We start from the raw sequence: 57671 nt of genomic DNA on the forward strand, positions 1-57671 counted from the left end.
GGAGAAGCCCCGCGGCGGCATGCACACCGGTGGCGGCGCCCTGTCGATGACCGTCGCCAAGGAATGGCAGCCCGGCAACGACGAGGGCGGCAAGTACAAGGACGAGGACAAGGAGAAGCCCCGCGGCGGCATGCACACCGGTGGCGGCGCCCTGTCGATGACCGTCGCCAAGGAATGGCAGCCCGGCAACGACGAGGGCGGCAAGTCGTCGAAGTCGGACGACGAGGGCTGGAAGAAGGACAAGCCCAGCGGCGGCATGCACACCGGTGGCGGCGCGATGGCCATGACCGGCAGTGGTCTGGCGGCCGGTTCGCTGCTGCTGCTCGGTGGCGTCGGCGTCGGCGCGTACAAGCTGCGTCGCCGCCAGTCGACGGGCGGCGCGATGGCCTGACCCGACCGCACTGCCGGCCGGTCGCACCACTGTCGCGGCCGCCGTCCCTCCGGACGGCGGCCGCGGCGCCTTCGTTTTCCCCCGCGTCCCCGCACCCGCACCCCATCCACGCCACCGCTGTCCCGCGCAGACGAAAGGCTCGTTCCCATGGCCGCCCCGCAGTCGCCCGGTTCACCCTCCTCCCGGACTGCCTCCGAATCCATCACGCTCGGCCGCGCCCTGCTCTGGCCCGCCGCAGCCGCCGGGCTCGGCATGCTCCTCATCTACAACTCCTTCGGCTCCCCGGCCGACGACAAACCACCCGCCCCACCCTCGGCCGCCGCGCCCGCCGCCCCGGCCCCCGCCCCCGCCGCGTCCTCCGCCGCCCCGGAGACGGCGGCCCCGGGACCGTCCCTGCCCCGCTCCGTACCGAAGCGGCTGCGGATCCCGGCCATCGCGGTGGACGCGCCGTTCACCCCCCTGTCGATCGGCACCTCGGGCCGGCTCGACGTCCCTCCCCCGAACGACAAGAACCTGGCCGGCTGGTTCAAGGACGGTGTGACGCCCGGCGAGCGCGGGGCCGCGATCGTGGCGGGCCACGTGGACACGACGACCGGTCCCGCGATCTTCCTGCAACTGCGGTTCCTGCAGCCCGGGTCCTCCGTCGACATCACGCGCACGGACGGCACGGTGGCCACGTTCAAGGTCGACACCGTCGAGACGTTCAGCAAGGCGAAGTTCCCCGACAAGCGGGTGTACGCCGACACCCCGGACGCCCAGTTGCGCCTGATCACGTGCGGCGGCAACTACAACAAGACCGTCAAGGACTACGAGGACAACGTGGTCGTGTTCGCCCACCTCGACTCGTCCAAGAAGGGCTGATGACCGCTGTCGGGAAGGCGGCCGCCGGGCTCAGGTCCCCCGCGCGAAAAACCCCGCGCCGGGCGCCGGGGGTTTTGCTAGCGTCCCCCGCATGAAGCGTGCCGCTATGACGACGACGCCGGAGAGTGTCCCGGCGCGCTGACTGCTGACCAGTCCGAAGCCCCGGGGCGAGTGCCCCGGGGCTTCTGCTTGCGGTGACTCGCCCCTCGTCCACGAGGAGACCGCCATGCACGACCACCGCAAGCTCGGCCGCGAGCTGGAGCTGTTCGACACCGACCCGCTGATCGGCGCGGGGCTGCCGTACTGGCTGCCGGACGGCGCGGCGCTGCGGCACACCCTGGAGGAGTACATCCGCGGCGCCGAGCGGCTGGCGGGCTACCGGCACGTGTACTCGCCGGTGCTCGGCAAGCGGGAGCTGTACGAGATCTCGGGGCACTGGTCGCACTACAGCGACGACATGTTCCCGCCGATGGACCTGGGCGGCGAGCAGGTCGTCCTGCGGCCGAGCCTGTGCCCGCACCACGCGGTGATCTACCGCTCCCGCTCGCACAGCTACCGCGAACTCCCGCTGCGGATGGCCGAGCTGGGCGGCATGTACCGCTCCGAGCTCTCCGGGGTGCTCGGCGGGCTGACCCGGGTGCGGGCCATCCAGCTGAACGACGCGCACATCTTCTGCACCCTGGACCAGGTCGCCGACGAGGCGCGGGCCGCGCTCGACATGATCCGCCGGGCCTACGAAGCACTCGGCATCCGCCCGGCCCGCTTCCGGCTCTCCCTGCCGGGGCCCGGCGGGAAGTACGTCGCCGCGCCGGAGATGTGGCAGCGCTCCACCGCGCTGCTGACCGGGGTCCTGGACGCGTCCGGGCTGCCGTACGAGCGCGCCGGGGGCGAGGCCGCGTTCTACGGTCCGAAGATCGACGTCCAGGTCGCCGATCCGGCGGGCCGCGAGTCGACCCTGTCCACCGTCCAGGTCGACTTCCACCAGCCCGAACAGTTCGATCTGCACTACATCGGCGCGGACGGGGCGAAACACCGGCCGGTCATGGTGCACCGCAGCATCATCGGCAGTGTGGAGAGGGCCGTCGCCCACCTCATCGAGCAGCACGGCGGCGCGTTCCCCGGCTGGCTCTCCCCCACCCAGGTCGTGATCCTCCCGGTCTCGGACGCCGAACTGCCGAACGCCGAGGATCTCGCCCGCCGTTGCGCCGTACTCGGGCTGCGCGCCGAGGTCAGCGGCCGGGAGCGCGGCAGCCTGGGCGCCCGCATCAGGGAGGCCCGCCTCGTCCCGTACCAGGCGGTGCTCGGCGCCGCGGAGGCCGCTGACGACCGCGTCGCGCTGCGCCTGCGCGACGGCCGGCGCCTCGACCCGCAGCCGGCCGGGGAGGCGCTCGCCCGGATCGGCGCACTCGTCGCGGCGCACAGCACCGCGCTGTGGGACGGGGCAGCCCTCAGGGAGTGACCGGCGCGGCCTCCGTACCGGCGCGGCGGCCGGACCCGAGTGCCCCGGCCAGGGTCGAGGCAAGGATCAGCAGGGCGAGGACGACGGTCATCGTGAGCCGGAGTCCGATGTGGTCGGCGAGGAAGCCGAGCGCGGGCGGGCCGACGAGAAAGGCGACGTAGCCCGCGGTGGAGACCGCGCCGACCCGTGCCGCCGCGTCGTGTGGGTGGTCACCCGCCGCGGACACGGTGACCGGGAATCCGAGCGAGGCGCCCAGCCCCCACAGCACCGTGGCGGCGCCCGCCATCACCGGGCTCGGCGCAACGATCACCACCGCCAGGCCCAGCGCGGCGACGACCGCGCTGATCCGGACGACCTGGGCAGGGCCGAAGCGCTTCAGGAGGGGGCCGCCGGCGAAGCGGCCCAACGTCATCGAGGAGGCGAAGACCAGGAAGGTCAGCGAGCCGGCGGTGGCGCTCACCTCGTAGCCGTCCACCATGAGCAGCGGCAGCCAGTCGTTGGCGGCCCCCTCCGCGAAGGCCATGGCCAGCACGATCATCCCGATGAGGACGAGCCGCCGGTCCCGCCACACGGTGAACTGGCCCTGCCACCCGCCCGGTCCGGCGGTGCCGGCCGCCTCCTTGCCCGTGCCGTGCGGGATCGCGCGGACGGCCCGGACCGCGGCGGCTGTTATGAGCACCGCGACGACCGTCAGGTGCCATCCGACGGGGAAGGCGGCCGCGGTCAGCCCCATCCCCAGCAGCGCCCCGACCACGGTGCCGAGGCTGAAGCAGCCGTGCAGCACCGGCAGGACGGGCCGGCCGATGACGCTTTCGATGGCCGCGCCCTCGATGTTGAACGCGACCTCGGCCAGCCCCATCCCGCCCCCGAACAGGGCCAGTCCGCAGAACACCCCGCCCGCCAGGGACAGGCTCGTGCCCGCCGCGACGACCAGCAGCCCGGCGACGATCAGCGACGCGCCGACGCTGATCGCGACCCGGCCCCCGTAACGGCGGACGAGCGGGCCGGAGGCCGTGACGCCGGCCATCGAACCGGTGGACAGCCCGAACAGCACGAGGCCCATCGAGCCGGTGGACACGTCGAGCCCGTCCCGGACGGCCGGGGTGCGGGCCACCCAGGACGCCATTCCGGTGCCGGCGGCGAGCATGAAGAGAAACAGTGCGGTGCGCCAGCGGCGGGTAGCGGCATCCATGTCAGCGGGGGCCTCAGCAGACGGGTCGGAGAAAGGGGAACGATAGGAGCGTACGATCGTACGCCCAGAGTGTACGATCGTACGCATGACGGACCACTTCGCGGGGGACTCCCGTACCAACCACGAGCGGATGCTCGCCGGAGACCTCTACGTCTCCGACGACCCGGACATCGCAAAGGCCCAGCAGCGTGCCGTGCGCCTCGCCGCCCGGTACCTCGCGGCGTACACGGAGGACGCCGACACCGCGCAGCCCGTCGTCGCCGAACTCCTCGGCGGGGTCGGCGCGGGTGCGCATATCCGGCCGCCGCTGTACGTCGACTACGGCACGTACATCACGGTCGGCGAGGACACGTTCATCAACTACAACCTCACCGCCCTGGACGTGGCCCCGATCACCATCGGCCGCGACTGCCAGATCGGGCCGAACGTACAGTTGCTCACCCCGACCCACCCGGTGGACCCGGAGCCGCGCCGGGACAAGCTGGAAGCGGCCAAGCCGATCACGATCGGCGACAATGTCTGGCTCGGCGGCGGAGCGATCGTGCTCGCCGGGGTGACCATCGGGGACAACAGCGTCATCGGCGCCGGAGCCGTCGTGACGAAGGACGTCCCCGCCAACGTGGTCGCCGTGGGCAATCCGGCCCGGGTGATCCGCTCGATCTAGAAAAAAGGAAGCACCGTGGCGACCGGAAGGAACGACCCCGAGCGGCGGGAGCGCATCATCACCGCCGCGCTCGACCTGATCGCGGAGGAGGGGGTCGCCGGGACGTCGCACCGCAAGGTCGCCGCCCGCGCCGGGGTGCCGCTCGGATCGATGACGTATCACTTCGGCGGCATGGACGAGCTGCTGCGGGAGGCGTTCATCCGCTTCTCCGGCAGCATCGTCGCCGTCTTCGAGGAGCGTCTCGGCGCCGCGAACACGCCCGACGAGGCACGGGAGGCGGTGGCCGGTCTCGTCCACCACCTGTCCAGCGGCAACCAGCGCGAACTGGTCCTCACCCACGAGCTGTACACCCTCGCGGCCCGGAAGCCCGCCTACCGCGAACTGACCCGGGAGTGGATGCGCCGGAGCCGCCGGGCACTCGAATGGCACTTCGACCCGGCGACGGCCCGACAGCTCGACGCGCTGATCGAGGGCCTGTCCATCCACCGCGCCCTGGAGACCGAACCGCATGACCGCGCCCTGACCGTCGAGGCGATCGCCCGCATCACGAAGGGCGGAAGCGGGAGCCCCTGACCCGCACCACTAGACCCCTGGCCGGCACCCCACCTGACCAAGGTGCCGGCCAGGTCCGCGGCCCGGATCAGGATCCGGCGGAATCCGCGGGGGCAGCACTGGCGACGGCGGGCCGTCGGCCGGCCAGGCACGCCCACGGCCACCGCTTCCCCTCGCCCAGCATCCGCGCCGTGGACACGAATCCGGCCCGGACCAGCAGCTCGCCGACCCGGTCCGGCGACAGCAGATGGATGTCGTAGGACACTCCGCCGTCGCGCTCGGGGCCCGTGTACGGCTCGTCCTGCCCCGCGTGGAACCCCAGCAGCAGCCGGCCGCCCGGGGCCAGCACCCGGTGGAACTCCGCGAACAGCTCCGGCAGCAGGCCGGGAGGTGTGTGAAGGATCGACCACCAGGCGACAACTCCCCCCAGCTCACCGTCCGGGAGGTCGAGCGCCCCCATCGAGCCCACCTCGAACCGCAGCCCGGGACGGGCCCGGCGGGCGATGTCCACCATCCGGGGCGACAGGTCCACGCCGAACACGGAGAGGCCGAGGCCGTCCAGATACGCCGTCACATGCCCCGGTCCGCAGCCGAGATCGGCAACCGGCAGCCCGCCGTCGGCCCGCACCTCCTCCGCGAACCCGCCGAGCATCGCGCGCCCCCACACATCCTCCGCGAAGGCACCCGTCACCCGTCCGGTGTACTCCTCGGCCACGGTGTCGTAGTAGGCCCGGGTCGCTGTCAGCGGAGGAAGAACAGTCACGGCACACGATCCTATGCCGTGTCCGCGGGCACTGACCGACGCGCAGGACGCCCGCCGCCCCGACGAACATCAACTCCTAAAGTCAACGGCACCCGGAACTGAGCGCAGAACGGGTCAATTGCCGTTCCACTGACGTTAATTGTTGCGCACAGCCGGATCGGGTGAGGCTCCTGACGCACACCTCTTGACGTTTCCCGGGTGACCCCGGAACCATCAACTCCCGTCGGAGAGCGCTCTCAGAGCGCTCTCCGAGAAGCTCGTCGTGTCACCCGTACCACGACTCAGGAGACGTACGTCTATGCATGTTCCCCCCACGGACACCCCCACGACACCCCCCACCGCACCCCGTCGCAGGCGCCGCACCCGGACGTTCGGGTTCGCCGCGTTCGCCGTTTCGCTCCTCATGGCCGTCCCCACCGCGCAGAGCGCCTTCGGCGCGGACGCGCGGGCCATCGAGGGCGGCGGCGACCTCGGCCCGAACGTCATGGTGTTCGACCCGTCGATGCCTGACATCCAGGCCAAGGTCGACGAGGTGTTCAAGCAGCAGGAGTCGGCGCAGTTCGGCACCGGCCGCTACGCGCTGATGTTCAAGCCGGGCACGTACAACAACCTCAACGCGCAGATCGGGTTCTACACCTCGATCGCCGGGCTCGGGCTGAACCCGGACGACACCACGTTCAACGGTGATGTGACCGTCGACGCGGGCTGGTTCGACGGGAACGCCACGCAGAACTTCTGGCGCTCGGCGGAGAACCTGGCGCTCAACCCGGTGAACGGCACCGACCGCTGGGCCGTCTCGCAGGCCGCCCCGTTCCGCCGGATGCACGTCAAGGGCGGACTCAACCTCGCACCGAACGGCTACGGCTGGGCGAGCGGCGGGTACATCGCCGACAGCAAGATCGACGGCCAGGTCGGCCCGTACTCGCAGCAGCAGTGGTACACCCGCGACAGCTCGGTCGGCGGCTGGGGCAACGGCGTCTGGAACATGACGTTCTCCGGCGTCGAGGGCGCCCCCGCCCAGAGCTTCCCGGAGCCCCCGTACACCACACTGGAGAACACCCCGGTCTCCCGCGAGAAGCCGTTCCTGTATCTGGACGGCGACGACTACAAGGTGTTCGTCCCCGAGAAGCGCACCAACGCGCGCGGCGTCTCGTGGGCCAACGGCACGCCGAAGGGCGAGTCGATCCCGCTGGACCAGTTCTACGTGGTGAAGCCCGGCGCGACCGCCGAGACGATCAACGCGGCGGTGGACCAGGGTCTGCACCTCCTGTTCACGCCCGGCGTCTACCACGTCGACCGGACGATCAACATCGACCGCGCCAACACCGTGGCGCTCGGTCTGGGCCTGGCCACGATCATCCCGGACAACGGGGTCACGGCGATCAAGGTCGGTGACGTGGACGGCGTGAAGCTCGCCGGCCTGCTCGTCGACGCCGGTACCGCCAACTCCGACTCGCTGATCGAGGTCGGCCCCGAGGGCGCGTCCGCGAGCCACGCGGACAATCCGACGTCGCTGCAGGACGTGTTCGTCCGGGTCGGGGGCGCGGGAGCCGGCAAGGCCACCACCGGCATGGTGATCAACAGCAACGACACGATCATCGACCACACCTGGCTGTGGCGCGCGGACCACGGCGAGGGCGTCGGCTGGGACACCAACCGTTCCGACTACGGCCTCCAGGTCAACGGCGACAACGTCCTGGCGACCGGACTGTTCGTCGAGCACTTCAACAAGTACGACGTGCGCTGGTCCGGCGAGAACGGCAAGACGATCTTCTTCCAGAACGAGAAGGCGTACGACGCCCCCAACCAGGCCGCCGTCCAGAACGGTGACACCAAGGGGTTCGCGGCCTACAAGGTCGACGACTCGGTGACCACCCACGAGGGCTGGGGCCTTGGCAGCTACTGCTACTTCAACGTGGACCCGACGATCCGCCAGGACCACGGCTTCGAAGCACCGGTGAAGCCCGGAGTGAAGTTCCACGACCTGCTCGTCGTCTCCCTCGGCGGCCAGGGCCAGTACGAACACGTCATCAACAACACCGGATCACCCACGTCGGGAACGGACACCGTCCCGTCCCAGGTGGTGTCCTTCCCGTAGGAAGGCAAGCCGTGCGAAGGGCCGGGCCGCCGACAGGCGGTCCGGCCCTTCGTGTGCGCGGGACCGCGAACTTGGCACGCGCTTTACGCGCCGCCCGCAACCGCTCCGCCCGGCTCCATGTCTCTATAAATGTTGAATCCTTGAAGTAGTGACGCGAGTGGAGCAGGACATGCGGCGGGGCAAGGGCGTTATAGGGATCGCGTTGCTGGTGAGTGCGGTACTGGCGGGCACGAGCGCGTGCGGCGGCAAGTCGTCGGCCTCGGACAGTGCCGGCGACAGCGGGAAGGGCGGAGCGAGTGCCTCCGCGAGTGCCCACCCGTCACCCACGCACCCCACGGGTCCGCCGATGCTGCTGGACTCGATCGCGCCGCTCGACAAGGCGACCGTCGGCGTCGCCATGCCCATCTCCGTGGTCTTCACCAACCCGGTCGCCGCCTCGGCCCACAAGAACATCGAGAAGCACCTCAAGGTCTCCGCCTCGGTGCCCACCGCGGGTGCCTGGCACTGGATGGGCGACAAGCGGGTCGACTGGCGTCCGCAGGAGTACTGGAAGTCCGGCACCAAGGTGCGGCTCGACGCCGATCTGAAGTACGTCTCCAACGGCAGCGGCCGCTACGGCACCCACCCCTACACCCACTCCTTCACCATCGGGGACGACGTCCGGGCCGACGCCTCGGTCACCGCCCACACCATGAAGGTCACCCGTAACGGCGCCCCGGTGCGCACGCTCTCCATCAACGCGGGCAGCGCCGAGTACCCGACGTGGAACGGCACGATGGCGGTGATCGACAAGCAGGAGAAGGTCCACATGACCTCCTGCAGCGTCGGCATCAGCTGCAACAAGGGCGATGCGAACTACTACGACCTGACCCTGCCCTGGGACATCCACCTCACCCAGTCGGGCACCTACGTCCACTTCTCCACCGGTGACACCAACCCGGGCAGCGGCAGCGCTCTCGGCTCGCACGGCTGTGTCCACCTCTCGCTCTCCGACGCGAAGTGGTTCTACGGCCAGGTCAAGCAGGGCGACCCCGTCACGGTCACCGGCTCCCCGCGCGCCAAGGCGTCGGCCGACAACGGCTACGCCTCCTTCAACCTGTCGTGGTCGCAGTGGCTGGCCGGAAGCGCGAGCGGCGAGCGGACCACGGCCGCCCTCTAGGGCGTGTCCGCTGAGCGTTCCGCCCGGACGGCAGGGTCTCGGACCCTGCCGTCCGGGCGGTTCGCTGTCCGTTGTCCGCTGTCCGCGTGGCTCAGGCGTGCAGGGCCAGCGCGCCCTTCGCCGGGACGGCGGCCGTCACGGTGCCATCGTCACCGACTTGCACGGTGTTGCCGTCGCAGGCGTCCGGGGAGGCCTGGGCCACGTTGCAGTAAGTGCCTGCCGGGAGCGAGGTGGTGAACGTCTCCTGGAGGGTGTCGTCGCCGTTGTTGATGGCTACGAAGCCCTTGTCGCCGCGGCCGAAGGCGAGGGCGGAGGAACCGTTGTCCCACCAGTCGGTCAGCTCGGCGCCCTCGGTGGCGTTGTGGAAGCCGACCATGCCGGTGATCGCCGTCTGCGCGTGGGTGCAGGTCCAGCCGTCGCCGCCGCAGGCGGCCGCGCCGCCGTTCGGCGGGCCGGCGTCCTTGTCCGACCACTCGTAGCCGGAGAAGACGTTCGGGGAGCCGTAGGGCGAGGCCAGCATGAAGACATTGGCCAGGGTGTAGGCCGCGCCGTCCTTGTACGTCAGCGTGGAGCCGTTGCGCTCGGTGTCCCAGTTGTCCACGAACGTACGGGCATTCGCGCTCGCCAGCTTGCCGTCCGCGATGCTCTTCAGGCCGGTGACGCCGCCGCCCTGGAACGCGCTCTTGAGGTGGCCGCCGTAGCGGAACTCGTCGACGTCGCCCACGCCCGTGTACTCGTCGGGCTGCACGGCCTCGCCGCCGCCGTAGATGACCTCGGTGACCCAGAAGCCCGGGTCTGCCATCTTGCCCTTGATGGCGGCGATGTCATCGGCCGCCATGTGCTTGGCGGCGTCGATGCGGAAGCCGTCGACACCCATGGTGCGCAGGTCGGAGAGGTAGCCGGCGATCGTCGAACGGACGGCGTCGCTGCCGGTGTCGAGGTCTGCCAGGCCGACCAGCTCGCAGGTCTGGACGTCGTTGCGGTCGCCGTAGTTGCTGATGTCCTTGCGGCAGGCATGGAAGTCCTGGTCCTGGAAGTACCCGGGGTAGTCGTACTTCGAGTACTCCGTGCCGCCGGTCCCGGTGCCGGAACCTGACGACATGTGGTTGATGACGGCGTCCGCGACGACCTTCACCCCGGCCGAGTGGCAGCTCTCCACCATCGACGCGAAGGCGTCGCGGTCACCGAGGCGTCCGGCGATCTTGTAGCTGACCGGCTGGTACGAGGTCCACCACTGGTCGCCCTGGATGTGCTCGGAGGCGGGCGAGACCTCGACGTAGCCGTAGCCGGCCGGACCGAGCGAGTCCGTACAGGCCTGGGCCACCGCGTCGTACTTCCACTCGAACAGGGTGGCGGTGACGGTCTTGTCGCCCGGTGGGGTCGCCTGGGAGGTCCAGGGGGCGAGGGCAGTGATACCGGCGGCTGCGAGCAGTCCGGCCAGGGTCGCGCGAGCGGCGCGGGAACTCATCTGCGGCTCCTTCGGTCGCGGGTACGGGCGGAGCCCGTACCCGGCGTGGGCAGCCACGCGCCTGGCCACCGTGGGGGGAGTTCGGAGCCTGCCGTTCCAGTGATGAACACGTCAAGAGGTCACGCAAGAATTTCCAGCATGTTTCTGAAATTACTTGCAGGGAAGGCGGGTTGAGGAGTCGGGCGGAGTGGGTCTGCCGCGCGGTCGCCCGTGGTCAGTGGTCCCGGCGGTGCGCCGCGAACACCGTCACCGCGCCTGCCGCCACCGCCCAGAGAGCGTAGACCGTCCAGGCCCCGGCGGTCGTCCACGGGAAGAGTTCGTTGGAGCGCTGCATGTCCGTGCTCGTCAGCCGGTCCCACGCGCTGAAGGGCAGGGTGTGCAGGAGCACCGCCGTCGGATGACGGCGTGCGCTCAGGACCACAGGGAGCAGGAGCAGCACCACCACGCAGGCGACGACGGAGCCCCCGGTGTGGCGGATCGCCGTGCCGATCGCGAGGCCGGCGAGCGCGGCCACCGGGGCCAGCAGCGCGGAGGCCACGATGACGCGCAGGGCGTCCGGGTGGTCGAGGGAGACCGAGGCGTTCCGGCCGGCGAGTATCGCCTGGGTCGAGGCGAACGAGGCGGCGGCGACGAGCGCCCCGAAGACGGTGGTCACCGAGGCGAGGACGAGCACCTTGGCGGCCATCACCGGGCGCCGGGCCGGGACGGCGGTGAACGTGGTGCGGATCAGGCCGGTGCCGTACTCGCCGGTGACCGACACGGCGCCGATCGCGGCCAGGGCCAGGACCAGCACCATGGCGGAGTTCGCGGTGAAGGCGTCGACGAGCGGAATGCCGTTGGCGATGAACGAGGTGCGGCTCTGTCCGTCGTACTCGTACCAGTACTTGTAGTGGTCGTACGCCGTACCGGCGTTGAACGCGATGACGGCCAGCGCGGTGATCACGTACAGCCAGGGGGTCGAGCGCAGCGACCACATCTTGAGCCACTCGGCGGCCAGCAGGTCACCGAAGCGGGCGCGGGGCTCCTCATCGGTGACGCGGCCTGCGGGTACGGTCGTCGCCGTGGTCATCGGGGGTCTCCTGCGAGGTATTCGACGCTGTCTGCGGTGAGTTCCATGAACGCCTCCTCCAACGAAGCGCTGAGTGTGGTGAGTTCTTGCAGCTGGACGCGGTGCCGGAAGGCGAGTTCACCGATCCGGGCGGCGGTCAGGCCGGTCACCGTGAGCCGGTCGCCGTCCGGGACCACCGAGGCGCCCTCGGCGGTGAGCAGCGGGGTGAGGGCGGCGGTGTGGGGCGTGCCCACGGTCACGCTCAGCCGGGTGCCCCGGGCTGCGAACGCGGACAGGCTCTGGGCGGCTATGAGTTCGCCGCGGCCGATGACAACGAGCCGGTCGGCGGTGTGCTCCATCTCGGTCATCAGGTGGCTGGAGACGAACACCGTGCGGCCCTCGCCGGCGAGCCGCCGGAAGAGCCCGCGGACCCAGAGCACGCCTTCCGGGTCGAGGCCGTTGAGCGGTTCGTCGAAGAGCAGCACCGGGGGGTCGCCGAGCAATGCGGTGGCTATGCCGAGCCGCTGGCGCATCCCGAGCGAGAAGCCGCCGATGCGACGGCGGCCGGCCCCGGCGAGGCCCACCTCCTGGAGCAGGTGGTCCACCCGGGCGCGCGGAATGCCGTTGCTCCGGGCCAGCATGGCGAGGTGGGCGCGGGCGGTGCGGCCGCCGTGGACGTCGCCCGCGTCGAGGAGGGCGCCGACGTGGCGCAGTCCGCGCGGGTGGTCGCGGAACGGCCGGCCCCGGAGGGCGGCCGTTCCGGCGGTGGGCTCGACCAGGCCCAGGAGCATCCGCAGGGTGGTGGTCTTGCCGGCCCCGTTGGGTCCGAGGAAGCCGGTCACCTCGCCCGGCCGTACGGTGAACGTGAGGTCTTTGACGGCGGTGGCGGCGCCGTATCGCTTGGTCAGTCCGTTGACTTCGATCACGGTCCCAACGGTGCCGCCCGCCGACCCCGTTCGTCATCGGACCGCCGCTGACACCTGCCGGAGCCGGGTGTCGACCGTGGGTGTACAACCGTGGTCCGATGCCGGACCGGGGGGCGGTGGTTACGATCGGCGCATGTCCCACTCACCCTCCGTTCCCCTGCTCAAGCGCGTACCGCCGGGTTGGTGGGTGGGGGTCGCCTGGTACGCGGGCGTGCTGCTCACCTTCCTCGTGCGGGTGCGGCTGCCCGGGGAGTTCGAACCTTCCGTCCGGCCCGGGATGCTGCTCTACCGGTGGGACGGTCTGCTGACCCAGCTGCTCGCCACCGCCCTGGCGGCGGGCGGCTGCGTGGTGATGGAGCGGCGTCCGCTGAGCGGCCTGGCGCTGGTGCTGGGTGCCGCCACGCTCGCCACGTTCTCGCTGAGCGTGGGGGAGATTCCGCTCGCCCAGTTCCTGGCCGCCGATGTGGCGCTGTACTTCATCGCCGCGACCCGATCGCGCCGGACCGGTCTCGTCGCCCTCCTGATGGCACTCGGCGTCCTTGCCGGCTTCCTGACCGTCCGGCTGCTGTCCGGGTGGGGCGTCGGTACGTCGGCGGAGCTGGTCGTCGCCCTGACCGCGGTCGTCGCCTGGCTGGTGGGCGGCTCGGCGTACGAAACCCGCCGGCACGGCGAGAGTCTGGCCGCACGGGCCGCCGAACAGGCGGTCATCGCCGAACGGCTGCGCATCGCCCGCGAGATGCACGACATGGTCGCGCACAGCGTCGGCATCATCGCCCTCCAGGCGGGTGCGGCGGCCCGGGTCGTGCACACCCAGCCGGAGGCCGCCCGCGAGGCGATGAGCGCGGTGGAGACAGCGGGCCGGGAGACGCTGTCGGGGCTGCGCCGGATGCTCGGTGCGCTGCGGCGGGACGGGCCGGTGCCCGAGGGTCCGGAGCGGGAGGCGGCGCCGCTGCACCCCGCGGAGGGGCTGGCGGACGTCGACCGGCTGGCGCGGGCCACCACCGCGGCCGGGGTCCGGGTCGAGGTGCGGTGGCGGGGTGAACGGCGGCCGCTGCCCCCGGACATCGACCTGTCGGCGTTCCGCATCATCCAGGAGTCGGTGACCAACGTGGTCCGGCACGCCGCGACCGGCTCCTGCCGGGTGTCCGTCGAGTACGGCCCCGAGGAGCTCGGCATCGAGGTCGCGGACCGAGGCCGGGGCCCCGGCAAGGCCGCGGACACCGGGTTCGGGCTGATCGGTATGCGCGAGCGCGTCGCCCTGCTGCACGGCGAGTTCACCGCCGCCCCGCGCCCGGAGGGCGGCTTCCGGGTGACGGCCCGGCTGCCGGTGCCCGGGAAGGAAGCGGCATGAGCGACCGGGACGGAACGGCCCCGGCCCCGGTCCGGGTGCTGCTCGCCGACGACCAGCCGCTGGTGCGGGCCGCGCTGCGCATGGTCATCGCCGACATCCCCGACCTGGAGGTGGTGGGCGAGGCCGGGACAGGCGACGAGGCGGTGCGGCTGACCGGGCAACTGGCCCCCGATGTCGTCGTGATGGACATCCGGATGCCGGGGCTGAACGGCATCGAGGCCACCGAGCGGATCGCCGCGGAGACCGGTACCGCGCATGTGCTGGTCCTGACGACATTCGACGACGACGACTACGTCTACGGGGCGCTGCGCGCCGGTGCGGCCGGATTCCTGGTCAAGGACATGGCGCTGGACGACATTCTGGCGGCGGTCCGGGTGGTGGCGGCCGGGGACGCCCTGATCGCCCCGAGCGTCACCCGGCGGCTGATCAAGGAGTTCGCGGGCCGCCCCGCCTCCGCGTCGCCGCGGCGGCCGCTCACCGCGATCACCGAGCGGGAGCGCGAGGTGCTGGTGCTGGTCGGCTGCGGGCTGTCCAACGCGGAGATCGCGGAGCGGCTGTTCATCAGTGTCGCCACCGCGAAGACCTATCTGACCCGGCTGCTCGCGAAGCTCGACGCGCGGGACCGGGTGCAGCTGGTCATCATCGCCTACGAGGCGGGACTGGTGACCCCGGGCGGTCCGAGCCCCGCCGGTGATTGAGATGCGGGGTCCGGGAGGGGGTGCGGAGCCCCGGACGGCTCCAGGACGGAGCCTCCGTTCCCGGCACACCCGTACTGCCCCACTCCCCGGAACTCCCCGCTACAGCCAGCCCTTCTCCCGCGCCATCCGGACCGCCTCCGCCCGATTGCGCGCCGCCATCTTCTGGATCGCCATCGAGAGGTAGTTGCGGACCGTGCCCTGGGACAGGTACAGCACCGCGGCGATCTCCGCATTGGTCGAACCGTCCGCCGCCGTGCGCAGCACCTCGCGCTCCCGGTCGGTCAGCGGGCTGGCCCCGTCGGCGAGTGCGGCGGCCGCGAGGGTCGGGTCGATGACGCGCTCGCCGGTGAGCACCTTGCGTACCGCTTCGGCGAGCTGGGACGCCGGGGCGTCCTTCACCAGGAACGCGTCGGCGCCCGACTCCATCGCACGGCGGAGGTAGCCGGGGCGGCCGAAGGTGGTGACGACGACGACCTTGACGTCCGGGAGTTCTCGGTGCAGCTCGGCCGCCGCGTCGATGCCCGTCATGCCGGGCATCTCGATGTCCAGGAGGGCCACGTCGACCTCGTGTTCCCTGGCCGCGGCCAGCACCTCGTCACCGCGGGCGACCTGCGCGACGACCTCGATGTCGGGTTCCAGGCCGAGGAGCGCCGCCAGGGCTTCGCGCACCATGGACTGGTCCTCGGCGAGGAGGAGTCTGATCATGCTCATTCCCCGGATCCTAGGCCGGATTCGAGCGGCACGTTGAGGGCGATGGTGAAGCCTCTCCCGGAACGGGAGTTGGTGGCCCGGGTGGTCAGCGTCCCGTCGACCGTGGCGAGGCGCTCGGCGATGCCGGTGAGGCCGTTGCCGGGCGTCGTACCGGAGGCGCCGCGGCCGTCGTCGGCGACGGTGAGTTCGAGGACCCGCCCGTCCAGAGTCTGGCGCGGGGCGAGGGTGACCGTGCAGTTCGGGGCGCCGCTGTGGCGTACGACGTTGGTGACGGCTTCCCGCAGCGCCCAGGCGAGCACCTCCTCCTGCTTCTCGGGGAGGTGCTCGGGCGGCTCGGCCGGAATGTCGGCCGTGATTCCGGCGGCGGCCAGCGCGGTGCGGGCACCGGCCAGTTCGCCGGGGAGGGTCGGCCGGCGGTAGCCGGTGACAGCGCTGCGCACGTCCACCAGGGCCTGCCGGCTGACCCGTTCGATGTCGGCGACCTGCGCGGCCGCCTGATCCGGGTGGTCGGGGAGCATCCGCCCGGCCAGTTCGCTCTTGAGGGTGATCAGGGAGAGGGAGTGGCCGAGCAGATCGTGCAGATCCCGGGCCAGTCGCAGCCGTTCCTCGTTGGCAGCGAGCTGGGCGACGGTGGCGCGGGCCTCGCGGAGCTGGATGGTGGTGAGGATCATCTGCCGGATGCCGGTCATCGAGAAACCTCCGAGCAGCGCCGGGAAGACCAGCGCCGTGATGATCTCGCGGGAGTGGTCACCGGCCAGGCCGATGGCGACAAGCACGGCAGCGGCGACGGGGATCAGCCAACGGGCGGTCCGCAGGGGCAGCGCGGCCCCCGCGCAGACCGAGACGTACACGAACAGGACCAGCCACGGGCTGCCGAGCGTCAGGGACAGCGTGACGGCGAGGGCGCTGAGGAAGGCGAGCACGACCCGGACCTGTACCGGGCTGAGCATCTTCGGCGAGGGACGGAAGACGAGGACCAGATAGCAGCCGACGAAGACCACCAGTCCGAGGGCGCCGAGCACGGTCGCCCACGGGGTGTGGTCACCGTCGACGAGGTCCTTGATCGGCGCGCTCATGAAGGCGAGCCAGACGCCGATCCAGAGGCTCTTGATCCCCACCTGTCTGCGATCACCCGGCGGGCGCCCGATGCCCACGGACATCTCGTCTTCTACCTTCACGCCTTCAGGGTGTCCTTCCGGTAGAGCCAGGCCGCACCGCCCGCGAAGAGCAGGAAGTAGACGCAGAGGATGGCGATGTCCTTGCCGTGCGGCGCGCCGCCCATCTCGACGGCCTGGCCGAGTGCAGCGTACGCGTGGGTGGGCAGCCACTCGGAGATGTTCTGGATCCACTGCGGGAAGGTCGAGGTGGGCATCCACAGGCCGCCGAGGATCGAGAGCACGAAGTAGATGATCATGGTGATCGGGCGGACCGCGTCACCGCTGGCGACGTAGCCGAGGGCGACCCCGAGGGCGGCGAAGACCAGCGAACCGGCCCAGATGAGGCCCGTCAGGGCCAGCCACTGCCAGAGGTCGAACCGTACGTGCTTGGCGGACGCGGCGACGAGGAAGACGACCACGATGCAGGGCAGGGTGACGATCGCGGCACTGGCGATCTTGGCCAGGACGTAGCCGCGGCTGGGCAGCGCGGTCAGCCGGAGCTGGCGGACCCAGCCCTTCTCACGCTCCTTGGCGATGCGCTCGCTGTTGCCCATCAGGACGGCGGTCAGCGCGCCGAAGGAAGCCATCGAGACCATGAAGAAGGACTGGAGGGTCAGATCGGTGTGCGGCACCTTGTCGGTGGTGTTCTGGGTGCTGGAGATCAGCACGTAGAGCACCGACGGATAGATGATCGAGAAGAACATGAACTTCTTGTTCCGCAGGGTGCGGGTCACTTCGAGCCTGATCAGCGACCACGAGAGGAAATTCAGCATGCGGTCCTGGCCTCCTCGGCCTCGGTGATGGCGACGAAGGCCTGCTCCAGTCCGAGCCCCGCGACTTCGAGCTCGCGCGGGTAGAGGCCGAGGCCGTAGACGGCGTGCACGGTCGCGTCGGCGTTGTGCGACTGGATACGGACCCGGCGGCCGGTGATGTCGAGCGTGGAGAGGAACGGCAGGGCGCGCAGGGCCTCTTCGTCGAGCGGGCCCTCCAGCTCGAAGGAGATCCGGCGGGCTCCTGCCCTGGCCTTGATCTCGGCCGCGGTGCCGTCGGCGAGGATCCGGCCCTTGTGCAGGACGAGCACGCGGTCGGCGATGGCGTCGGCCTCTTCGAGGTAGTGGGTGGCGAACAGGACGGTCCGGCCCTGGTCGGCCTGCTCACGCATGGTGGCCCAGAAGGCCTTCCGGGCGGTGACGTCCATCCCGGTGGTCGGCTCGTCGAGCACGATCAGGTCGTTGGCCCCGGCGGTGGCGAGCGCGAACCGTACGCGCTGCTCCTGCCCGCCCGAGAGCTTGTTGACCATGCGGCCGGCGATCGACGCGATACCGGCCCGCGCCAGCACCTCGGTCACCGGGTAGGGCCTGGGGTGCAGATCGCAGACGAGTCCGACCAGTTCCTCGACCGTGACGTCCTCCATCAGGCCGCCGGTCTGCAGCATCGCGCCCACGCGGCCGGCCGCGATGGCCGCCTGCGGGGTCGTACCGAAGAGACGGACCGTCCCGGAGTCGGCCGTGCGCAGGCCGAGCAGGAGATCGAGGGCGGAGGACTTGCCCGCGCCGTTGGGTCCGAGGAGCGCCACGGTCTCGCCGGGGTGCAGGTCGAGAGTGAGCCCGTCCACCGCACGCACCTCGCCGTAAGCCTTGCTGACCCGGTCGAAGCTGACCACGGCGGTCTTCGCCTCGGTGACTTCGGGAGCTGTCGTTGTCATGGGTCCAGCCTGGCGGAACGGGGTGCGCGCCCGGCAGGGTCACGGGTCGTGAATCCGGCATGACAGATGTCATGCCGTACGTGTGACGGCCGCCGCGGCGGCGCCGTGTGCCGGGGACCTCAGGGACGGCCGGAGACGGCACCGCCCCCGGCCGGGGGTCCGGTCCGGGGGCGGTGCCTCTGTCGTGCTGTGCTGCGCTTGGTGGTGCTGTGTTTCGTGCGTGCTGCGCTTGTGGTGCTGTGCGGGGCGGTGTCAGCCGTTGCCGCCGAGGTCGATCGTGACGGTCCGCTCGGCGGGGGTCCGGCCCACCAGCGCGCCCTTCATGGCGAGGGCCACGTCGTCCGCGCTGAGCTGGTGCTTCGTACCGTCGCTCTTGGTGATCATGATGCCGTCGAAGACGCCTTCGCAGAGGGTGTCGATGGCCTTCTTGTCGTACTGGTCGACGAGCTTGCCGTCGACCGCCGCCATCGAGAGGATCTTCGGCAGCGACCTGTCCGGCCCGAACTGGATCAGCTTGGGCCCGGCCTTGATGGTGATCAGGCCGGACATCGCGGGCTCCGCGAAGGCCTTCATCGCCCGGTCCAGCTCGGCCTGGCCGATGGTGGGCTCGCGGGTGGTGACCGGCAGTTCGACGGTGGCCGCCCTGCCCGTCTCCACCTGGGCGCGGTAGGCGTCCCGGACCGAGCCCATCGACTGGTTGACGTCGAGCGCCTTGCCCGCCTTGCCCGGTACGGGGACAGCCTTGCCCGGTACGAACTTGATCGCGCCGTCGCCGGCCGAGCCGGAGGCACCCGCCAGGTCGGTCAGTGCGACCCCGAGCTTCTCCGTGTCGACGGGGATCACCGGGTCGATGTCACGCTTGCCGCCGAAGAGGGAGCCGATGACGGAGACCGGGTTGTAGTCGCTGCCCGCCGCGGAGCGCACGGTCGCCTGGCTGTCCAGGGCGAGTCCGGCCTTGTCCGGTGCGAGCTTCGTCTCCTTGCCGTCCACGCTCAGCTGGAGCGGGGCCTTGGCCCGCTCACCGAGAGCGGCGTCCAGCTTCTCGACACCGTCCTCCTTCGTGCCGCCGCCGATGTCGACGCCGAGGACGGTGGTGCCCTTGGGGACGTCGGAGTGGTTCATCAGCAGCCCGGCGCCGTACGCGACCCCGAGCAGGCAGACGGCGGCCACGCAGAGCAGGACCAGCTTCGAACGGCCCTTCTTCGCCGGGGCCTTCGCCGATGCGGGCTCCGCAGCGGTGCGCGCGGCGGGCTCGGGCGTCTGGGCGGCGAACCCGCCCGGGCCGGCCGGTCCGGTGCCCATCGGGTTGTCCGGGATCCGCGGGGTGAGATCGGGACCCTGGAACGGCGACGGGGACCCCGGGTTGCGGCGCTCGGACGGCACCACGGGGATGCCGCTGGTCAGCGTGTCACCGGAGACGTTGTCCCCCGAGCCGGGGCCGGAGCCCGAGCCGGGGGCCGGGAACTGCGGCGTGAGGATCGCGGTGTCGTCGGACATCCGCGGCGGTACGCCACCGGGGGCCTGCGGTCCGCCCGGTCCGCCCGGTCCCGAGCCGAAGGGGCCCGGTCCGTCGAGGTTCGGGGTGAGCGGGGAGGTGCCGCCGGCCGGTCCCGTGGTGGGTCCGGACGGGCCCGGCGGGCGGATACCGAGGTTCGGCGTGGCGCGCGGCCCGCCGGGGCCGTCCGCGCCGGACTCGTCGGGGCCGGGCGCGCCCGGCTCGCCCGCTCGCTGCGGGCCGTCCGAGAAGTACGGCAGATCGGTGCGCGGGCCGGTGGGCGGGGTGACCCGGCCGGCTCCCGGACCGTCCGCCCGGCCGCCGGGGCCGGTGGCGGAGAAACCCGCACCGTTCGTACCACCCCCCGGACCGGTGGCGGAGAAACCCGCACCGTTCGTACCACCCCCCGGACCGGTGGCGGAGAAGCCCGCACCATTCGTACCACCCCCCGGACCGGTGGCGGAGAAACCCGCACCGTTCGTACCACCCCCCGGACCGGTGGCGGAGAAACCCGCACCGTTCGTACCGTCGCCGGACGACGGCTTGCCCGTCGAACCGTTCGCGGACGTGTCGGCCGGGCCGCCGGCGGGGGCCTTGCGCGGCGCGAACCAGTCGCTGCCGCTCTTCTCCCGGGCCGGCTTCTCGGCAGCGGGCTCCGCCGCGGGGGCGGACCCGTCCCTGGCCTCGGACCGCGGTGCGGCGGGAATCCCCTGCGCACCGTTGGACGACGCGGCGGGGCCCGGACGCGGGATGCTGCCGGTGCGCTCGTTGCCGGGGCCGGCGTCCGCGTCGCTCATGGGCGTACGCATGACAACCGGCGGGATGGGACGCGAGCCGGGGATGTTGATCCGGATACGCGTCGTCAGCGTCGTCTCCGTCCTCGGCTCTTCGGGCTGGGGCGGATCCGCAGGCTCCGGGGTCTCCTCCGGGGCATCCTGCGAAGGGTGCAGCGACGGATACTGGCGTGATCCGTACGGCGGCGTACCCGAGGGGTACGCGGCTCCCCCGCGGCTCTGGGGCCCGGAGGACGAACTGTCAGTTTCACGACTCAAAGCAGGTTCTCCCGATTGGCTCCGCCGCCCGTACTCTCCCCCATGCCGCAGGGCAGGGGACGGCTCGGCGCGCGAACCACCTTACTGGCCGCGGCCGACAGACACCCCGCGACCGGGGGAAACGACTGCGCACCCCCCGGACGGACAAGGGGCATTACGGGATCGGACGTGGCACATTACTTGCCAGGCCGGCCGCTGTCGGCACCCGGTCGGGGTGCCCGCGACATGGTGGCACAGATCACAGCGACGACCATCCCGCCCAGCATGAAGAGGGCGAGGCCCAGTTCATCACCGAAGACATAGTCGCCTTCAGGGCGTCCGCCCAGCAGAACAATGACCGAAACCAGCCACCCCGCGGCGGGTGCCAGGGCGCCGGGCTGTGTACCCATGAGGACGCGGCCGCCGTAGAAGAGACCGCCGGCCGCGAGCAGCGTGAGCAGCAATCCGCCCGGGAACCAGGCGGCTTGGACCAGTGTCCCGGCGATCCCGACGGCCGCGCCGAGGACCGCGAGGCCCAGCAGGGCGGCGATCCGGCGGGGGTTGAGGGGAGCGGCCATACCGGTGGCCGGAATGTCCCTCGGAGGTGCGTTGGTCCGTGCGGCCCGCTGCCTGCTGCTCACTGGTCCGCTCCCGTCACACCGGCGAAGAGATCGTGTTCCCGCGTCCCCGGCGCGGCGCCCGGGGTGCCGCTCACCAACTCGTAGTACTCGGTGGTGAGGACGGGCTGGCCCAGATCGTTGGACAGGGCGAAGAAGGGGCCGCTCAGCGCGATCTGGGTGGCGTGCGCCCGCATCGCCGCGGTCTTGGCCTCCGCGTGGCGGGTGCCGTCGATCTCGGTGGTGATCAGGGTGTCGTTCACCACACCGGGTACGTCGTCGATCGCGGCGATGCCCGGGAAGGCGTCGGGGGCGGTGGCCCGCAGGTGCGCGAAGGTTTCCTCGGCGACCGTGCGCGGCACCCGGTTCCAGTAGATCTTGGCGATCCGGTGCGGGGCGCCGGAGCCCGCGCGGCAGGCGGGGTCGGCGGCCAGTTCGGCGGCCCGTGTGGCGACGCGGTGCGCCTGGATGTGGTCGGGGTGCCCGTAGCCCCCGTCGGGGTCGTAGGTGACCAGGACCTGGGGGCGGACCGAGCGGATCACCTCCACGAGGCACCCGGCGGCCTCGTCCACGTCGGCGGACCAGAAGGCGCCGGGGCGGTCGTTCTGCTCGGCGCCCATCATTCCGGAGTCGCGGAACCGGCCGGGGCCGCCGAGGAAGCGGTGGTCGGTGACCCCCAGCGCCTTCATCGCCGCCGCGAGTTCACCCTGCCGCCAGGGGCCCAGGGAGTCGTCCCGGTCGGCCGCGAGGTGCGCGAGCTCGGGCGGGATGATCTCGCCCTCCTCGCCGAGCGTGCAGGTCACCAGGGTGACCAGGGCGCCGTCGGCCGCATATCTGGCCATGGTGGCGCCGTTGTTGATCGACTCGTCGTCGGGGTGCGCGTGCACCAGGAGCAGACGCCGGGCGGGAAGGTCCGTCATGGGGACCACCCTACGAGCCGACGGCCCCGATGGCCGACGGCGCCCGCGCGCCGGGCGCCGACGAACCGCGGACGGTTGCCGCTGTCAGAATTTGAGCCCTCCGATCATGCCCGCCACGTTCGTCGTCACCTCGGAGATCGTGGGCGCGATGGACGAGCTGGCGAGATAGAAACCGAGCAGCATGCAGACCACCGCATGTCCGCCCTTCAGTCCGGACTTCCGGACCAGCAGGAAGACGACGATCGCCAGCAGCACCACCGCCGAAATCGAGAGTGCCACGGCGGTTCACCTCCATCAGTGGGGTCGGGACGGGCAGCACGCATGGAGCCAGCAGGTTCATACCCACCGAGCGCTACGGATCATAACTATCTGTGGCAAGGCATTGATCGGGGCACAGCAGCACGAGGGGCGCACGGGCGAGGGGCGGCCGATAGGTTCGGCACATGACTTCGTCAGAGATCACCTTTCCGCTCCAGTTGGCCCGGACGATGCGCTTCACCCTGGGCGCACCCCGCGCGTTCACCGTGTCACCCGATGGTGAGCGGGTGATCTTCCTGCGCTCGGGCTCGGGCACCGACCGGTCGGGCCGGCTCTGGGTGCTGGACCTGGCCGGCGACGGGGCACCGCGGGAGCGGGTGGTGGCCGATCCGGCGGTGCTGCTGGGCGGTTCGGCCGAGCGGCTGTCGGTGCAGGAGCGGGCCCGGCGCGAGCGGAGCCGCGAGGGGTCGTCCGGGGTCGTGGGCTACGCGGTGGACGCGGCGGCCGAGTTGGCGGCGTTCGCGCTCTCGGGGAAGGTGTACGTCGCGGACCTGCGGGCGGGAGGGGCGCGCGCGCTGCCCGTGCCCGGTCCGGTGATCGATCCGCGCCCCTCCCCGAACGGACGACACATCGCATACGTGTCCAAGGGGGCGCTGCGCGTCGTGGGCGCCGGCGGCGAGGACGACAGGGCGCTCGCGGAGCCCGAGGACGCACAGGTGTCCTACGGCCTCGCGGAGTTCATCGCGGCCGAGGAGATGCAGCGCTCGCGGGGCTTCTGGTGGTCGCCCGAGTCGGACCGGCTGCTCGTCGCCCGGGTCGACGACAGCCCGGTGCGGCGGTGGTGGATCGCCGACCCGGCACACCCGGAGCGCAAGCCGGCCGAGATCGCGTACCCGGCGGCCGGGACGCCCAACGCCGTGGTCCAGCTCTTCGTGGTGGACCTGGCCGGGGAGCGCACCGAAGTGGTGTGGGACCGGGCCCGGTTCCCGTATCTGGCGGGGGTGCACTGGTCGTCGGACGGGGCGCCGCTGCTGCTCGTGCAGGCCCGTGACCAGCAGAGCCAGCTCCATCTCGCGGTGGACCCGGAGACCGGCACGACCCGGACGGTGCACGTCGACGAGGACCCGGTCTGGCTGGACCTGTTCCCGGGGGTGCCGGCGTGGGCGCCGGACGGGCGGCTCGTACGGATCGCGGACGAGGGCGGGGCGCGGGTCCTCGCGGCCGGCGACCGGCCGCTGACCGGGGCGCAGTTGCAGATCCGGTCGGTCCTGGACATCGGCGGCTCGGACATCCTGGTGACGGCGACGGCGGGTGAGCGGGCGGCCGTGCCGGAGATCGGCGAGAGCCATGTCTACCGGGTCAACGAGCTGGGCGTGGAGCGGGTCTCGGAGGGCGTGGGCGTGCATTCCGCGGTCCGGGCGGGCGGGGTGACGGTACTGCTCTCCACCTTCCCGGACCGGCCGGGAGCGACCGCTCAGGTACTCCGGGACGGGAAGCGGATCGCCACCGTCGCGGACCACGCGGAGCGGCCGGTGCTGTCCGTCCGGGCGCAGTTCACCGAAGGGGGCGCACGGCGGATTCCGTGCGCCGTGCTGCTCCCCACCGGATACAAGGAATCGGATGGTCCGCTTCCGGTTCTGATGGATCCGTACGGCGGGCCGCACGGCCGCCGGGTGGTCGCCACCCACAACACACATCTCACCTCGCAGTGGTTCGCGGACCAGGGTTTCGCCGTGGTCGTCGCGGACGGCCGGGGCACCCCGGGCCGTTCACCCGGCTGGGAGAAGGCGGTCAAGCACGACCTGACCCTCACCCTCGACGACCAGGTCGAGGCGCTGCACGCGCTCGCCGAGCGGTTCCCGCTGGACCTGGAGCGAGTGGCCATCCGCGGCTGGTCGTACGGCGGCTACCTGGCGGGCATGGCCGTGCTGCGGCGGCCCGACGTGTTCCACGCGGCGGTCGTGGGCGCCCCGGTGACCGATCAGCGGCTCTACGACACCCATTACACGGAGCGCTACCTGGGCGACCCGGCCACCCAGCCCGAGGTGTACGCGTACAACTCGCTGGTCACCGACGAGGGACTGTCGCACGCCGCCGAGCAGGAGCGGCCGATGCTGATCGTGCACGGTCTCGCGGACGACAACGTGGTGGTCGCGCACACGCTGCGGCTGTCGTCGGCGCTGCTCGCCGCGGGGCGCCCGCACGAGGTGCTGCCGCTGAGCGGGGTGACCCACATGACCCCGCAGGAGAAGGTGGCGGAGAACCTGCTGCTGCTCCAGGTGGACTTCCTGAAGCGGTCGTTGGCGGGCCCGGCGTAGGTCGTGCCTACCAGCCCGGCGGCGGCTGGGAGGGGGGCGGGGGCGGTCCGAAGCCGCCGCCCTGCGGGTATCCGTATCCCGGGGCGGGAGGCTGCTGCCCCGGGTACGGGCCGGCGTCCTGTCCGGGGTGCGCCTCGGGGCCGTACCCCGGTGTTCCGTATCCCGGGGTGCCGCATTCCGGCTGCCCGTATCCCGGGGTGCCGTAGCCGGAGCCGTACCCCGGTCCGTACGGGCCGGGGACGTCGGCGAAGCCCCTGGGGGCCAGCGCGATCAGCACCACCACGGCGGCGAACGCCTCGAAGAGCCGGCTGAGCAGCATGAGCTGGGTCTCGGTCGGCAGCGAACCGAAGTGGTCGAGCAGGTCGTAGCGCACGATCCGGACCACGCCCAGCGCCCCGCCGGGCAGCAGCAGCGCGGCGGCCACCAGACCGAACGGCCTTGAGTGCACGGCGTGGAAGAGTGCGCTCGCCCCCGCGAAGAGGCAGAGCAGGGCCGTCAGCGCGGTGCCCCAGCCCGGCGGCGGATCGATCACCCCGTGGACGATCCGGCCGCCGACGTACCAGTCGGGGAAGATCTCCGGGTACTTCACGACCTGGCGGACCTCCCAGGCGATCAGCACCGCCGCGGCCGCGCACAGCAGCAGGAACGCGGTGACCGAGGCGCCCGGTCCTGGCCGGGTGGGCAACTGCTCGTAGGAGTCGGCGGGCGGACGGCGCCCGGCCCCGGCGGTGATGAGCAGCGCGATGCCCGCCGCGAGGCCCGCGAAGGCACAGATCAGCGCCCGGGTGCGCAGCTCGTCCGGGAACGACGGCTCCATCGCGCGGCTGCCGATGCTCCAGAGTCCGGGCAGCCGTACGGCGAGGGTGACCACTCCGGTGGCGACGAGCACGGCGGCGGCGACCGAGGAGCGGAGCGCGGCGACGGCGGCGACCGCGTACACCACGAGCAGGGCGGCGTCCATGGCCGTGGTCGCGGGCAGCGTGTGCGGGCGGGCGTCGTGGAACCCGGCCCAGTACCGCCACAACTGGTCGAACTCCGCCGCCCTGATGTCCCGTACGAGCCAGCTCGCGACGATCACCGCGAGCACACCGCACAGGACGGCGCCGGTGACTCTTGCTCCCCGCGTGAGTATCACCCGAGCGATACTCCACCGCCCCCGGGCTCCCGACAAGGGGGCCGCGACCCGCGCGGTCCTGTCGGGCGACCGGCCGGGCGGCTTGGCGCCCCCCGGCCGGTCCACGGCACCCGCACGGCCGTACGTCGTCCATGCTGACGGGTCCGTATATCGGACGTGAGACGGCTGGGTTGCCCGTGCGTTAAGGCCTGTATTGGGTTGTCACGCGGAAGAAGGAGCGGGGCTGGGTGCGCCCGCTCGCAGCGTTGCCGGACAACCCAATACAGGCGCTAACGGTTCGCCGGGTCAGTCGGCCCGGCTGCTCCCGGCGGGCGGCGGCTCCTCGTCGCCGCTCTCCGGCGGCGTCCCGTGCCCCTGGTCCGGCTGCTGCGACGACGGTGGCCTGCGGGCCTCCTTGTCCACCTTCTCCACGTCCGGGCCGGACCCGCCCTCCGGCGGCAGCAGGTGCTTCTCCTCCGCGAAGTGGCAGGCCGAATCGTGCCGGGCCGGGGTGTCCGTCAGCCGGAAGACCGCCGGGACGGCCAGCAGCGGCACCTCCAGCTCGCACCGCTCCTGTGCCTTCCAGCAGCGGGTGCGGAAGCGGCAGCCGGAGGGCGGGTTGGCGGGCGAGGGCACGTCGCCGTGCAGGATGATCCGCTCGCGGTACTCGCGCGCCATCGGGTCCGGCACCGGCACGGCGGAGAGCAGCGCCTGGGTGTACGGGTGCGTGGGGTGCTCGTAGATCTCCTCGTCCGTGCCCACCTCGGCGAACCGGCCGAGGTACATGACGCCGACCCGGTCGGAGATGTGCCGGACGATCGACAGGTCGTGGGCGATGAAGACGTAGCTCAGGTTGAACTCCGACTGGAGCCGGTCCAGCAGGTTGACGACCTGCGCCTGGACGGAGACGTCGAGGGCCGAGACCGGTTCGTCGGCGACGATGATCTCGGGGTTGAGCGCGAGGCCGCGGGCGATGCCGATGCGCTGGCGCTGTCCGCCGGAGAACTGGTGCGGATAGCGGTTGATGTACTCCGGGTTGAGACCGACGACGTCCAGGAGCTCCTGGACCTTGCGCCGGCGGTCGCCCTTCGGGGCCACCTCGGGGTGGATCTCGTACGGCTCCCCGATGATGTCACCCACCGTCATCCGCGGGTTGAGGGAGGTGTACGGGTCCTGGAACACCATCTGGATGTTCCGGCGCACCGCCTTCAGTGCGCGGCCCGACAGCTTGGTGATGTCCTCGCCCTTGTACCGGATCATTCCGGCCGTCGGATCCTCCAGGTGCACGAGCAGCCGGGCGACGGTCGACTTCCCGCAGCCGGACTCGCCCACGATGCCGAGCGTCTCGCCCGCCGCCAGGTCGAAGGAGACCCCGTCGACCGCCTTGACGGCCCCGATCTGCCTCTTGAACACGATGCCCCGGGTCAGCGGGTAGTGCTTGACGAGGTCGCGCACCTCCAGGATCGGGTCCTTGCCCGCCTGGGCGCTCGTCTCCCGTGCCTTGGCCAGCAGGGCGCGTGCCACCTCGCCCTCCTGGCGCGCTTCCCTGCGCCCCGAGTGATCAGCGTGCATCGAGCGTCTCCTTCCAGAAGTAGCAGGCGCTCTGACGGTTCTCGGCCACGTCGAACAGCGGCGGTACGTCGACGCGGCAGACGTCCTGGGCCATCGGGCAGCGCGGGTTGAAGGCGCAGCCGGGCGGGATGTGCAGCAGGTTGGGCGGCAGGCCCTTGATCGCGTACAGCTCCCGGCCCTTCTGGTCCAGGCGCGGGATCGAGCGGAGCAGGCCCTGGGTGTACGGATGCGCGGGCGCCTGGTAGATGTCGTGGACCGGCGAGGTCTCGACGATCCGGCCCGCGTACATCACGGCGATCTTGTCCGCGACGTCCGCGACGACGCCGAGGTCGTGGGTGATCAGGATCAGGCCCATGTTCAGTTCGCGCTGGAGCTCCGCGAGCAGGTCCATCACCTGGGCCTGGACGGTGACGTCGAGGGCGGTGGTGGGCTCGTCCGCGATGATCAGCGAGGGCTCGAGGGCCAGCGCCATGGCGATCATGATGCGCTGGCGCATGCCGCCGGAGAACTGGTGCGGGTAGTTGCCGACCCGTTCCTTGGCGGCCGGGATGCGCACCCGGTCCATCAGCTCGACGGCCTTGGCCTTCGCGTCCTTGCGGGACGCCCCCCGGTGCACCACGAACATCTCGCCGAGCTGCTCGCCCACCGTCAGCACGGGGTTGAGGGAGGAGAGCGCGTCCTGGAAGATCATGGCCATCTCCTGGCCGCGGATCTTCCGGCGCTCCTCCCTCTTGAGCTTCAGCAGGTCGCGGTCCTTGAAGAGGATCTCGCCGCCGCTGATCTTTCCCGGCGGCATGTCGAGGATGCCCATGATCGCCTGTGCGGTGACCGACTTGCCGGAGCCGGACTCGCCGAGCACGGCGAGCGTCTCGCCCTCGGACACCGAGTAGTTGACCCCGTTGACGGCCTTGGCGACCCCGTCCCGGGTGTGGAACTCCACATGCAGATCACGCACTTCGAGCAACATGGCAGCGGACTCCTCAGCGCAGCTTGGGGTCGAGGGCGTCGCGCACCGCGTCGCCGAGCATGATGAACGCGAGCACGGTGACCGCCAGCGCACCGGCCGGCCAGAGGAGCATGTGCGGGGCGTTGCGGATGTTCTGCGAGGCCGACGAGATGTCGATGCCCCAGCTGACCGTGGGGGGCTTCAGGCCGACGCCGAGGTAGGAGAGCGTCGCCTCCAGCGCGATGTACGTGCCCAGCGCGATGGTGGCGACCACGATGACGGGCGCCACGGCGTTGGGAGCGACATGCCTCAGCAGCATCCGGGAGTTGGACGCGCCGAGGGCGCGCGCCGCCTGGACGTAGTCGTGCTGCTTCGCCGTGATCACCGCGCCGCGGGCGATCCTGGAGATCTGCGGCCAGCCGAGCAGCACCATGAATCCGATGACCGGCCAGACGGTGTTGCTGGTGACCACCGACAGCAGGACCAGGCCGCCCAGCACCACGGGAATGGCGAAGAAGATGTCGGTGACGCGGGAGAGGACCGCGTCCCAGCCCCTGCCGAAGAAGCCCGCGAGCCCACCGAGCAGCCCGCCGAGCAGCGCGACGCCCAGGGTGGCGCAGACGCCGACGGTGACGGACGCCCTGGCGCCGTAGACGACCCGGGTGTAGACGTCGCAGCCCTGCGCGTTGAACCCCATGGGGTGGCCCGGCTGGGAGCCCTGCTGTGCCTTGGCCAGATCGCACTTGAGCGGATTGCCGGACGCGATGAGCGAGGGCCAGATCGCGATGAGGACCAGGAAGACGATGATCAGGGACGAGATGATGAAGACGGGGTTGCGCCTGAGGTCGCGCCAGGCGTCGGCCCACAGGCTCCCCGCCCGTTCCCGGGGCCCGCCGCCGTCCGGGCCGCCCGGCGTCCCCTCCAGTGTGGTGCCCTCGCTCATGGCGAGGTCCGTCGCTCCGCCGGCACCGGTCCCGGCGATGGCGTCCTGGTGCTCGGGCTGAGGTTCAGGCATAACGGATCCTCGGGTCGAGTACGGAGTACAGGAGGTCGACGACCAGGTTGGCGATGAGGAAGACCAGCACCAGGATGGTGGCGAAGCCGACCACGGTCTGGGTGTTCTGCCGCAGGATGCCCTGGTAGATCTGGTATCCGACGCCGTGGATGTTGAAGATCCGCTCGGTGACGATCGCACCGCCCATCAGCGCGCCGATGTCCGTACCGATGAAGGTGACGACGGGGATCAGCGAATTGCGCAGCAGGTGGCGCACGATGACGCGACGTCTGGGCAGCCCCTTCGCCACGGCCGTGCGCACGTAGTCGGCGCGGGAGTTCTCGGCGATCGACGTCCTGGTGAGGCGGGTGACGTAGGCCAGCGAGACCGAGGCGAGCACCAGTCCGGGCAGGATGAGTTCGTCGAACGGCGCGTCCGAGGACACCGTCGGGGAGATGACGGACCACTTCACGCCGAGCAGGTACTGGAGTACGTAACCCGTGACGAAGGTGGGGATCGCGATCACGACGAGCGTCGCCACCAGGACCGAGTTGTCGACGACCCGGCCCCGCCGGAGCCCGCTGATGACGCCGAGCGTCACGCCCACGATGATCTCGAAGATGATCGCGACGATGGTCAGCCGCAGGGTGACCGGGTAGGAGGTCGCCATCAGTTCGGTGACCTCCTGTCCGTTGAAGGCGGTACCGAAGTCGCCGGTGAACACATGGCCCATGTAGGTCAGGTACTGCTGCCAGACCGGCTTGTCCAGGCCGAACTGTTTCTGCAGTTGGGCGGCCGTCGTCGGGTCGCACTGCCGGTCGCCGCAGAGGCCCGCGATCGGGTCCCCCATCACGTTCACCATCAGGAAGAGCAGCAGCGTGGCTCCGATGAAGACCGGAATCATCTGGAGCAGACGGCGGATCACATAACGCCCCATGTCACCCTCCGCACATCGATCGGGCAGCGGACTCCGGCCGGTGCTCGCTCCGGGGCGGATCGGGACCTCATGAACGGCTGCATCGCGCGGTCACCTCCCTGTTGCCACCGGCCTCCCCGAGCGGCCGTTGACTCGGTTGCCGGGTCGTTCACTGTCCCGACGTGAACCAAATAACATCCCATTTCGTACGAAATAGCATCTTCTGCGCGCCCTCACGGGAACACCGGTGCACCGGAAGGGGCCAAACGTGTGACGGGCGGCGGGACCGGCCGCACACGCGGCGGCCCGGCGCCCTCACGGGTGCCGGGCCGCGGCGGGTCCGCTACGGGGTCACTTGACCTTGATCTCGCTGTAGACCGGCACGCTGAAGGGGTTCAGCGCGACGTTCGAGACCTTCGTGGAGTAGCCGGCGCTGCCGTTCTGGTACCAGAGGGGGATGGCCGCCATGTTGTCCCGGACCACGGCTTCGGCCTCCTTGAAGGTCTTGACCGCCGTGGCCTTGTCCGACTCGGCGTTGGCCTGGTTGACCAGGCTGTCGAACTTCTTGTCCGACCACTTCCCGTCGTTGGACGAGGCGTTGGTGTAGTAGAGCGGCTGCAGGAAGTTCTGGATGAGCGGGTAGTCCATCTGCCACCCGGCACGGAACGGGCCCGGCATCTTCTGCTGGGTGATCTTGTTCCGGAAGTCGGCGAACGTTCCCGTCGGACTGCCCACGCAGGCCTTGTCGTTGCCGAGCGCGTTGTTGATGCTGTTGCAGACCGCGTCCACCCAGTCCTTGTGGCTGCCCGTGTCGGCGTTGTAGCCGATCCTGACCTGGCCGCCGGGGATGCCGCCGCCCTGCGAGACCAGCTTCTTGGCCTCCGCGGGGTTGTAGTCGCACAGGCTGCCGCAGAAGCCGGCCTGGTAGCCGCCCGCCGCACCCAGCACCGGCGAGGTCCAGTCCGTGGCGGGGGTCCGCGTCTTGTTGAAGATCGTCTCGGTGATCTGCTTGCGGTTGATGGCCATGGACAGCCCCTTGCGGACCTTGTCGCTGTCCGCCTGGTTCCACGCCTTGTCGTAGAACGGGAAGGCCAGGGTCTGGATGATGCCGGCCGGGGTGTTGATGTAGCGGTCCCCGAGGTCCGCCTTGACGTTCTTCAGCTGCGAGGCGGGGACGTCGTCCACCAGGTCGAGGTTGCCGGCCACCAGGTCGGTGTAGGCGGTGTTGTTGTCGGTGTAGACCTTGAGGTCGATGCCACCGTTCTGCGCCTTGTCGTCACCCGGGTACTTGTCCCACTTGCGCAGGGACATCTGCGAACCCCTGGTGTACGACTGAATGGTGTAGGGACCGTTGCCGACCGGCTTCTTCAGCCAGGCGGCGTGGTCGGTGAAGAAGGCCTGGGGCAGCGGGGCGAACGCCGCGTAGCCCAGCGTGTCGGGCCACAGGGAGAACTTCTGGCTGAGCTTGACGGTGAACGTCCGCGCGCCGGTGACCTTCAGCCCCGACATCGTGGCGGCGGCCTGGGCACCGGAATCCGGGTGCACCTTGTCGTAACCGTCGATCTGGCCGAAGAAGTAGGCGTTCTTCTGGTTGTTCTTGAGGCTCGCGCCGTAGTTCCACGCGTCCACGAAGGACTTGGCGGTGACCTTCTCGCCGTTGGAGAACGTCCATCCGTCCTTCACGGTGACGGCGAAGGTCTTGGAGTCGGAGGTGTCGATCTTCTCCGCCAGCATGTCCTCGGCCGCGCCGGTCTTGGGGTTGTAGCGCTTGAGCCCCCGGAAGACCATGTCGAGGACCTTGCCGCCCTGCACCTCGTTGGTGTTCGCCGGCTCCAGCGGGTTCTGCGGGTCACCCCACGAAGAACTCACCACCCCATTGGCGCCGCCACCACCACCGCCACTGTTGCCCCCTCCACCGCAGGCGGACGCCGCCAGAGCGACGGCGATCGCGCATGCGGCCCACTTGACCTGTGTGGCTCCGCGCATGGAGTGCCTCCTCATAGTGCTCCGTCTTACTTGATGTCAAATATCACGGAATACCGGGTCTTACGCATATTTACCCCCACCATCCGGGCACACCGAGAATCACCCGGATGCGAGCGAGGGGCGTCGACCGGACGCTTTTGTCACGCGCATGACACGCCCATCAGGGCGGGGAAAGCGGCCTGACGGGCGGCGGAGCGGTAACGGCAACACAACGAACGAGCATCAACCCGGCACCCCTCCGACCGGATGCACGAATTCCGAGACACGGCCGCCCGGATATCGGACTCATTGACGGACTTCCACCGATTCACGGCGGAATCGACTCCAGAACAGGTAAATGAACAGTAAAGACACGACCTTCAGATGGTCATGTATAGGTCAAGCTTCCAAAGAGCACCTCAAGCCGGACCGACATTCATTGACCCTGAATGAATTGCGTTGAAAAAGTCCGGGTAGCCCGTAGGTGTGCCCTGCGGAGTCCTTCGACCCTCCGGGCCAGGAGCACCATGACGATTCCAACCTCGAACGCAGCAGCCCCTCTTGAGGTGGCCGACGCGAACCCGCAGAAGACGCCGGAACCCCCGGCACTGAAGGGCGGTGCCGGGCGCTCCCCGGGCAAATTGGCCTGGCGGCGCTTCAAACGCGACCGGTCCGGCGTTATTTCGGCCTATGTGGTCATCTTCTTCTTCCTGGTGGCCGTATGCGCGCCGTTGATCGCCAAGGCCTACGGCAAGAACCCGTACACGACGTACGGTCAGAACCAAGAAGGCCTGCTCAACGACTTCGGCTTTCCGATCAAGCCGAACGGCGGTATCAGCGGCGACTTCTGGTTCGGCGTCGAGCCCCAGCTGGGCCGTGACCTCTTCACCTTCCTCATCTACGGCATCCGCAACTCGCTGTTCATCGCGGGCGTGACGACACTCCTGGTGACCCTCCTCGGCATCGTGATCGGCGTGACCGCCGGATACCTGGGCGGGAAGACCGACTACTTCATCGGCCGCGTCATCGACATCCTGCTGGCCTTCCCCTCGACGCTGTTCTTCATCGCGTTCTGGCCGGTGCTGATCTCGATCCTGGTCTCCCCGGAGGAGGCCACTCCCGTCTGGCTCACCGTCGTGAGCCTCATCCTGGTGATGACGGCCTTCGGCTGGGCGTCCATCGCCCGCCTCCTGCGCGGCGAGGTACTCGCCCTGCGCGAAAGGGAGTTCGTCGAGGCGGCCAAGGTGACCGGAGCCTCACCCGCGCGGATCATCTTCAAGGAACTGCTGCCCAACCTGTGGACGCCGATCCTGATCCAGGCGACCCTCGCTCTCCCGATGTTCGTGAGCGCCGAAGCCGGGCTCGCGTTCCTCGGTGTCGGACTGACCGCGAAGACACCCGACTGGGGCGTGATGCTCCAGCGCGGAGCCGACGTCTACCAGGACGACATCACGTTCATGCTCTTCCCGGGGGTGACGATGGTGGTCTTCGTGCTCGCCTTCAACCTCCTCGGCGACTCGGTCCGCGACGCTCTCGACCCGAAGACCAAGCGCTGAAAGTTCCGCCACCGGACCGGAGCGACGGGGCTCCGCCGGATCATTCGTCCCTCTTCACCGACCAGGGCAGGTTGCCATGTCTCTCTCCCGCAGAAACTTCGTCATAGCCACTTCCGTCGCGGCGGGTGGCTCCCTCGCTCTCTCCGCGTGCAGCAGTGGCGGCGGGGGCGGAGGCGATGGCAAGAACACGCCGAACGCCGGCGCCACCGAGTACACCGCCTCGACCGTCAAGATCGGCACCAAGGAGGACTCGCAGGGCCCCGCCCCGGAGATCGCCGGCGCCAAGAAGGGCGGGACGATCTACGGCATCTCCGAGGACGACTTCTCCCACCTCGACCCGCAGCGCATCTACTTCGCGTTCAACTCCAGCGGCGCCATGATGTTCGCGCGCGGCCTCACCGGCTACAAGGTCGACGACAAGGGCGGGATGACCCTCGTCGGCGACCTGGCCACCGACGTCGGCACGGCGTCCGCCGACAACAAGACCTGGACCTTCACGCTGAAGGACGGGCTCAAGTGGCAGGACGGCAGCGAGCTGACCGTCGAGGACGTCCGCCACGGCATCGAGCGGGCCTGGGCGCCGTTCATCACCGAGGGCGCCGCCTACGTGCAGCAGGCGCTCACCGGCAAGGGCGACTGGCGCAAGGGCTACGACGGTCCGTACAAGGGCGAGCACCTGGACTCGCTCGTCATCGACAAGGCCAAGAAGACGATCACCTTCAAGCTGGCCGAGGCGCGCCCTGACTTCAACTTCACCCTGGCCATGAGCTGCTACGCGGCCACGCCGGTGAAGCTGGACACCAAGGAGAAGTACGACAAGCAGCCCGTCTCCTGCGGTCCGTACATCGTCAAGCACCGCACCATCGACAAGTCGATGACGCTGACGCGCAACAAGCACTGGGACCCGGCGACGGACCCGATCCGCAACGCCTACCCGGACACCTTCGAGTTCGAGTTCGGCCCCACCTCGCTGGAGTCCGCGGACCGCTTCATCGCGGACCAGGGCAAGGACCAGCAGATGATCTCCATCTACAAGTCCGTGCCGGCCGAGCGCATGCAGAAGGTGCTCACCGACCCCGAGCTGAAGAAGCGGACCTTCAACGGCCTGCTCACCGGAACGTACTACTACGCGATCAACTGCAAGCGCATCACGGACGTCGAGGTGCGCAAGGCGCTCAACACCGCCTGGCCGCTGGAGCAGATCCGCAAGATCTACGGCGGTCCGTCGGCGGGCGACTACGCGACCACCCTCCTCAGCCCCGACATCCTGGGCCGCAAGGAGTTCGACTTCTACGGCAAGCTGAAGACGCCCAAGGGTGACGCCGCGGCGGCCAAGGCGATCCTCAAGAAGGCCGGCAAGCTCGGCCAGAAGATCGTCTACACCTTCCCGCAGAGCCCCACCTACGACAAGACGGCCGTCGTCGTCGAGAACGCGCTCAAGGCCGCGGGCTTCAAGCCGGTCATCAAGCCCGTCGACTCGACCTCGTACTACGACCAGATCCAGCAGGTCGACAACAGCTTCGACGTCATGTGGTTCGGCTGGTCCCCGGACTGGCCGACGGCCTACACGATGATCCAGCCGCTGCTCGACAGCGCCAACATCGGGAACGGCCAGAACAACGTCTCCCAGGTCAAGGTCGACTGGATCGACGCGGCCATCAAGAAGAACGTCGTCCTCGCCGACCAGAAGGCGGCCGGTGCCGCCTGGACGGCGCTGGACAAGCGGATCATGGACGAGGTCGTCCCGATCATCCCGGAGACCTTCCAGCGCCGCTTCTACCTGTACGGATCCAAGGTCGGCGGCGCCATGATGGACCCGCAGTTCTCCGCGACGATCATCTACAAGACGTACGTCAAGGCCTGACGAACGGCCCCCGGGGTGCGGGCGGCTCTCGGACCGAGAGCCGCCCGCACCCCTCCTCCCCCTCGGTATCCGTCAGGAAAACCCACTGCCATGCTGCGCTTTCTTCTCCGCCGTACACTCGGCGCCGCGGTCATCCTGCTGATCATCAGCGCCCTGGTCTTCTACCTCTTCTACGCGGCCCCGCGCGACCCCGCCCGGGTGGCCTGCGGCAAGGTCTGCACGCCCGAGACACTCGCGCTGGTGCGGCACAACCTGGGGATCGCCGACCCGATACCGGTGCAGTACTGGCACTGGCTGCAAGGAATCTTCGTCGGACGCGACTACGCGTCGTACGGACACTGCCCCGCACCCTGCCTGGGGTACTCGTTCATCAACCGCGAGCCGGTCTTCGGCACCATCATCGACCGCTTCCCGACCACGATCTCGCTCTCCGTCGGCAGCGCCTTCGTGTTCGTCATCTTCGGCGTCGGCGCCGGCATGCTCGCGGCCGTCAAGCAGGGCAAGCCGCTCGACAAGGTCGCGTCCTCCGCCTCGCTGATCGCCTCATCGATGCAGATCTACATCGTCGGTGTGCTCGCCATGTACTTCCTCACCGACCAGTGGCACCTGCTGGACCGGCCCAGCTACACGCCGTTGAGCGAGAATCCCGGCGCGTGGTTCTCGGGTCTCCTGCTGCCCTGGCTGGTGCTCTCCGTCATCTTCACGGCCAACTACACCCGTATGTCCCGCTCCCAGCTCGTGGAGTCGCTGAGCGAGGACTACGTCCGCACGGCCCGCGCCAAGGGCCTCTCCCGGCGGACGGTGTTCTTCAGATTCGCCTGGCGCGGGGCCATGGGCCCCATCGTCACCATCTTCGGTCTCGACCTCGGTGTGCTCCTCGGCGGAGCGATCATCACCGAGAAGGTCTTCAGCCTCCAGGGGATCGGTACCCTCTCGGTCAAGGCCGTGTCGACCAACGACCTCCCCACGCTCCTCGGCGTGATGATGGTGGCCGCCGTCGCGATCGTGCTCCTCAACATCGTCGTGGACGCCGTCTACGCCCTCATCGACCCACGCGTCCGCCTCGCCTAGGGAGAGATCCAGTGAGCACCCCCTTCCTCTCCGTACGCGATCTGCGCGTGCACTTCTCCACCGAAGACGGCATGGTCAAGGCCGTCGACGGGCTGTCCTTCGACGTCGAGCACGGCAAGACCCTCGGCATCGTCGGCGAGTCCGGTTCCGGCAAGTCCGTCACCAACCTGTCGATCCTCGGCCTGCACCACCCCGAACACACCGAGATCGAGGGCGAGATCCTGCTCGACGGGCAGGACCTGCTGGCCGCCTCGGAGCGGGAGCTGGAACGCCTGCGCGGCAACAAGATGGCCATGATCTTCCAGGACGCACTGGCCTCGCTCTCGCCGTACCACACCATCGGCAAGCAGATCGGCGAGACGTACCGCAAGCACACCGGGGCGTCCAAGCGCGAGGCGCGGGCGCGGTCCGTGGAGATGCTCACCAAGGTCGGCATCCCGCAGCCGAACCTGCGCGTCGACGACTACCCGCACCAGTTCTCCGGCGGTATGCGCCAGCGCGCGATGATCGCCATGGCGCTGGTCTGCGACCCCGCGCTGCTGGTGGCGGACGAGCCGACGACGGCGCTGGACGTCACCGTGCAGGCCCAGATCATGGACCTGCTCAAGGACCTCCAGCAGGAGACCGGCACCTCCATCATCTTCATCACCCACGACCTCGGCGTGATCGCCGACATCGCGGACGACGTGCTGGTGATGTACGGCGGCCGGTGTGTGGAGCGCGGCACGAAGAAGGAGGTGCTGCGGGCGCCGCAGCACCCGTACACCTGGGGCCTGCTGGGGTCGATGCCGACCCTGGAGGGACCGGTCGACGTACCGCTCTCACCGATCCCCGGATCGCCGCCGAGCCTCCTCAACCCGCCGACCGGCTGCCGCTTCCACCCGCGGTGCTCGTTCACCGAGCGGGTCGGCGGCAACCGCTGCACAACCGAGCAGCCTCCGCTGGAGCTGTCGGCGGGGCGCGGGGCGGCCTGCCACCTGACGCCCGAACAGCGCATCGAGTTCTTCGCCGACTTCTCCGGCGCCCGGACCAACTGACGTACAAGAGACGGGACTTCCCTACTATGAGCAGCACCGATCCCCTCCTTGACGTCTCCGGACTCACCAAGTACTTCCCGATCAAGGGCGGCTTTCCGATCCGGCGGACGATCGGCGCGGTCCAGGCCGTGGACGGATTGGACTTCACGGTCGCCGAGGGCGAGAGCCTCGGCCTGGTCGGCGAGTCCGGCTGCGGCAAGTCGACGACCGGCCGGCTGATCACCCGGCTGCTGGAGCCGACCGCCGGCCGGATCACCTACCGGGGCCAGGACATCAGCCACGCCTCGCGCAAGCAGCTGGCCCCGATCCGGTCCGAGATCCAGATGATCTTCCAGGACCCGTACGCCTCGCTGAACCCGCGCCAGACCGTCGGCAAGATCATCACGGCGCCGATGGAGATCAACGGAGTCGACCCGGCCGGCGGCCGGGAGGCACGGGTCCGCGAGCTCCTGGAGACCGTCGGGCTCAACCCGGAGCACTACAACCGCTTCCCGCACGAGTTCTCCGGCGGTCAGCGCCAGCGCATCGGGGTGGCCCGTGCGCTGGCCCTGGAGCCGAAGCTCATCGTCGCCGACGAGCCCGTCTCGGCGCTGGACGTGTCGATCCAGGCCCAGGTGGTGAACCTGCTGCAGAAGCTGCAGAGGGAACTGGGCATCGCGTTCCTCTTCATCGCCCACGACCTGGCGATCGTGCGCCACTTCTCGCAGCGCGTCGCCGTGATGTACCTGGGCCGGATCGTGGAGATCGCCGACCGCGACGACCTGTACGGCAACCCGCGCCACCCGTACACCAGGGCCCTGCTCTCCGCCGTCCCCGAGGCCACCGCCGACGACGTGCCGGCCCGTGAGCGCATCCGGCTGACCGGCGACGTGCCGTCCCCGGTCAACCCGCCGTCGGGCTGCCGCTTCCGCACCCGCTGCTGGAAGGCGACGGACAAGTGCGCGAGCGAGGCGCCGCCGCTGGTTCAGATCGAGGGCAGCCGGGACGGGCACCTGACCGCCTGCCACTACCCCGAGGAGCCGGGTACGGTCTCGGCCGTCCCGAGGGCGCGTACGGAGTCCGACGCGCCGCGCCTCGGCAAGAACCCCGGCAAGCAGCTCGGCACGGAGACCGGCGAAGGCCCCGAGGCCCACGGCTGACACCCCTCGCCGCGGCCCCGGAGGGGCCCCGTGGGACGGACACCGGTCCGTCCGTCCCACGGGGCCCCTCCGGCCCGGGAGCCGGGCACGTCGGCCCACTGACCCGAGCCATCCGCGCGCCCGGTCTCCGGAACACGGGAAAGGCGCCCGGAACCGATGGGTTCCGGGCGCCTTCCGCTGCCCTGGCGGGGCGGTGGGACGACGGCTACGAGGCCGCCGCGCCGACCACGTCCTTCTCCTCCGCGAAGTGGCAGGCCGACTCGTGCGCGGCCGGCGTCGTCGAGGTCTTGAAGCGCTCGGGGATGGCCAGCAGCGGCATCTCCTCGGCGCACTTGGCCTCGGCCTTCCAGCAGCGGGTGCGGAAACGGCAGCCCGACGGCGGGTTGGCCGGCGACGGGACGTCCCCGGAGAGGATGATCCGCTCGCGGCCCTCGCGGGCCTCCGGGTCCGGGACGGGGACCGCCGACAGCAGCGCCTGGGTGTAGGGGTGCGTCGGGTGGTCGTAGATCTGCGTGTCCGTACCGATCTCGGCCATCTTGCCGAGGTACATGACGCCGACCCGGTCGGAGATGTGCCGGACGATCGACAGGTCGTGCGCGATGAAGAGGTAGGAGAGGTTGAACTCGTCCTGGAGCTTCGCCATCAGGTTGATGACCTGAGCCTGCACCGACACGTCGAGCGCGGAGACCGGCTCGTCGCAGATGATGATCTCGGGGTTGAGCGCGAGGCCGCGGGCGATCCCGATGCGCTGGCGCTGTCCGCCGGAGAACTGGTGCGGGTACCGGTTGATGTACTCCGGGTTGAGACCGACGACGTCCAGGAGCTCCTGGACCTTGCGCCGGCGGTCGCCCTTCGGGGCCACCTCGGGGTGGATCTCGTACGGCTCCCCGATGATGTCACCCACCGTCATCCGCGGGTTGAGGGAGGTGTACGGGTCCTGGAACACCATCTGGATGTTCCGGCGCACCGCCTTCAGCGCGCGGCCGGACAGCTTGGTGATGTCCTCGCCCTTGTAGAAGACCTCGCCCGCGGTGGCCTGCTCCAGCGTCATCAGGAGCTTGGCGACGGTGGACTTGCCACAGCCGGACTCGCCCACGATGCCGAGCGTCTCGCCCGCGTAGAGATCGAACGAGATGCCGTCGACGGCCTTGACGGCCCCGACCTGCTTCTTGAACAGGATGCCCTGGGTCAGCGGGAAGTGCTTGACCAGGTTGCGGACCTGGAGGATCGGCTCCCCCTGGGACACGGGGGCGTCGATGGCGGCTACGGCCTCCGCCTCGGTGGCCGCGTCGACCGTCTCCACCTCGGAGACGTTCGGGGTGGTGTCCACGGGCTCCTTTTCGAGGTCAGCCATGGATCGTCTCCTTCCAGAAGTGGCAGGCGCTGCCGCGTCCGACCAGCTCGGCGCCGTCCTGCTCGGTCACCGCGGTCAGCGCCGGGATGTCCGTACGGCAGATGTCCTGCGCCCTCGTGCAGCGCGGGTTGAAGGCGCAGCCCGACGGCACGTGGAGCAGGTTGGGCGGCAGGCCCTTGATCGCGAAGAGCTCCTGGCCCTTCTGGTCCAGGCGCGGGATCGACTCCAGCAGCCCCTTGGTGTAGGGGTGCGCCGGACGCTTGTAGATCTCGTGGACCGGGGCGGTCTCGACGATCCGGCCCGCGTACATCACGGCGATCTTGTCCGCGACGTCCGCGACGACGCCGAGGTCGTGGGTGATCAGGATCAGACCCATGTTGTACTCGCGCTGGAGCTCCGCGAGCAGGTCCATGACCTGGGCCTGGACCGTCACGTCGAGCGCGGTGGTCGGCTCGTCCGCGATGATCAGGTCCGGCTCCAGGGCCAGCGCCATCGCGATCATGATGCGCTGGCGCATACCGCCGGAGAACTGGTGCGGGTAGTCCGAGACCCTGGCCGCGGCGGCCGGGATCTTGACCTGGTCCATCAGCCCGATGGCCTTGGCCTTGGCTTCCTTCTTGGACAGACCCTGGTGAACCTGGAACATCTCACCGAGCTGGTAGCCGACGGTGAGGACCGGGTTGAGCGAGGAGAGCGCGTCCTGGAAGATCATCGCGATCTTCTGGCCGCGGATCTTCCGGCGCTCCTCGTAGGACATCTTCAGCATGTCCTGGCCGCGGAAGAGGATCTCACCGTGCGGGATCTTGCCCGGCGGCATGTCGAGGATGCCCATGATCGCCTGGGCCGTCACGGACTTGCCGGAGCCGGACTCGCCGAGGACGGCGAGGGTCTCCCCGGCGTTCACGGTGTAGTTGACCCCGTTGACCGCCTTGGCCACACCGTCACGGGTGTGGAACTCCACGTGCAGGTCACGGACTTCGAGTAGCGGGCCGACGTGGTCGGCGCCGCTGCGCGCGGACGGGACTTCGGCTGTCTTGTCGATGGTGGTCACGTTCGCCCTCCTTATCGCGACTTGGGATCGAGGGCGTTACGGACGGCTTCGCCGAGCATGATGAACGCCAGAACGGTGATGCTGAGCAGGATCGACGGGTACAGCAGGATGTGCGGCGCGACACGGATCTGGGCGGCGCCACCGGAGATGTCCATACCCCACGAGATCGTCGGGTCGGCGAGACCCAGACCGAGGTAGGACAGGGTCGCCTCGGCGGAGATGTAGACACCGAGCGAGATGGTGGCGACCACGATCACCGGGGCCATGGCGTTGGGCAGGATGTGCCGGAAGAGGATCCGGTTGGTACCCGCGCCCAGCGCTCTGGCGGCCTGCACGTAGTCCGACTGTTTGATCACGATCACCGCACCGCGCATGACACGCGCGATCTGGGTCCAGCCGAGGAATGCCAGGGCGAAGATGACCACCCAGACCGTCCGGTCGGAGAATGCCTGGAGCACCACCATGGCGCCCAGCAGGAAGGGGATGCCGAGGAAGACGTTGGTGAAGAACCCGGAGAGCAGGGCGTCGACCCAGCCGCCGAAGTAGCCGGCGAGCATGCCGACCAGTCCGCCGAACAGCGTCACCAGGAGCGTCACACAGACACCGACGGTCACCGAGGCGCGGGTGCCGTAGATGACACGCGCGAAGACACTGTGGCCCTGGCCGTCGTAGCCGAGCCAGCCCTCGGAGCCGATCTTGCCCAGCTCCGGCTTGCCGAGGTAGTGCTTCGCCAGGTCGACGTGGGTCGGCGAGGCGCTGGTGAACAGGCCCGGGAACACCGCCATCACGAGCAGGATGACGATCAGCACCGACGAGATGATGAAGTACCAGTTGGTACGCAGGTCCCGCCAGGCGTCGCCCCAGAGGCTGCGGGCCTTCTCGGCCTTGACGACCGCCGACGGGTCCGCGAGGGGCGCCTTGGCGTCCTCGGGCGCGGGTGCGGTCTTGGTCATGTCAGGCATAACGGATCCTCGGGTCCAGGACCGCGTACAGCAGGTCGACGATGAGGCTCATGAGGAGGTAGACGAGCACCAGGATGGTGACGAGGCCGACGAGCGTCGTGCCTTCGCGCTTCACGATCGACTCGTAGATCGTGCCGCCGACGCCCTTCACGTTGAACAGGCCCTCGGTGACGACCGCGCCGCCCATCAGGGCACCGAGGTCGGTGCCCAGGAAGGTGATGACGGGGATCAGCGAGTTGCGCATCAGGTGCACACCCACGATGCGCCGCTTGGGAAGGCCCTTGGCGATGGCCGTGCGCATGTAGTCCGAGCGAAGGTTCTCAGCCATCGTCGTACGCGTGAGCCGCGCGACGTAGGCGAGTGACAAGGAGCCCAGCACGATGGCGGGCGCCAGTAGTTCGCTCCATCTCGCCTCGTTGGACACGTTCGGTGAGATCCAGTCGAGCTGGAAGGCGAACACCGCCTTGATGATGAAGCCGAGGACGAACACCGGGATCGAGATGATCAGCAGTGTGAAGACCAGGACCACGTTGTCGGTGAGCCGGCCGGCGCGCAGACCGGCGAGGGTACCGAGACTGATACCGATGACGATCTCGATGACGAACGCCATGCCGGCCAGCCGGAGGGTGACGGGGAACGCGTCGCCGAGGACGTCCGTGACGGGACGCCCGCTGGCTATCTGCTCACCGAAGTCACCGTGCAGGACGATGCCTGTCATGTAATTCCAGTACTGCTGAAGAATCGGCAGATCGAGCCCCTTCTCATGGCGAAGCCTCGCCAGAGTGGCCGGATCGGCCCCCTTGTCCCCGAAGAGCGCGCGCACGGGGTCGCCGGGCAGCGTGTAGACCATCAGGAAGATCAGCAGGGTTGTCCCGAGGAAGACCGGGATCATCTGGAGCAGTCGTCGTGCGACATAGCGCCCCATCATGCCTCCATGTAATAGGCAAGCAGCAGCCGACGGGCCCTCCCCCGCACCGGACTACCCCTGAGGGTGCGTCGGATGTGTGGAAGGGCCCCCCGGCCACGGCGTGCGGACAGGCGCGGACCGTCTTTCAGTACCGGTCCCGCGGCTGCGCGCGGACTACGTCGGGATGTTTACTTCTTGACTTCGATCTTGGTCAGGATCGGGTCGCCGTCCTGCGCGTAATCGACGTTCTGGACCTTCTCCGAGTAACCCGCGTTGACCTTGTAGTACCAGAGCGGGATGGAGGGCATGAAGTTCACCAGCTCCTTCTCGATCTTCTGGTAGGCCGCGACGGAGTCGTCGAGGGAAGCGGCGGAGTCCGCCTTCTTGATCTGCGCGTCAAGACCCTTGTCCGAGAAGCCACCCTGGTTACCGGCTGCGCCGGTACGGAACAGGTCCGAGATGAAGTTCGCGTTCACCGGGTAGTCGAGCACCCAGCCGGAGCGGTACAGGGACTTGACCTGCTTGGCGTCACGCGCGTTCGTGTCGGCCTGGAAGTCGGCCTTCGAGTCGGTGGTGCAGTTGACACCGGTGGACTGCTTGATGCTGTTGCAGACCGCCTCGACCCATTCCTTGTGGCCGCCGTCGGCGTTGAACTGGATCGAGATCTTGTTGCCCGGGACGCCGCCGGCGTCCTTGATGAGCTGCTTGGCCTTCGCCGGGTCGTACTTGGTGACGTCGCCCGCGGCGTCCTTCTGGAAGCCGAGAACACCCTTGGCGACCCAGCCCGTGGCCGGCTCGCGCGTGCCCTGGAGCACGGTCTTGGTGATGGTGTCGCGGTCGATGCCCATCGACAGGCCCTGAAGGATCTTCGGGTCGATGTTCTTGAACTGGTCGGTGTAGAACGCGACGGCGATCGTCTGGATGGCGGAGTACGCCTTGTCCACCGCGCGGTCACCGAGGTCCGCCCGGTACACCGGGAGGTCCTTCGGGCCGATCTGACGCAGGACGTCGACGTTGCCCGACTTCAGGTCCTCGTAGGCGGTTTCGAGGGTGGTGTAGTTCTTGAAGATCACACCACCGTTCTTCGCCTTGTCGGCACCCTTGTAGTCGTCGTTGCGGACGACCTTGATCTGCTTCTTGTGGTCCCAGCTGACGAACTTGTACGCGCCGTTGCCGACCGGCTTCTCGCCGGCGGCCTTCGGGTTCGCGTAGAAGGACTCGGGAAGCGGGGAGAAGACGGTGTAGCCGAGCTTGTAAGAGAAGTACGGCAGTGCCGAGTTCAGCTCGATGGTGAACGTGTAGTCGTCCACCTTCTTCAGACCGGACATGACGTCCGACTTCGGCTTGGCCTTGGCGTCCTCGGGGTGAACGTCGCCGTAACCCTTGATGTTGCCGAACCAGGACGCGTTGGTCTGGTTGTTCTTGATGTTCGCGGCCCAGTTCCAGGCCTTGATGTAGGACTCGGCCGTGACCGGGGTCCCGTCGTGGAACTTCCAGTCCTTCTTGAGCTTGACCGTCCAGAGCTTGCTGTCCTTGGTGTCGACAGACTCGGCGTTGATCATCTCAAGCTTGCCGGACGGGTCGTAGTCGACCAGCTGCGAGAAGATCGAGTCGGTGACGATGCTGCCGTTCGACTCCATCGTGTTGGCCGGCTGCAGCGGGTTCTGCGGCTCACCGACCTCGACGGAGAAGATGCCGTCGGCGTTGACGGCGCCCTTGTCGCCGCCCTTGCCCTTGTCGGCGTCGTCGTTACCGCCGCCACAAGCGGTCGCAGCCAGGGCGATGATGGCCGCTCCCGCGACCCACTTGGCGCTCTTGGCACCACGCATGGGTTCCTCCTCATGAGTCCACTTTTGACTAAAGAAGGGCACTGGATTGATACACCGACACCCCTGACGGTGATCGTTTCAGTGCCCTGAGTGTGCTCGTGAGTCGGCACTCCCCACAGTGCGTGACCCATTGACCCGAGCTCAATGGAGCCAACTATTAAGTACGACTGGGCTGCAAACCACACTTATAGGGTCTCGGTTTGACAACATCCGCCGACCCCGTGGATCAAAATACGGACAAAATGACCCCAGACAGACACACCCGAAACGGACTGTTAACACATGTTCCGGAGAGCGACGTCCGGTATCCGGACACTTGGTCCCCGAAATCGGGTTGACCGGCCGGACCTCGTGAGCGCCCCGGCACCCGGCGGATCACGGAGCGGCGGCGCGGCCGGCCGGTCGTCGGGAGCGGACTCCGGCCCGCCGGTTACCCGGCTGCTCAACACTAAGCCAATACGCGGGCGTGCATGGCTTGTTCAGGCCCTCCGGACGGGGGCGTCGTCCGGACGGAGGCCTCCGCCCGGACGAGGGCGCAGCAGGCGCAGCAGGCGCTTCAGACGCGGCAGACACAGCGAAGGGGCCCGGCACCGCGTGATGAGCGGTGCCGGGCCCCTTCACCGGCAAGAATCAGCGCTTGGCGCGCGACGCGGAGCGGCCGCGCTCCTTCTGGTCCAGGACGACCTTGCGGATACGCACGGTCTCCGGGGTCACCTCGATGCACTCGTCGTCGCGGCAGAACTCCAGCGACTGCTCAAGCGACAGCTTGCGGGCGGGCACCACGTTCTCCGTGGTGTCCGCGGAAGCCGCACGCATGTTGGTGAGCTTCTTCTCCTTGGTGATGTTCACGTCCATGTCGTCGGCGCGCGAGTTCTCACCGATGATCATGCCCTCGTAGACCTCCGTGGTGGCCTCCGTGAAGATGACACCGCGCTCCTGGAGGTTGACCATCGCGAACGGCGTCACGACGCCGGCGCGGTCCGCCACCAGCGAACCGTTGTGACGGGTGCGCAGCTCGCCGAACCACGGCTCGTGACCCTCGAAGAGGGAGTGCGCGATGCCCGTGCCACGGGTCTGGGTCAGGAACTCCGTACGGAAGCCGATGAGGCCGCGGGACGGCACGATCCACTCCATGCGGACCCAGCCCGAACCGTGGTTCGTCATCGTCTCCATGCGGCCCTTGCGGCTCGCCATGAGCTGCGTGATCGCGCCGAGGTGCTCCTCGGGCGAGTCGATGGTCATGCGCTCGATGGGCTCGTACGTCTTGCCCTCGACCTGCTTGGTGACCACCTGCGGCTTGCCGACCGTGAGCTCGAAGCCCTCGCGGCGCATGGTCTCGATGAGGATGGCCAGGGCGAGCTCACCGCGGCCCTGGACCTCCCAGGCGTCGGGGCGCTCGGTGTCCAGGACGCGGAGCGAGACGTTACCGACCAGCTCGCGGTCCAGACGGTCCTTGATCTGACGGGCGGTGACCTTGTGGCCTTTGCCGCCCTTGCCGACCAGCGGCGAGGTGTTCGCACCGATGGTCATCGAGATGGCGGGCTCGTCGACCGTGATCAGCGGCAGCGCGATCGGGTTCTCGGGGTCGGCCAGGGTCTCGCCGATCATGATGTCCGGGATACCGGCGATCGCGCAGATGTCGCCCGGACCGGCCTTCTCGGCGGGCTTACGGGTGAGCGCCTCCGTCATCATCAGTTCGGTGATGCGGACGTTGGACATCGAGCCGTCACGCTTGATCCACGCGACGGTCTGGCCCTTGCGCAGCTCACCCTGCTCGACACGGCAGAGCGCGATACGGCCGAGGAAGTTGTCGGCGTCCAGGTTGGTGACGTGGGCCTGGAGGGGGGCGTCCTCGTCGTACTCCGGGGCCGGGACGGCGGAGAGGATCGTGCTGAAGAACGGCTCCAGGCTGTCGCTGTCCGGCGGGACCTGGCCGTCCTCCGGCTTGGTCAGCGAGGCGACGCCGTCACGGGCGCAGGCGTAGACGATCGGGAACTCGATCTGGTCCTCGTCGGCGTCCAGGTCCAGGAAGAGGTCGTACGTCTCGTCGATGACCTCGGCGATCCGGGAGTCCGGGCGGTCCGTCTTGTTGATGCAGAGGATGACCGGCAGCTTGGCCGTCAGCGCCTTGCGGAGCACGAAGCGGGTCTGCGGGAGCGGGCCCTCGGACGCGTCGACCAGGAGGACGACCGCGTCCACCATCGACAGGCCGCGCTCGACCTCACCACCGAAGTCGGCGTGGCCGGGGGTGTCGATGATGTTGATGGTGATGACGTCGCCGCCATCCTTGGGGTGGTACTTGACGGCCGTGTTCTTGGCCAGGATCGTGATGCCCTTCTCACGCTCCAGGTCGTTCGAGTCCATCATGCGTTCGTCGAGGTGCTCGGCGGCGTGCGCGGCGAAGGCGCCTGCCTGCCTGAGCATGGCGTCGACCAGCGTGGTCTTGCCGTGGTCGACGTGGGCGACGATGGCTACGTTACGGATATCGTGGCGCGTGGGCATGGGTGGCTTGCGCTTCTCTCGGATCGGGGATTCAGGCGTCTTAGTCGGTCTTGAGTCCTCGTACGCCCGCCGGGCGGACGCGCCACGGCTAGTCCCATGGTACGGGCCAGGCGCCCCTGCGGCTTCACGGGCAAGTCTTACGACCTGGTGCACGACAGTGAGCGGGCTCCCGACGCCCTGCGACTCCGCCTCCGGCGTAGTCGTCGGTCAACGACGCTCCGCGTCGATTCCCTTCTCCGCCTTGGATTCGAAGCCGCATGACGCCGCTCGCTGATCCGCCCCCTGTCGCGCACCAGGTCGTTACCGGCCACAGAACGGACGCACGGCCCCGCTCGCGGCCGCCGATGCCTCCCCGCCGAGCTCCCGCGCGGCCCCCTGCTCCGTCGGCCCCGGGCCACCCCTGTGCGCCGGTCGGGCGCGGAGCACGATGTGCGGGAGAGTCCGCGCGGACGTGGGACGCGCGCGACTCCGGAGGTGGGGCTCCGAAGCCGCGACTGCGAGGGGGAGCCCGGAGCGATGCCGGTGCGCCGCGGTCGCCGGGGTTGGGGCCCCGGGGACCGGGAGGCGGAGCGGCTACCCGGGTCAGCGGGTGCACACAGCCTTGCCCGCCGGCGGGCCGGCGGGCAAGGGAATTGAGCTGGTTCTGAGCTTTCGGTGCTGCGCTGACCTGCTACTTCCTGGGGTTCGCGGGGGCACCGGCCGCCTGCGGCTTCTTGAACCCGATGTCCTGGTAGTGGGGCACCCCGAAGCCGAAGGCACCCACGTTGACCAGCTTCCTGTCGGTCGCGACGAGCTGCGGGCGCTGATAGAGAGGAATCGATCCTGCGGCGGCCCAGATCCTGGCGTCCGCCTGCTTCATCAGCTTCCTGGCCGAGCCCTCGTCGAGCTCCCCGGCGGCCTGGTCGAAGAGCTGGTCGATGTGGTCCGTGCCGACGCGGGTGTAGTTCTGCTCGACGAGCAGCGAGCCGTCGGTCGCGGGCACCGGCTTGGCGAAGATCGGGCGGTCGTCGGTGGCCGGATAGGCGGTCGCGGGCCAGGAGTAGAGCGCCAGGTCGTAGTCACCGGACGCGACGTGGTCCCGGAAGTAGCTCTCGTCGGAGACCTTGGTGATCTCGGTACGGATCCCGATCGTGTCGAGCATCGCCGCGATCTTGTCCCCGACGCTGCGCAGCGATTCGGAGCCGGGCCCCGAGGGCAGGACGAACCGCAGGGACAGCGGCTTGCCGTCCTTGCCGAGGGGACCGCGGGCGGAGTCGGGGGCCTGGGCGGGTGCCGCGGTGCCGGCCGGTGCGTAGGCGCCGGCGGCGCCACCGGGCTGCCGGTCCTGGGCGGTGATCCTGGCCGGGGCGTCCTCCGAGGTGCCCGTCTCGCCCAGGTGTCCGGCCTGGCGCAGCAGCGCGGCGCTCTGCACGGCGGCGGCGGGGGCCGGGGCGATGGCGCGGGTGCCCTCGACCTCACCGGGCTTGCTGTCGTCGCCGACGATGTAGAGGCCGTCGTCCTTGGAGGGCTCTCGACGGGCGGCGTTGTCGGTCTTGCCGTCGTCCTTGGCGCCGGCCTTCTTCTCCTCGGCCGTCTTCTCTTCCGCCTTCTTGTCCTCCTCCTTCTTGTCCGTCTGCTTCTCCTGCTTCTCGCCCTCGCTGCCCGCCTTGGTGCCGTCCGTCTTCTTCAGGGCCCCCTCCCGCGTCCAGCCGGCGTCGGCCAGCAGCGCCTGGGCCTCCTTGGTGTCCTGGCTGCCGAGCGCGTCGCTGCTGTCCTGGTACCCGGGCTGTCCGGCCAGGGCCAGGTGGCTGCCGAGCGGGTTCGCGGGCAGGCCGAGCGGCTTGAGTACGGTGTCGGCGAGCGCCTGGCGGTCCAGGGCGCGGGCCACGGCCCGGCGTACCCGGTCGTCGGCGAGCGGGCCGGTCTCACCGTTCAGGGCAAGCTGGGTGTACGCGGGCTCCAGTGACTTGCGGACCACATAGCCGCGCAGATCGTTCTGCTCGGTGGCGTACGCCTTGGCGGCACGGGCCTTCTCGTCCCGGGCGGACTGCGCCTCCGCGGCCGCCTCCTCGTCGGAGCCGTGCGCCAGTGCCCAGGACCGCAGGGCCGCGGCCGGGGTGATCTCGGAGCCGGGGCCGTGGGCGGGCGGCGCCCCGCTGTTGCCGGCGTCCCGGGCGGCCTGGACGATGCGGTGGGCCGCCGCCGCGTCGATGTCGGCGACGTCGACCTTTCCCTCGGTCAGCGCCTCGGTGCGGTCCTGCGGCTTGACCGCCTTGAAGACCAGCGAGTCGAGCTTGGCCGGACTGCCCCACCAGCGCGGGTTCCGGGTCAGCGTGACGGAGCCCGTCTCCTTGTCCACGCCCCCCAGCCGGAACGGTCCGGCGGTCGCCTTGAGCGTGGACCGCGCTCCGTCGTTGAACGCGTCCGGGGAGCCCGTCACCTGCTTCGGGTACAGCGGGGAGAAGAGGGAGCGCCAGTCCGCGTACGGCTTGGCGAAGGTGACCTTGACCTCCAGGTCGTCGGCGCCGCGCTCGATCTTCTCGATGCGCTCGTACCCGGCGTTGCGGGCGGTCCAGAACGCGGAGTCCCTGCCGCTCAGCGCCCGCCACTGGGCGACGAAGTCCGGTGCCCCGATCTCCCGGCCGTCGCTCCACACCGCCTGCTGGTTGAGCCGGTAGAGCACGACCTGCCTGGGCTCGTGCCCGACCACCTTCGCGGATTCCAGGTAGTCCGGGTTCAGCTGCGGCCGGCCCTTGGAGTCCAGCGGGAAGAGGGTCGGCAGGAGGGCGCCGGCGATGCGGGTGGTGGCGCTGTCCGCGTCCGCCTGGAAGGCGTTGAGGGTGGCGGGCATCGCGTCGATCGCCCAGTTGACCGTGCCGCCGTCCGCGACCTGTGTGCGGGCCGCGGGCGCGACGTCCTGCGGGACGACGGCGGTGGTGGCCTCCTTCTCGCCCGAACTGCAGCCGGCCAGTACGGGGAGCGTGAGCACACCCGTGGTGAAGAGCGCGAGCGAGCGGCGCTTTCGGGCTGCCCCGCGCGGGACGCCGACGTGGGACATGGCTGATACCTCCGGAGACGGCCCGGACCACCCGTACCCGAATGGACCGGATTATGCGTGTTTCGTGGCATTTGCAGTTGATCACACTGGTTCCGCCCATCCACTGAAAGCGGCCACGCGCGAGGGGTCCCGCAGACACGGCGCAACGGCCCCCGAACCTCACCCGTGCGGCGGAGTCCCGGCACCGCCAGAGCCACCACCCATGGCCGGAACCCGATCCGTCGGCAACGGCCGTGACCCGACTCCCCGGGCCCGGTCCGGAAGGCCGGCCCGGGGGGCCTCCCGCGGGGGCCGCAAGACGGGGCGGCCCGCTCCCTTCCCAAACGGGATGTGACGCGCGACACTCGCATCCGCATGAGCATGAGCATGGCCACCCGCGACTGCGGAAGTGAGATCAAGTCATGTCGCTACAGGACGAGTTGACGGCAGTTCAGCACTGTCTGGATGACCTGGTCCGCACCGTCGGGCGGCTGGAGCGGAGCCTCGCGCAGTTGCGCGGGGCGGACTCCGCGCCGGACCCGCTCGCCCCGGAGGGCCACGCCGACCCTGTCGACGGCGTCATCACGATCACCGAGGCGCCGTACGACACCACTCTGTGGACGGACTCGGACGACGAGGGTCTGGGCGTCCGCGGCAGGCACGCCCCCTAGCAGGGGTGTCTGACGAATGCCCCCTAGGAGGGCTCCTTGGCCACCGGTACGGAAACAGGCGCGGATCCCGGCAATGATCCAGCCGGCGCTCCGGGCACGAAGCCACCCCCGCCCGGCGGAGCGGCGACCCGGACGGCGGGTGTGCACCACCCCTCGCGGGCCGCCATCGCCGCCCGCCATCTGCGGACCGACCGCTGGTGGCTGGCGCCCGCCGTGACGGCGGGCGGGCTGCTCGCCTTCATCGTCTACTCGACCTGGCGGGCGTTCTCGAACGCCGACTACTACGCCGCCCCCTATGTCTCGCCGTTCTACTCGCCCTGCCTGGCGGACAACTGCGCCCCCATGCGGCACGGCCCGAACTGGGACCTGTTCGGCAGCTGGTGGGGCCTGTCCCCCGCCCTGCTGATCCTGATCTTCCCGCTCGGCTTCCGGCTGACCTGCTACTACTACCGCAAGGCCTACTACCGGGGCTTCTGGGCCTCGCCCCCGGCCTGCGCGGTCGCCGAGCCACACACGGCGTACAGCGGCGAGACCCGTTTCCCGCTGATCATGCAGAACATCCACCGGTACTTCTTCTACGCCGCGGTGCCGGTCGCCGGGATCCTCACCTACGACACCGTGCTCACCTTCCGCGACGAGCACTACGCCTGGGGCCACATGGGTCTCGGCTCGCTGATCTTCGTTGTCAACACCGTCCTGATCTGGGCGTACACCCTTTCCTGCCACTCCTGCCGGCACATCATCGGCGGCCGGCTGCGGCACTTCTCGAAGCACCCCGTGCGCTACCGGCTGTGGGGCTGGGTGGGACGGCTCAACACCCGTCACATGCTGCTCGCCTGGGCCTCGCTGATCAGCGTGGCCGCGTGCGACTTCTACGTGTACCTGGTCGCCTCCGGCGCCTTCGACGATCCGAGGTTTTTCTGAATGACTGAGCTCGAACGGCAGCAGTGGGACGTCGTCGTGGTCGGTGCCGGAGGTGCCGGGCTGCGCGCCGCGATCGAGGCCCGGGAGCGCGGGGCCCGTACCGCCGTCATCTGCAAATCGCTCTTCGGCAAGGCGCACACGGTCATGGCGGAGGGCGGAATCGCCGCCTCCATGGGCAACGTGAACTCCGGGGACAACTGGCAGGTGCACTTCCGCGACACCATGCGCGGCGGGAAGTTCCTCAACCAGTGGCGGATGGCGGAGCTGCACGCCAAGGAGGCGCCCGACCGTGTCTGGGAGCTGGAGACCTGGGGCGCGCTCTTCGACCGCACCCCCGAGGGGAAGATCTCCCAGCGCAACTTCGGCGGCCACGAGTATCCGCGCCTGGCGCACGTCGGGGACCGCACCGGCCTCGAACTGATCCGCACCCTCCAGCAGAAGATCGTCTCGCTCCAGCAGGAGGACTACCGCGAATTCGGTGACTACGAGGCACGGTTGAAGGTCTTCCAGGAGTGCACGGTCACGCGTGTCATGAAGGACGGGGACCGCGTCTCCGGGACCTTCTGCTACGAGCGCGAGACCGGCAGGTTCTTCGTGCTGGAGGCGCCCGCGGTCGTCCTCGCCACCGGCGGCATCGGCAAGTCCTTCAAGGTCACGTCGAATTCCTGGGAGTACACCGGCGACGGCCACGCGCTGGCCCTGCTGGCGGGCGCGCCCCTGCTGAACATGGAGTTCGTGCAGTTCCACCCGACCGGCATGGTCTGGCCGCCCTCGGTCAAGGGCATCCTCGTCACCGAGTCGGTGCGCGGCGACGGCGGGGTGCTGCGGAACTCCGAGGGCGAGCGCTTCATGTTCGACTACGTCCCCGATGTGTTCAAGGAGAAGTACGCGCAGTCGGAGGAGGAGGGCGACCGCTGGTACGAGGACCCGGACAACAACCGCCGCCCACCCGAACTGCTGCCGCGCGACGAGGTCGCGCGCGCCATCAACTCCGAGGTGAAGGCGGGCCGCGGCTCGCCGCACGGCGGGGTGTTCCTGGACGTGTCGACCCGGATGTCCGCGGAACGGATCCGGCGCCGGCTGCCGTCGATGTACCACCAGTTCAAGGAGCTGGCGGATGTCGACATCACGGCCGAGGCGATGGAGGTCGGCCCGACCTGTCACTACGTGATGGGCGGCATAGCCGTCGACTCCGACACCGCCGCCGCCCTCGACGTGCCCGGCCTGTACGCGGCGGGCGAGGTCGCCGGCGGCATGCACGGATCCAACCGGCTCGGCGGGAACTCCCTCTCCGACCTGCTGGTCTTCGGCCGGAGGGCCGGACTGCACGCCGCCGGCTACGCCGCGTCCACCGAGATCCTGCCGGTGGTGGACGAGGCACAGATCGACGCGGCGGCCGCGGAGGCGCTGCGTCCGTTCAGCGCGGAGGAGCTCGCCGAGGGTGCGCCGACGGAGAATCCGTACACCCTGCACCAGGAACTCCAGCAGACGATGAACGACCTGGTCGGCATCATCCGCCGCGCCCCCGAGATGGAGCAGGCCCTGGAGAGACTGGCGGGGCTGCGGGAGCGGGCCCGGCGGGCCGGCGTCGAGGGGCACCGGCAGTTCAACCCCGGCTGGCACCTCTCCCTCGACCTGCGGAACATGCTGCTGGTCAGTGAGTGCATCGCACGGGCGGCACTGGAGCGCACCGAGAGCCGCGGCGGCCACACCCGTGAGGACTGCCCGGCGATGGAGCGCTCCTGGCGCCCGGTCAACCTGCTGTGCCGGCCGGCCGACGTCTCCGCCGCACCGCTGGAGGGCCGGATCGATCTCGTGCGCGAGGCCACCGAACCCATCCGTCCGGACCTGCTCTCCCTCTTCGAGAAGGAGGAGCTGGTCAAGTACCTCGCCGAAGAGGAGCTGTACGAGTGAGCAGCTACAACGCACGGTTCAGGGTGTGGCGCGGCGACACCGACGGCGGCGGTCTGGAGGACTACGCGGTCGAGGTCAACGACGGCGAGGTCGTCCTCGACATCATCCACCGCATCCAGGCCACCCAGGCGGGCGATCTGGCGGTGCGGTGGAACTGCAAGGCCGGCAAGTGCGGTTCGTGCAGCGCGGAGATCAACGGACGGCCGCGGCTGCTGTGCATGACACGCATGTCGGTGTTCACCCGCGAGGAGACGATCACGGTCACCCCGCTGCGGGCCTTCCCCGTGGTGCGGGATCTGGTGACCGATGTGTCGTTCAACTACGCCAAGGCACGGGAGGTGCCCGCCTTCGTGCCCCCGGAGGGGGTGAAGGCGGGCGAGTACCGGATGCAGCAGGTCGATGTGGAACGCTCACAGGAGTTCCGCAAGTGCATCGAGTGCTTCCTGTGCCAGGACACCTGCCATGTGGTGCGGGACCACGAGGAGAACAAGGCGGCCTTCGCCGGACCGCGCTTCCTGATGCGGGTCGCCGAGCTGGACATGCACCCGCTGGACGCCGCCGCCGAGTCCGGGCTCGACCGGAAGGCGACGGCCCAGGAGGAGCACGGACTCGGCTACTGCAACATCACGAAGTGCTGTACGGAGGTGTGCCCCGAGCACATCAAGATCACCGACAACGCGCTGATCCCGCTGAAGGAGCGGGCCGTGGACCGCAAGTACGACCCGCTGGTGTGGCTGGGGAACAAGATCCGGCGGCGGGACCCGTCATCCTGAGGGGCCCCGCCGCGCGGGCGGTCAGCCCAGCAGCTTGATGATCGCGGCGGTGGTGTCGGTCTCGCCGAGGCGCGGGAAGATCCGCTCGACGCTGTTCTCGTGGGCCTCGGCGCTCATGTCGGTCACCGCGTCCGTGGCGACCGTGACGTGGTAGCCGTGCTCGTACGCCGAGCGGGCGGTGGACTCGACGCCGATGCTGGTCGCGATCCCGGCCACCACGACCTGGGTGACGCCGCGGCGGCGCAGCTGGAGGTCGAGGTCGGTGCCGTGGAAGGCGCCCCACGTCAGCTTGGTGACGACGATGTCGCCCTCGCGCGGGCCGAGCTCGGGGACGATGTCGGCCCAGTCGGCGGCGGGCTGCCCGGAACGGGCGGGGCCCTCGGTGCGGCCGGGGGCCCCGCCGGTGACGCGGACCAGGACGACCGGGAGGCCCTTGGCCCGGAACGCGTCGGCGAGAGTCGCGGCGTGCGCGATGACATCGGCGCCGGGGTGGACGGAGGGCAGACCGGTGATGCCCTTCTGCAGGTCGACGACGACCAGTGCGGTCTTCGGGTCGAGGGTGGTGGCGCTCATGGTGGTGCTCCTCGCTGAGTGGTGCGGGACGGATTTCAGGTACGGCCGCTGTCGGGTACGGCCGCACAGGGCGCGGTCGGTGGCGGTGTCCGTGGCGCCCGGAGTGTCGCTTCGGGGGCCGCGTCGCGGCCGGTCATGAACCGACCAGGCGGTCCAGGAGGGCGGTCGCCTCGGCGACGGTGCGGCGCTCGGCCCCGTCGAGTTCGGCGGCGATGGCCTCGGCGAGCCAGTCGCGCTTGGCGGCCCGGACCTCCGCGAGGGTTGCGCGACCGGTGTCGGTGATCGACATGACCGACTTGCGTCCGTCGTCCGGATCGGGCGCCCGCTCCACGATCCCCTGCTCCTCCAGCGCGCCCAGGGTCAGCCGCATGGACTGCGGGCGTACGAACTCGGCGCGGGCCAGCGCGGCCGTGGTGGCCGGGCCACCGTCCTCCAGCCGGGCCAGCACCGAGCGCTGGGTCGGTGTGAGCAGACTCTCCGAGGACGAGGAACGCAGCCGCCGCAGCAGCCTGCCGACGACGGCCGCGAGGTCGTTCGCGACCTGCTCGGCCGTGGGGTCGGCGGGCGTGGGGTCGGCGGGCGTGGGGTCGGCGGGCGTGGCACCGGGCGGTCGCGTCATGCGCCCACCGTAAAGATGCACAGGCCATCTTGCAAGGTAACCTGTCGATTCTGCACAACCTTGCTCGCATCCGACCTGCGATCTAGGGTGAATGCGCTTTCATAAGGTGTCTGTCGCCACGTGTCGCCACGTGTCGGTACGTGTCGGTACGGAAGAAGAAGCGGACGGTCGGTCGAGTGAGCGCCCCAACGGTGTACGACGTCGCCGAGCGATCGGGCGTCTCCATTGCCACGGTTTCGCGGGTCTACCGCACCCCGGATTCGGTGCGCGCCCAGACCCGCGAGCGAGTGCTGGAGGCGGCGCGCGAGCTCGGCTACGTACCGAGCGGAAACGCCCGGGGACTGGCCAGCCGCACCACCGGAGTGCTCGGACTGTGCTTCCCCGACTACGCCGACCCGGACGCCGAGGCCGACGCCGAGGCGGACAGTGACGCCGACGACGCGGTGATGCTCTACTCCGACCAGATCATCCGCGGCATGGAGCGGGCCGCACGGCGGCACGGGTACGCCCTGCTGATCGCGGCATCGCTGGAGGGCGGGCCGGAGAGCCTGGTCGCGAAGGTCGCGGGCCGGGTCGACGGCTTCGCCGTACTGGCGCAGACGGTGCCGACCGAGGATCTTGAGGTGATATCGCGCCGGCTGCCGGTCGTGATGCTCGCCGGACCCCGCGAGATCGACCACCTCGACCACATCGTCGTCGCCAACGTCGACGGCGAACGCGAACTGACCCGCCACCTGATCGAGGACCACGGACTGCGCCGGCTCGCCTTCATCGGCGGCGACACCGACTCACCGGACGCCGAGGCGCGGTTCCACGGCTTCCGGGAGGCATGCCTGGACGCCGGGATCCCGGTGCCGGACGGGCCGACCGTGCGGACCGTGATGATGACGCAGTCCGAGGGCGCGGGAGCCGCCGAACGGCTGCTGGACGGGGGCGGACAGCGGCCGGAGGCGATGCTCTTCGCCAACGACCAGATGGCGGTGGGCGCCCTGCGCGCGCTGGCGAGGCGCGGCGTGCGGGTGCCCGAGGACATGGCGGTGACCGGCTTCGACGGCATCCCGCTCAGCCGGATCGTCCAGCCGCCGCTGACGACGGTGCGCCAGCCGATACGTCAACTGGGAGAGCAAGCGGTCGAGTTGCTGGTGCAGCGACTGAACAACGCGGGCCGCGAGCCGGTTTCGCTCACCCTGCCGGTCTCCCTGATCCGCCGCAGGAGCTGCGGCTGCGGCTGACGGGTACGCCGCCGGGGACTGCCCGGGGCGGGACCGGACGGGGCCGGCCGGACCGAACGGGGGACGTACGGGAGGGGACGTACGTCCGCTCAGGAGGCCGGACCCACGGAGCCCAGCCGCTCCCCGAAGAACCGCCGCCGCTCCGCGGCCAGTCCGGCCGTCTCGGCGACCGACCCCGCGTGCTCGAAGTGCCCCGCGTTCAGCACCAGCAGCTCCCGCTCCCCCGCCAGCGCGTTGTACACCGCGAACTGCCCCGGCGGCGGCACGGACGGGTCGAACAGTGCCGCGGCCACCAGCGTGGGCAGCTCCAGGAACCCCGCGGCCGTCG

The 57671-nt window shown here is 69.8% G+C and carries 48 protein-coding genes and 1 pseudogene (1 of these 49 only partly in view); 20 read left to right on the forward strand and 29 right to left on the reverse strand.

The window, feature by feature from the left end; translation table 11 throughout:
- The 3 genes and pseudogenes from AB0I52_RS04655 to thrS form a co-directional block, all read left to right on the forward strand.
- Positions 1-391 (forward strand): annotated as a pseudogene (locus AB0I52_RS04655) (hypothetical protein); the annotation flags it as partial.
- 147 nt (positions 392-538) lie between these two features.
- Entirely contained in the window at positions 539-1252 is a 714-nt protein-coding gene (locus AB0I52_RS04660; RefSeq protein ID WP_363068882.1) for a class F sortase, read from the forward strand.
- 145 nt (positions 1253-1397) lie between these two features.
- Complete coding sequence (gene thrS / locus AB0I52_RS04665; protein WP_363069140.1) at positions 1398-2711, forward strand: threonine--tRNA ligase; 1314 nt, start codon at positions 1398-1400, stop codon at positions 2709-2711.
- On the opposite strand, the gene AB0I52_RS04670 is transcribed toward thrS, so the two are convergent.
- The gene (locus AB0I52_RS04670; protein WP_363068884.1) at positions 2701-3903 is read right to left on the reverse strand and encodes an MFS transporter; all 1203 of its coding nucleotides are present in this window, start codon (positions 3901-3903) and stop codon (positions 2701-2703) included. The two genes, thrS and AB0I52_RS04670, sit on opposite strands and share 11 nt — an antisense overlap.
- Positions 3904-3988: 85 nt before the next feature.
- On the opposite strand from AB0I52_RS04670, the gene AB0I52_RS04675 reads away from it, so the two are divergent.
- Positions 3989-4567 carry a sugar O-acetyltransferase gene (locus tag AB0I52_RS04675; protein ID WP_363068886.1) on the forward strand — a complete coding sequence of 193 codons (579 nt, stop codon included), beginning with the start codon at positions 3989-3991 and terminating at the stop codon, positions 4565-4567.
- Between the two features lie 15 nt (positions 4568-4582).
- A complete protein-coding gene (locus AB0I52_RS04680) occupies positions 4583-5140 on the forward strand; it encodes a TetR family transcriptional regulator (RefSeq protein WP_363068888.1) in 558 nt (185 codons plus the stop codon).
- A gap of 67 nt (positions 5141-5207) precedes the next feature.
- On the opposite strand, the gene AB0I52_RS04685 is transcribed toward AB0I52_RS04680, so the two are convergent.
- Positions 5208-5882, reverse strand: a complete 675-nt coding sequence (locus AB0I52_RS04685; RefSeq protein ID WP_363068890.1) for a methyltransferase domain-containing protein — start codon at positions 5880-5882, stop codon at positions 5208-5210.
- Between the two features lie 298 nt (positions 5883-6180).
- Between AB0I52_RS04685 and AB0I52_RS04690 the strand changes: the two genes are divergently transcribed.
- Complete coding sequence (locus AB0I52_RS04690; protein ID WP_363068892.1) at positions 6181-7980, forward strand: coagulation factor 5/8 type domain-containing protein; 1800 nt, start codon at positions 6181-6183, stop codon at positions 7978-7980.
- A gap of 169 nt (positions 7981-8149) precedes the next feature.
- Entirely contained in the window at positions 8150-9139 is a 990-nt protein-coding gene (locus tag AB0I52_RS04695; protein WP_363069142.1) for a L,D-transpeptidase, read from the forward strand.
- 91 nt (positions 9140-9230) lie between these two features.
- Here AB0I52_RS04695 and AB0I52_RS04700 read toward each other — a convergent pair whose 3' ends face one another.
- From AB0I52_RS04700 to AB0I52_RS04710, 3 genes are all read right to left on the reverse strand, one after another.
- A complete protein-coding gene (locus AB0I52_RS04700; RefSeq protein WP_363068894.1) occupies positions 9231-10607 on the reverse strand; it encodes an alpha-amylase family protein in 1377 nt (458 codons plus the stop codon).
- A gap of 214 nt (positions 10608-10821) precedes the next feature.
- A complete protein-coding gene (locus AB0I52_RS04705) occupies positions 10822-11676 on the reverse strand; it encodes an ABC transporter permease (RefSeq protein WP_363068896.1) in 855 nt (284 codons plus the stop codon).
- Positions 11673-12581, reverse strand: a complete 909-nt coding sequence (locus tag AB0I52_RS04710) for an ATP-binding cassette domain-containing protein (RefSeq protein WP_363068898.1) — start codon at positions 12579-12581, stop codon at positions 11673-11675. The genes AB0I52_RS04705 and AB0I52_RS04710 overlap by 4 nt, the downstream gene beginning before the upstream one ends.
- A gap of 133 nt (positions 12582-12714) precedes the next feature.
- On the opposite strand from AB0I52_RS04710, the gene AB0I52_RS04715 reads away from it, so the two are divergent.
- A complete protein-coding gene (locus tag AB0I52_RS04715) occupies positions 12715-13932 on the forward strand; it encodes a sensor histidine kinase (RefSeq protein WP_363068900.1) in 1218 nt (405 codons plus the stop codon).
- The gene (locus AB0I52_RS04720; RefSeq protein ID WP_363068902.1) at positions 13929-14630 is read left to right on the forward strand and encodes a response regulator transcription factor; all 702 of its coding nucleotides are present in this window, start codon (positions 13929-13931) and stop codon (positions 14628-14630) included. The genes AB0I52_RS04715 and AB0I52_RS04720 overlap by 4 nt, the downstream gene beginning before the upstream one ends.
- Before the next feature lie 99 nt (positions 14631-14729).
- Here AB0I52_RS04720 and AB0I52_RS04725 read toward each other — a convergent pair whose 3' ends face one another.
- The 8 genes from AB0I52_RS04725 to AB0I52_RS04760 all read right to left on the reverse strand — a co-directional run bounded on the left by AB0I52_RS04725 (position 14730) and on the right by AB0I52_RS04760 (position 22545).
- Positions 14730-15341, reverse strand: coding sequence for a response regulator transcription factor (locus tag AB0I52_RS04725; protein ID WP_363068904.1), 612 nt, complete (start codon positions 15339-15341; stop codon positions 14730-14732).
- A complete protein-coding gene (locus AB0I52_RS04730; RefSeq protein ID WP_363069144.1) occupies positions 15338-16501 on the reverse strand; it encodes a sensor histidine kinase in 1164 nt (387 codons plus the stop codon). Before AB0I52_RS04730 ends, AB0I52_RS04725 begins: the two co-directional genes overlap by 4 nt.
- A gap of 14 nt (positions 16502-16515) precedes the next feature.
- Positions 16516-17271, reverse strand: a complete 756-nt coding sequence (locus AB0I52_RS04735; RefSeq protein ID WP_363068906.1) for an ABC transporter permease — start codon at positions 17269-17271, stop codon at positions 16516-16518.
- Positions 17265-18203: an ABC transporter ATP-binding protein gene (locus AB0I52_RS04740; protein ID WP_363068908.1), complete on the reverse strand. Its 939-nt coding sequence runs from the start codon at positions 18201-18203 to the stop codon at positions 17265-17267. The genes AB0I52_RS04735 and AB0I52_RS04740 overlap by 7 nt, the downstream gene beginning before the upstream one ends.
- A 252-nt stretch (positions 18204-18455) precedes the next feature.
- A complete protein-coding gene (locus AB0I52_RS04745) occupies positions 18456-20507 on the reverse strand; it encodes a hypothetical protein (RefSeq protein ID WP_363068910.1) in 2052 nt (683 codons plus the stop codon).
- A gap of 419 nt (positions 20508-20926) precedes the next feature.
- Positions 20927-21370 (reverse strand): DUF6113 family protein, encoded by a 444-nt coding sequence (locus AB0I52_RS04750; protein WP_363068912.1) that lies wholly within the window; start codon positions 21368-21370, stop codon positions 20927-20929.
- Positions 21367-22266 carry an N-acetyl-1-D-myo-inositol-2-amino-2-deoxy-alpha-D-glucopyranoside deacetylase gene (gene mshB / locus AB0I52_RS04755; protein WP_363068914.1) on the reverse strand — a complete coding sequence of 300 codons (900 nt, stop codon included), beginning with the start codon at positions 22264-22266 and terminating at the stop codon, positions 21367-21369. Before mshB ends, AB0I52_RS04750 begins: the two co-directional genes overlap by 4 nt.
- Positions 22267-22350: 84 nt before the next feature.
- Positions 22351-22545, reverse strand: a complete 195-nt coding sequence (locus AB0I52_RS04760; RefSeq protein ID WP_073736631.1) for a hypothetical protein — start codon at positions 22543-22545, stop codon at positions 22351-22353.
- 164 nt (positions 22546-22709) lie between these two features.
- Between AB0I52_RS04760 and AB0I52_RS04765 the strand changes: the two genes are divergently transcribed.
- Entirely contained in the window at positions 22710-24842 is a 2133-nt protein-coding gene (locus AB0I52_RS04765) for a prolyl oligopeptidase family serine peptidase (protein WP_363068917.1), read from the forward strand.
- A 7-nt stretch (positions 24843-24849) separates the two neighbouring features.
- Here the strand turns inward: AB0I52_RS04765 and AB0I52_RS04770 are convergent, their stop codons facing one another.
- The 6 genes from AB0I52_RS04770 to AB0I52_RS04795 form a co-directional block, all read right to left on the reverse strand.
- Positions 24850-25977, reverse strand: coding sequence for a hypothetical protein (locus AB0I52_RS04770; RefSeq protein ID WP_363068919.1), 1128 nt, complete (start codon positions 25975-25977; stop codon positions 24850-24852).
- Between the two features lie 285 nt (positions 25978-26262).
- Positions 26263-27528 (reverse strand): dipeptide ABC transporter ATP-binding protein, encoded by a 1266-nt coding sequence (locus AB0I52_RS04775; RefSeq protein WP_363068921.1) that lies wholly within the window; start codon positions 27526-27528, stop codon positions 26263-26265.
- The gene (locus tag AB0I52_RS04780) at positions 27518-28495 is read right to left on the reverse strand and encodes an ABC transporter ATP-binding protein (RefSeq protein WP_363068923.1); all 978 of its coding nucleotides are present in this window, start codon (positions 28493-28495) and stop codon (positions 27518-27520) included. The genes AB0I52_RS04775 and AB0I52_RS04780 overlap by 11 nt, the downstream gene beginning before the upstream one ends.
- Positions 28496-28508: 13 nt before the next feature.
- Complete coding sequence (locus AB0I52_RS04785; protein ID WP_363068925.1) at positions 28509-29489, reverse strand: ABC transporter permease; 981 nt, start codon at positions 29487-29489, stop codon at positions 28509-28511.
- The gene (locus AB0I52_RS04790) at positions 29482-30405 is read right to left on the reverse strand and encodes an ABC transporter permease (RefSeq protein ID WP_363068927.1); all 924 of its coding nucleotides are present in this window, start codon (positions 30403-30405) and stop codon (positions 29482-29484) included. The genes AB0I52_RS04785 and AB0I52_RS04790 overlap by 8 nt, the downstream gene beginning before the upstream one ends.
- Positions 30406-30735: 330 nt before the next feature.
- Positions 30736-32370, reverse strand: a complete 1635-nt coding sequence (locus AB0I52_RS04795) for an ABC transporter substrate-binding protein (protein ID WP_363068929.1) — start codon at positions 32368-32370, stop codon at positions 30736-30738.
- 506 nt (positions 32371-32876) lie between these two features.
- On the opposite strand from AB0I52_RS04795, the gene AB0I52_RS04800 reads away from it, so the two are divergent.
- From AB0I52_RS04800 to AB0I52_RS04820, 5 genes are all read left to right on the forward strand, one after another.
- Complete coding sequence (locus tag AB0I52_RS04800) at positions 32877-33905, forward strand: ABC transporter permease (protein WP_363068931.1); 1029 nt, start codon at positions 32877-32879, stop codon at positions 33903-33905.
- A 76-nt stretch (positions 33906-33981) separates the two neighbouring features.
- Entirely contained in the window at positions 33982-35769 is a 1788-nt protein-coding gene (locus AB0I52_RS04805; RefSeq protein ID WP_363068933.1) for an ABC transporter substrate-binding protein, read from the forward strand.
- Positions 35770-35859: 90 nt separating this feature from the next.
- The gene (locus AB0I52_RS04810) at positions 35860-36840 is read left to right on the forward strand and encodes an ABC transporter permease (protein WP_363068935.1); all 981 of its coding nucleotides are present in this window, start codon (positions 35860-35862) and stop codon (positions 36838-36840) included.
- Positions 36841-36911: 71 nt separating this feature from the next.
- A complete protein-coding gene (locus AB0I52_RS04815; RefSeq protein ID WP_363069146.1) occupies positions 36912-37877 on the forward strand; it encodes an ABC transporter ATP-binding protein in 966 nt (321 codons plus the stop codon).
- A 26-nt stretch (positions 37878-37903) separates the two neighbouring features.
- Positions 37904-39016 (forward strand): dipeptide ABC transporter ATP-binding protein, encoded by a 1113-nt coding sequence (locus AB0I52_RS04820; RefSeq protein WP_363068937.1) that lies wholly within the window; start codon positions 37904-37906, stop codon positions 39014-39016.
- A 205-nt stretch (positions 39017-39221) separates the two neighbouring features.
- Here AB0I52_RS04820 and AB0I52_RS04825 read toward each other — a convergent pair whose 3' ends face one another.
- The 7 genes from AB0I52_RS04825 to AB0I52_RS04855 form a co-directional block, all read right to left on the reverse strand.
- On the reverse strand, positions 39222-40370 hold the full coding sequence (locus tag AB0I52_RS04825) for a dipeptide ABC transporter ATP-binding protein (protein WP_363068939.1): 1149 nt from the start codon (positions 40368-40370) through the stop codon (positions 39222-39224).
- The gene (locus tag AB0I52_RS04830; RefSeq protein WP_363068941.1) at positions 40363-41421 is read right to left on the reverse strand and encodes an ABC transporter ATP-binding protein; all 1059 of its coding nucleotides are present in this window, start codon (positions 41419-41421) and stop codon (positions 40363-40365) included. Before AB0I52_RS04830 ends, AB0I52_RS04825 begins: the two co-directional genes overlap by 8 nt.
- Before the next feature lie 11 nt (positions 41422-41432).
- Positions 41433-42383 (reverse strand): ABC transporter permease, encoded by a 951-nt coding sequence (locus AB0I52_RS04835; protein WP_363068943.1) that lies wholly within the window; start codon positions 42381-42383, stop codon positions 41433-41435.
- Entirely contained in the window at positions 42376-43308 is a 933-nt protein-coding gene (locus AB0I52_RS04840; RefSeq protein ID WP_363069148.1) for an ABC transporter permease, read from the reverse strand. Before AB0I52_RS04840 ends, AB0I52_RS04835 begins: the two co-directional genes overlap by 8 nt.
- Positions 43309-43478: 170 nt before the next feature.
- Positions 43479-45119, reverse strand: a complete 1641-nt coding sequence (locus AB0I52_RS04845; RefSeq protein ID WP_363068945.1) for an ABC transporter substrate-binding protein — start codon at positions 45117-45119, stop codon at positions 43479-43481.
- A 630-nt stretch (positions 45120-45749) separates the two neighbouring features.
- Positions 45750-47621 carry a translational GTPase TypA gene (gene typA / locus AB0I52_RS04850; RefSeq protein WP_363068947.1) on the reverse strand — a complete coding sequence of 624 codons (1872 nt, stop codon included), beginning with the start codon at positions 47619-47621 and terminating at the stop codon, positions 45750-45752.
- 670 nt (positions 47622-48291) lie between these two features.
- Positions 48292-50658 (reverse strand): ABC transporter family substrate-binding protein, encoded by a 2367-nt coding sequence (locus AB0I52_RS04855; RefSeq protein ID WP_363068949.1) that lies wholly within the window; start codon positions 50656-50658, stop codon positions 48292-48294.
- Between the two features lie 401 nt (positions 50659-51059).
- Between AB0I52_RS04855 and AB0I52_RS04860 the strand changes: the two genes are divergently transcribed.
- The 4 genes from AB0I52_RS04860 (at position 51060) to AB0I52_RS04875 (ending at position 54919) form a co-directional block, all read left to right on the forward strand.
- Positions 51060-51308: a hypothetical protein gene (locus AB0I52_RS04860; protein WP_363068951.1), complete on the forward strand. Its 249-nt coding sequence runs from the start codon at positions 51060-51062 to the stop codon at positions 51306-51308.
- A 141-nt stretch (positions 51309-51449) separates the two neighbouring features.
- Positions 51450-52232, forward strand: a complete 783-nt coding sequence (locus AB0I52_RS04865) for a hypothetical protein (protein ID WP_363069150.1) — start codon at positions 51450-51452, stop codon at positions 52230-52232.
- On the forward strand, positions 52233-54146 hold the full coding sequence (locus AB0I52_RS04870; RefSeq protein WP_363068953.1) for a fumarate reductase/succinate dehydrogenase flavoprotein subunit: 1914 nt from the start codon (positions 52233-52235) through the stop codon (positions 54144-54146). It abuts the gene before it with no gap.
- Positions 54143-54919, forward strand: coding sequence for a succinate dehydrogenase/fumarate reductase iron-sulfur subunit (locus tag AB0I52_RS04875; RefSeq protein ID WP_363068955.1), 777 nt, complete (start codon positions 54143-54145; stop codon positions 54917-54919). Before AB0I52_RS04870 ends, AB0I52_RS04875 begins: the two co-directional genes overlap by 4 nt.
- 21 nt (positions 54920-54940) lie before the next feature.
- Here the strand turns inward: AB0I52_RS04875 and AB0I52_RS04880 are convergent, their stop codons facing one another.
- Together AB0I52_RS04880 and AB0I52_RS04885 are read right to left on the reverse strand one after the other, a co-directional pair.
- Positions 54941-55492: an isochorismatase family protein gene (locus tag AB0I52_RS04880; RefSeq protein ID WP_363068957.1), complete on the reverse strand. Its 552-nt coding sequence runs from the start codon at positions 55490-55492 to the stop codon at positions 54941-54943.
- A 133-nt stretch (positions 55493-55625) separates the two neighbouring features.
- On the reverse strand, positions 55626-56111 hold the full coding sequence (locus tag AB0I52_RS04885; protein ID WP_363068959.1) for a MarR family winged helix-turn-helix transcriptional regulator: 486 nt from the start codon (positions 56109-56111) through the stop codon (positions 55626-55628).
- A gap of 176 nt (positions 56112-56287) precedes the next feature.
- Between AB0I52_RS04885 and AB0I52_RS04890 the strand changes: the two genes are divergently transcribed.
- Entirely contained in the window at positions 56288-57343 is a 1056-nt protein-coding gene (locus AB0I52_RS04890) for a LacI family DNA-binding transcriptional regulator (protein ID WP_363068961.1), read from the forward strand.
- Positions 57344-57432: 89 nt separating this feature from the next.
- Here AB0I52_RS04890 and AB0I52_RS04895 read toward each other — a convergent pair whose 3' ends face one another.
- On the reverse strand, positions 57433-57671 hold the end of the coding sequence (locus tag AB0I52_RS04895; RefSeq protein ID WP_363068963.1) for an acetylxylan esterase. The gene runs 757 nt beyond the window's last position; only the last 239 of its 996 coding nucleotides appear in the window; the start codon falls outside the window, past its right edge; it ends in the stop codon at positions 57433-57435.

This window comes from Streptomyces sp. NPDC050423, from assembly GCF_040655445.1.
In the GTDB taxonomy this organism is placed as follows: domain Bacteria; phylum Actinomycetota; class Actinomycetes; order Streptomycetales; family Streptomycetaceae; genus Streptomyces.

Excerpts from the sequence above, each read along its gene's own strand:
- AB0I52_RS04660 (WP_363068882.1), top strand. The coding sequence starts at position 539 with ATGGCCGCCCCGCAGTCGCCCGGTTCACCCTCCTCCCGGACTGCCTCC.
- AB0I52_RS04670 (WP_363068884.1), bottom strand. The coding sequence starts at position 3,903 with ATGGATGCCGCTACCCGCCGCTGGCGCACCGCACTGTTTCTCTTCATG.
- AB0I52_RS04675 (WP_363068886.1), top strand. The coding sequence starts at position 3,989 with ATGACGGACCACTTCGCGGGGGACTCCCGTACCAACCACGAGCGGATG.
- AB0I52_RS04690 (WP_363068892.1), top strand. The coding sequence starts at position 6,181 with ATGCATGTTCCCCCCACGGACACCCCCACGACACCCCCCACCGCACCC.
- AB0I52_RS04695 (WP_363069142.1), top strand. The coding sequence starts at position 8,150 with ATGCGGCGGGGCAAGGGCGTTATAGGGATCGCGTTGCTGGTGAGTGCG.
- AB0I52_RS04700 (WP_363068894.1), bottom strand. The coding sequence starts at position 10,607 with ATGAGTTCCCGCGCCGCTCGCGCGACCCTGGCCGGACTGCTCGCAGCC.
- AB0I52_RS04705 (WP_363068896.1), bottom strand. The coding sequence starts at position 11,676 with ATGACCACGGCGACGACCGTACCCGCAGGCCGCGTCACCGATGAGGAG.
- AB0I52_RS04715 (WP_363068900.1), top strand. The coding sequence starts at position 12,715 with ATGTCCCACTCACCCTCCGTTCCCCTGCTCAAGCGCGTACCGCCGGGT.
- AB0I52_RS04720 (WP_363068902.1), top strand. The coding sequence starts at position 13,929 with ATGAGCGACCGGGACGGAACGGCCCCGGCCCCGGTCCGGGTGCTGCTC.
- AB0I52_RS04725 (WP_363068904.1), bottom strand. The coding sequence starts at position 15,341 with ATGAGCATGATCAGACTCCTCCTCGCCGAGGACCAGTCCATGGTGCGC.
- AB0I52_RS04730 (WP_363069144.1), bottom strand. The coding sequence starts at position 16,501 with ATGTCCGTGGGCATCGGGCGCCCGCCGGGTGATCGCAGACAGGTGGGG.
- AB0I52_RS04735 (WP_363068906.1), bottom strand. The coding sequence starts at position 17,271 with ATGCTGAATTTCCTCTCGTGGTCGCTGATCAGGCTCGAAGTGACCCGC.
- AB0I52_RS04740 (WP_363068908.1), bottom strand. The coding sequence starts at position 18,203 with ATGACAACGACAGCTCCCGAAGTCACCGAGGCGAAGACCGCCGTGGTC.
- AB0I52_RS04745 (WP_363068910.1), bottom strand. The coding sequence starts at position 20,507 with ATGCGTACGCCCATGAGCGACGCGGACGCCGGCCCCGGCAACGAGCGC.
- mshB (WP_363068914.1), bottom strand. The coding sequence starts at position 22,266 with ATGACGGACCTTCCCGCCCGGCGTCTGCTCCTGGTGCACGCGCACCCC.
- AB0I52_RS04765 (WP_363068917.1), top strand. The coding sequence starts at position 22,710 with ATGACTTCGTCAGAGATCACCTTTCCGCTCCAGTTGGCCCGGACGATG.
- AB0I52_RS04775 (WP_363068921.1), bottom strand. The coding sequence starts at position 27,528 with ATGCACGCTGATCACTCGGGGCGCAGGGAAGCGCGCCAGGAGGGCGAG.
- AB0I52_RS04780 (WP_363068923.1), bottom strand. The coding sequence starts at position 28,495 with ATGTTGCTCGAAGTGCGTGATCTGCATGTGGAGTTCCACACCCGGGAC.
- AB0I52_RS04785 (WP_363068925.1), bottom strand. The coding sequence starts at position 29,489 with ATGCCTGAACCTCAGCCCGAGCACCAGGACGCCATCGCCGGGACCGGT.
- AB0I52_RS04790 (WP_363068927.1), bottom strand. The coding sequence starts at position 30,405 with ATGGGGCGTTATGTGATCCGCCGTCTGCTCCAGATGATTCCGGTCTTC.
- AB0I52_RS04795 (WP_363068929.1), bottom strand. The coding sequence starts at position 32,370 with ATGCGCGGAGCCACACAGGTCAAGTGGGCCGCATGCGCGATCGCCGTC.
- AB0I52_RS04800 (WP_363068931.1), top strand. The coding sequence starts at position 32,877 with ATGACGATTCCAACCTCGAACGCAGCAGCCCCTCTTGAGGTGGCCGAC.
- AB0I52_RS04805 (WP_363068933.1), top strand. The coding sequence starts at position 33,982 with ATGTCTCTCTCCCGCAGAAACTTCGTCATAGCCACTTCCGTCGCGGCG.
- AB0I52_RS04810 (WP_363068935.1), top strand. The coding sequence starts at position 35,860 with ATGCTGCGCTTTCTTCTCCGCCGTACACTCGGCGCCGCGGTCATCCTG.
- AB0I52_RS04815 (WP_363069146.1), top strand. The coding sequence starts at position 36,912 with ATGGTCAAGGCCGTCGACGGGCTGTCCTTCGACGTCGAGCACGGCAAG.
- AB0I52_RS04820 (WP_363068937.1), top strand. The coding sequence starts at position 37,904 with ATGAGCAGCACCGATCCCCTCCTTGACGTCTCCGGACTCACCAAGTAC.
- AB0I52_RS04825 (WP_363068939.1), bottom strand. The coding sequence starts at position 40,370 with ATGGCTGACCTCGAAAAGGAGCCCGTGGACACCACCCCGAACGTCTCC.
- AB0I52_RS04835 (WP_363068943.1), bottom strand. The coding sequence starts at position 42,383 with ATGCCTGACATGACCAAGACCGCACCCGCGCCCGAGGACGCCAAGGCG.
- AB0I52_RS04840 (WP_363069148.1), bottom strand. The coding sequence starts at position 43,308 with ATGGGGCGCTATGTCGCACGACGACTGCTCCAGATGATCCCGGTCTTC.
- AB0I52_RS04845 (WP_363068945.1), bottom strand. The coding sequence starts at position 45,119 with ATGCGTGGTGCCAAGAGCGCCAAGTGGGTCGCGGGAGCGGCCATCATC.
- typA (WP_363068947.1), bottom strand. The coding sequence starts at position 47,621 with ATGCCCACGCGCCACGATATCCGTAACGTAGCCATCGTCGCCCACGTC.
- AB0I52_RS04855 (WP_363068949.1), bottom strand. The coding sequence starts at position 50,658 with ATGTCCCACGTCGGCGTCCCGCGCGGGGCAGCCCGAAAGCGCCGCTCG.
- AB0I52_RS04860 (WP_363068951.1), top strand. The coding sequence starts at position 51,060 with ATGTCGCTACAGGACGAGTTGACGGCAGTTCAGCACTGTCTGGATGAC.
- AB0I52_RS04870 (WP_363068953.1), top strand. The coding sequence starts at position 52,233 with ATGACTGAGCTCGAACGGCAGCAGTGGGACGTCGTCGTGGTCGGTGCC.
- AB0I52_RS04880 (WP_363068957.1), bottom strand. The coding sequence starts at position 55,492 with ATGAGCGCCACCACCCTCGACCCGAAGACCGCACTGGTCGTCGTCGAC.
- AB0I52_RS04885 (WP_363068959.1), bottom strand. The coding sequence starts at position 56,111 with ATGACGCGACCGCCCGGTGCCACGCCCGCCGACCCCACGCCCGCCGAC.